Below are 57671 nucleotides of genomic sequence, written 5' to 3'. Positions count from 1 at the left end.
ACATCAAAAACGCTAAGCGTAAAATCGAACGTCAAGAAGACGAAGTATGGGATGTTTTAGAAGACGTAATCAAGGAACACCCAGTATTGCTGAACCGGGCACCTACGCTTCACCGACTTGGTATCCAAGCATTCGAACCAGTTTTAGTACAAGGACGCGCAATCCGTTTGCATCCACTTGTATGTGAAGCTTATAATGCCGATTTCGATGGAGACCAAATGGCTGTCCACGTGCCATTGAATGAAGAAGCACAAGCAGAAGCACGTATGTTGATGTTAGCTGCTCAAAACATCTTGAACCCTAAAGATGGTAAACCAGTTGTTACTCCTTCTCAAGATATGGTTCTAGGTAACTACTACTTGACAATGGAAGAAGAAGGACGCGAAGGCGAAGGAATGGTCTTCAGAGATCAAAACGAAGCCGTTATCGCATGGCGCAACGGATACGTTCATTTACATTCACGTATCGGTGTGAACCCTAACTCATTAGGAGAAAAACCATTTACTGAATGGCAAAAAGAACGTACGATGATCACAACAGTTGGTAAGATCATCTTCAACGAGATCATGCCTCCTGAATTCCCTTATCTGAATGAACCAACAGACTTCAACTTGACTGTCCAAACACCGGACAAATACTTCGTTGAAGCTGGTACGGATATTCCTGCACATATCAAAGAGCAAGAATTAGTGTTACCGTTCAAGAAGAAAAACTTAGGGAACATCATCGCAGAAGTCTTCAAACGATTCAAAGTAACAGAAACTTCTAAGATGCTTGACCGTATGAAAGACTTAGGGTACAAACATTCAACACATGCCGGTATCACAGTAGGGATTGCTGACATCAGTGTACTGAATGAAAAACAAGAAATCATTGAAAATGCCCATAAACAAGTTGAAACTATTACAAAACAATTCCGTCGTGGTCTGATTACAGATGACGAACGTTATGAACGTGTCATTGCTGTTTGGAACGCTGCAAAAGACAGCATCCAACAAAAACTGATGGAAGGTTTGGAAGCGAAAAACCCAATCTTCATGATGTCTGATTCTGGAGCTCGTGGGAACATTTCCAACTTTACACAGCTTGCCGGAATGCGTGGTTTGATGGCCGCTCCTAATGGTCGAATCATGGAATTGCCAATCATTTCGAACTTCCGTGAAGGACTATCTGTCTTGGAAATGTTTATCTCAACTCACGGAGCTCGTAAAGGGATGACCGATACAGCCTTGAAGACTGCCGATTCAGGTTACTTGACTCGTCGTCTGGTTGATGTGGCCCAAGATGTAATTATCCGTGAAGAAGATTGCGGTACTGACCGAGGTCTTGAAATCCAAGCAATCCGTGAAGGAAATGAAATCATCGAATCATTAGAAGATCGTTTGGTGGGACGTTACACTCGTAAAGAAGTACGTCATCCTGAAACAAATGAATTGATTATCGCAGGAAACCAATTGATTTCCGAAGACATTGCAAAACAAATTGTTGATGCAGGTGTCGAAACAGTGACGATCCGTTCTGTCTTCACATGTAATACAAAACATGGTGTCTGCAAACATTGTTACGGACGCAACCTTGCAACTGGCTCTGACGTTGAAGTCGGAGAAGCAGTTGGTACGATCGCCGCTCAATCAATCGGTGAACCTGGTACTCAGTTGACGATGCGTACATTCCATACGGGTGGGGTTGCCGGAGACGATATCACTCAAGGTCTTCCTCGTGTCCAAGAAATCTTTGAAGCACGTAATCCGAAAGGGCAAGCAGTAATTACAGAAGTAACAGGGGATGTCATCGATATCTCAGAAGATCCTGCAACACGTACCAAAGAAGTAACAATCAAAGGAAAAACAGATACACGTACGTATACTGTTCCTTATACAGCACGTATGAAAGTAGCAGAAGGCGATATGATCCACCGTGGCGCACCATTGACAGAAGGATCAATCGATCCAAAACAATTGTTGCAAGTCCGCGATGTATTATCTGTTGAAAACTACTTGCTTCGTGAAGTACAACGCGTTTACCGTATGCAAGGGGTAGAAATCGGCGACAAGCATATCGAAGTAATGGTTCGTCAAATGCTGCGTAAAGTTCGTGTAATGGATCCAGGTGATACAGATATCTTACCAGGTACATTATTAGACATCGCAGACTTTAAAGATCAAAACTACAATACGCTAGTCTCAGGAGGCGTTCCTGCAACTTCTCGACCTGTCTTGCTAGGTATCACAAAAGCATCATTAGAAACAAATAGTTTCTTATCTGCTGCATCATTCCAAGAAACAACTCGTGTCTTGACGGATGCTGCGATCCGCGGTAAGAAAGATCCTCTTCTTGGTTTGAAAGAAAATGTTATTATCGGTAAGATCATCCCAGCTGGTACTGGTATGCAACGTTACCGTGACATGGAACCAAAAGAAGTCGGTGTAGCAAGCGAAAATGTCTACAGTATTTCAGATATTGAAGCGCAAATGGCTGCAGAAGATGCAATGAACAATTAAACAAAATAGAGGTTGTGACAGAAGTGGTCAGCTTCAAGAAATAAGAAAAAATTTACGAAAATTGCTTCTCAAATTTTTGTGAAATTTCGGCTTATTTCCGAAGAAGTTACTTCTGGAACACCGTGTATAAGAGGTTGTGAAATCAGCGTTTTGACCTGAGTATTAGAGAAATAAACGGAAAAATAGTTCCTCATATTTTGCCGTTTGTTGAACTAATACCGAGGGTCAGCTGATTGAACACCGTTTATTCGGAAAAAGGGATTGTGACAAAATCTTGTCACAATCCCTTTTTTTGCTTATACGAAGTAGCTTACCTCTCATTTGTTTGGTTAGAAGAAAGAGTGGGAGATGATTTTGAAGCTACAGGTTTTGCTATATCAGCTGACTGTTCATTACCTATCATTTCTTGATATATATAAGAAATTGCGGATCTGGATAGACCGAAAAACGATGCAATATGTCTTTGTTTTATATCAGGTATTGTTAAGGCTTGTTGGACTTGATTACGTAATTCTTGTGATATAAATCGCCCTTGTTTGTTGGAAACTTCGCCAATTCTCTCACGCAAAAGCTGATGAGTATATCGTTTATCAATGATATCATACTCTTTTTCAAATTTTTTTTGGGACATAGTATTTACTGTAGACTTGGATACGCCAAAAAATAAGGCAATCTGACTTTGATTAAGATCAGGCAATGTTAAGGCTTGTTGGATTTGATCGTACACTTCTTGCGGTATTCGTTTTTCTCTTCCTTTTTGAAAAGAAACATTGCCAAATATCTCATATAGACGCTGCTGAGCACTATTTGCAACATTTCCTTCTACTGAACTGTCCATTTTTTGCTTATCCGCAACAAAGGCTGACTCTGAACCAGCAGAAGTAGATGGGGTTGGTTCTTCGACTGCTTGTTGATGGAGGATCGAATCGGGCAATATTTCCGCTAGTTCATTGATGACTTGCCTCTCGTTTTCGCTGAGCGTTAGAGAATCATCCTTTGAAGAAAAATCAAATTCGTGTGAAGGAAAATCAAATTCATGTGAAAGAAAATCAAATTCGTGGGGTGGTGTTGGAGGCGTTTTTATTTTTTTGTTCGCTTTAGTTAATAGTTCATCAAATGCAATAAAGTCAGTGGGTGTATCTGAATGTTTTCTTTTTGCTTTAGGCATAGTTATCCCTCCGATAATATGGATTTATTTATTCGCATGAAAAAATAAAGGTACATAATTTTGGGATAAGCATACCATATAAAACTTATACACAACGTGGTTGAAAAGACAACTTTTTCTTGCCTGTGGAAAAAATGATTCAATACAATTGTCATAGTTATCCACAACCAATTGAAAAAGAAGGAAAATGAAGAAAAATCTGCTAAAATACCGGGAGGGGGTAAAAAACGAGCAAAATAATTTTAATTATCTATAAAACAGGTATGATGAGAAAAAAGGGGGATTTTATATGACAAAAAAAGCAGTTTTCGCAGGCGGATGCTTTTGGTGTATGGTCAAACCATTTGAAGAGCAGCCAGGGATCATTTCTGTGACATCCGGTTATACAGGCGGGCATGTACCAAATCCAACTTACGAACAAGTAACAACAGGCACAACAGGGCATACAGAAGCCGTAGAGATCGAATATGACCCAGAAGTTATTTCTTATGATCAGTTGGTGGAAATCTATTGGCAGCAAACCGATCCGACTGACGCGTTAGGACAGTTCGCTGATCGTGGTGATTCTTATCGACCAGTGATCTACTATAGTGATGAAGAAGAACGAAACATTGCAGAGCGTTCAAAACAAGCATTGCAAGACAGCGGACGATTCGATAAGCCAATCGTGACAAAAATCGAACCAAGAAGCGAATTTTATCCTGCAGAAGATTATCATCAGGATTATTACAAGAAAAACAAGCTCCATTACAATCTTTATCGAGAAGGTTCTGGACGTGCCGGTTTCATTCGTCGACATTGGGGCGACAAGAAATAAGAAGCCGAAAAAGCTACTTTTGGAACACTGTATATCAGAGGTTGTGACAAGTCGTTTGTCACAACCTTTTTTCAATACCTAAAATGAAGGACGATCAGCAGGGCACTACTCAAAAAAGGAATGAAAGGCAGCTTTTCCAACTTTTTTTTATGACAGATAAAGTAAACAGAAAAAAAGGATATTCCAAACAGGCTAGCCAGAAACAAGACCCGAAGCAACTCTTCCAGAGGCAAGCCCCCACTCCAAGAAAGCACCAACAGAGTATCGCCAGCACCGAGATAGGATTGACCATAGCGAAGGCATGCAGCGCCTACGATGAACGTTAACAACATACTGTGCCATTGGAAAACGCCGGCCTGCAACCAAAAAATCCATAAGACAGCCCAGAAGCAGAATAGCGTGTGAGAATGGACCATGAAGTAAAACAAGTCCATCAACGAAAATAGCAAAGCCGAAAGCACCCAAATGAACGTCGAAAAATTTCTTGCGGAAGAAAAAGTAAAGAACCAGATAAAAAGACCACCACATAAGACTTCTGCCAACAAATAGTAGAAGGGCAACCGACACCGGCAATAGCGGCAGCGAAATCGTTGGACGATGATCGAAAGAATCGGAATCAATTCATACCAAGAAAGCGAACGACAGCATTTGACACAATGAGATCTAGGATAAATAATAGAGTGACCTAACGGAATCCGCTGGGCGGTTAAACATAAAAATGACCCAATACAGCAACCAATGATAAAATAAAGTAACACGCCATCTCCCCCTTTTCAAAACCAAGATACGCAAGCTTAAACTAAATTTTTGTACATACATAAAATTTGAGGTGAAAAAATGAACGTTTCAATCGGATTAGATATCGGAACCACACAAACCAAAGCAGTTGCTTTCACAGATGAAGCCCAAGAAGCAGCATCCGCTTATTTTCGCTACCCTTTGATCCAAGAAACACAAGGGATGGCAGAACAAGATCAGGAATTGATCTTTCAAGGCGTCTGCACCGTTATAAAAGAAATAATTAAACAGTTGCCTTCAGACACGACCATTCAATTTGTCTCCTTCTCCTCTGCGATGCATAGCCTGATATTGTTGGATGAAGAGAAAACACCGTTATCTCGAATGATCACTTGGGCAGATAACCGAGCAGCGGACGAAGCAGAAAAACTGAAATATACCGTGCTTGGCAAAGAATTTTATCGGCAGACTGGGACACCGATTCATCCAATGACACCATTGAACAAAATCAAGTGGTTGCAAAACAGCCAACCTGAATTATTCAAAAAAACTGCTTATTTTGTCGGTATCAAAGACTATATTTTTTATAGATTGTTTGGAGAACTCATCAGCGACTACGGAACAGCTTCAGGAACTGGATACTTTGATATCCATGAATTCCAATGGGCAGAAGAAGTGCTTGACTACTTGGACATTCGAACAGAACAATTGCCGCAAGTGTTTCCTTCCACCTATCAAGTAACAGGTCTACCGTCAGAAACAGCAGCAGAACTAGGTTTGCCAAATGATATATCATTTGTTTTGGGAGGGGCAGACGGCCCGCTTTCTAATCTAGGGTTAGGCGCTTTTGGTGATACGATTGCCGCTTTGACCGTAGGAACGAGCGGAGCACTTCGTTTTATTACTACTCAGCCTCAGTTCCATCCAGAAATGGAGACGTTTTGTTATGTTCTGGATCAGAAACATTGGGTAGTAGGAGGAGCGACTAGCAATGGTGCTGGCATCTTTGATTGGGCAGGGCATACATTTTTACAGGAAGTCGTTCAATCTGCTAAAGAAAAAGGTGAAAATCCATATGATGCACTGCTTTCGGCTATTGCTTTTGTGCCAGCGGGTGCCAATGGTCTGATTTTTCATCCCTATTTGCTTGGCGAGCGAGCACCGCTTTGGGACGCAGATGCGTTTGGTAGTTTTATCGGCTTACAGCGGCAACATACAGAAAAAGAAATGATGAAGGCGATTCTAGAGGGGATCTGTCTCAATCTTTATCGGATTTTAAAAGGAGTTTGCCAAGAAAATCAGCTCACAGAGATCCGTGCTACAGGCGGGTTTGCTCAATCTCCGATTTTTCGTCAGATGATGGCTGATGTACTGGGTTACCCGCTTGTTTTCCCTACTGTCACAGAAGCATCCGCATTAGGAGCTGTGATTTTAGGCTGGCGAAGCATCGGAAAGATCCAAAGTATCAGTGAAGCACAGGAATTGATAGAATTGAAAGAGCAAGTCGGAGTACAAGAAACTGATCATAAAAAATATCAGAAAATCTATCCATTATTTGTTTCGACACAAAAGCATTTAGTACAGACTTATCAGCAATTTGCTCAACTGCGAGAAGAATTAGCTGATTCTGAAAAATGATTGGCTTTACGGATAAAAAAGTGAAATGAAAATCGTTCTCAGGTAAATGATTTTGTTGTACTTTTCATTAAAAGTCTACTATTATTTTAAGTGTAAGAAAATGTTAGGAGGCAAGAAAGATGAAATTCCAACAAACCAAAGAAGTATTAAATCAATTAGTTGCAGATCTAAGCCAAATGTCTGTTGTTGTTCACCAAACACATTGGTACATGAGAGGACCAGGTTTCCTTACATTGCACCCAATGATGGATGAGTTCATGGACGATTTGAACGCTCAGTTAGATGAAGTATCCGAACGCTTGATCACATTAGACGGTTCACCTTATTCTACATTGCGTGAATTTGCAGATAACACGAAAATCCCTGATGAAGTAGGACGTTGGGACCGCACGATTCCTGAACGTTTGGAAACACTTGTTGCAGGCTACCGTTATCTAGCAGATCTTTACCAAAAAGGAATCGAAGTTTCTGGAGAAGAAGGCGACGATCCAACACAAGATATCTTTATCGAATTCAAAACAGCCACAGAAAAACGTATCTGGATGATCCAAGCTCATTTGGGCAAAGCGCCAGAGATCGACGCGTAAGCGCGAAACTTATCCTTTTATATAGAAGAAACCGCGGAACAGCATCGTTTCGCGGTTTCTTCTATATTAGAAAACGACCCTTTTACATAAAAAGAAAGGAAAAAAGTAAAGTTTCATATAATTTTTTCAACCGGTCAGAAAAACGTTGACATTGACCAGATTAGAAGGTAATATGTTAAATGGTATTGTTTGCCCCACAAAGAGCCCCGGAAACTCGAAGTGTATGTCAAACATCAGAACTTAAATTGGAGGAAAATAACGTGCGTACAACATATATGGCCAAACCAGGCGAAGTAGAACGTAAATGGTATGTAGTAGACGCAACTGATGTTCCATTGGGACGTCTTTCAACAGTTGTTGCATCTGTACTACGTGGTAAAAATAAACCAACTTTCACACCTCATTTGGATACTGGCGATTTCGTCATCGTCATCAATGCAGACAAAGTGAAATTAACAGGTAAAAAAGCGACTGACAAAATTTATTACCGTCACAGCAACTACCCAGGAGGATTGAAATCAATCACTGCTGGCGAATTGCGTGCTAAAAATTCTCGTCGTTTGATCGAAACTTCTGTAAAAGGTATGCTTCCTAAAAACACTTTAGGCCGCAAACAATTTACAAAATTGAACGTATACGGTGGAGCAGAACATCCACATGCAGCACAACAACCAGAAGTTTTAGACATCACAAACTTAATCTAATAGGAGGGAATTTCATTGGCACAAGTTCAATATATCGGCACAGGCCGTCGTAAAAACGCAGTTGCTCGCGTACGTCTAGTACCAGGAACTGGCAAAATTACTGTAAATAAAAAAGATGTTGAAGAATACATTCCACATGCTGACTTGCGTGAAGTAATCAATCAACCTTTCGCTGTTACTGAAACAAAAGGCGCATATGACGTATTTGTTAACGTAAACGGCGGAGGATACGCTGGACAATCAGGAGCTATCCGTCATGGTATCGCTCGTGCATTGCTAGAAGTTGATCCTGACTTCCGTTTAGCGCTTAAACGTGCTGGCTTGCTTACACGTGACGCACGTATGGTCGAACGTAAAAAACCAGGTCTTAAGAAAGCTCGTAAAGCTTCACAATTTTCAAAACGTTAATATTATTCGAGCAAAACACACCTTCTATTTGGAAGGTGTGTTTTTTTTGATTATGAAAAAATACAGAGCGAGGCGTAAGCAGAGTAAAGTAGTTTTATTTAATGGATGCGACTTCATTTGCTTATGAGTACTAGTTCAATTCTATCACTACAAGGCACTTTCAAAATTTGGAGAGTGTCAACTAATAGAAATAAAAAATGTATGTATTTTTTGCCAAAGTCAATTTTTCCTCTTTACTATGATATGATTTGATTGGTATATGATTGAAGTGGACAAGAAAGGAGTACAAATGTTTATCAATAGTGTAAATGATGCTGTTTTTTCTTGCCAAGCGTGTGTGAATGTCTATGTGTTAAAGTTGTCTAGAACTTATTTTATTCCTGTTGATGTTTTATTTATAGACCAGAGAAACAGAGCATGGGAATTAAAAAAGAAGTACTTTGAAAAGCAGATAAAATCTAAAGTGAAACAAAGGCAATTGATTGTTGCATTCAATGAAATAATTGATAAGGTGATTTTAAGAAGAGAGAAGCAACATTTTCAGTTCTCACTATTCAATCAACATTTTTTAATACGGGTAGAAAAAATAGAGGATAAAGAACATTTGATTATTTTAGGTCCTTTCTGTACGAGTGAAACTATTCAGTCCCATATAGTTCTACGTAAATGTATTCGTAAACTAAGAAAATTCTATTCCAAAAAGGTCAATAAATATCTGTACTTAGTGATAGATGAAATATTGGCTACTGAGAATTTCTATAGACATTCTTTAGGATTTTGGGCGAAGAAAATTGGGTATGATTATTCGTATTTAAGTAGAGAATTCAAGAAATATGTTGGCTGCTCATATAGTTATTATCGAGAAAAGTATAGAATTGAACATGCAAAGAATGACTTACTTATGACTCAGTTATCTATCGAAGAAATTTCTAACTTTTTAGGTTTTTATGATTCAAGTCATTTTTATAATAGTTTTTTTAAAGAAGAAAGAACTTCACCAACTTTTTTTAGAAATCGATATAAAAAATTAAATAAATAAAGGCTGGAATATTAATCCAGCCTTTATTTATTGTGTTGATTAAAAAATATAGTAAGAAGGAGCATGTCTTAAACTATTTGAACCTGTAACGCGTGCAGTACGAGTTTGTCCGGCATTACCAGTGACATGATTAGCTTTAATCACTGTTTCATTTGAGTTTAGTAGCACGGCTGAAACTCGATAACGACGTGTACGATGATGAATAGTTGAGTTTAGTCTTACGTTTCCCCAAGCAACAAAAGGAAAACCATCTGTTGAAATTGTCCAAAAGCCCCAAGGGAAATGAGTTTGTCGTCTAGATAAAGGATCATCTGTGCTATTGCTTTTTTCTAACAAAATTTCATTTGAAACATCAAGAACTCTTCCGTTTTCATCAAAAACAATGCTTCCGCTATTTGGAAATGACTCTGTTATTGGCATTGTTAGTGCATCATTTTGAAATCCAACTTCATCAGCATTTACTGATACAGGCATAGCAAGGGACAAGAGAGTAATTGCAACAAACGATACAGAAAAAATTTTTCTCATAATGCAGAGCACCTCTTTCTTTTTGTGGAAATAGATTATTCCCACATTTAAAATACTATGAGGTTAGCCATATTTTCTATGTAATATCATGACTATATACCTATATCTATTTGTAATAATATGACTTCTTAACAAACATAGATTGTTGAATGTTTAGTGTCCATCTATACTTTTAATTGACTAACTACGTTAAAAACAAGGAGTTTTGCCGATGACTAATATAGTATTGAAAAAAATCGTTTTGCTGTTGTCTATACTCTCAAGTCTTGCATTAGCTGTTGCCATTAGGAATGTGAATAGGGAAGAAGATTTCCAGAAAAAGGTAAACACGGCCGAGTATTTTACACCGTTCAGATTTCCAGAATTTATCGTAGATCCTCAGCAAGAAACTAGGGTTCTAGAAATACTTGAATCAGTCTCAGAAAAATTGAATGTAAACTATATGGCAAAAGTTTCATTCTATGGTGTGAGAGACCATACCTTTTCTGAAACAGGAGAAATCTCTTTTGATCGTTTAGGTGAAACACATACATTTTTTCTTTCCAAGCAAACAGAAACACATCTTTTGAACAATTTTTACATAGAGCCTCAAATAATCAGTGAAAAAAATTATTTTGCATCTGACTTAGAGAAATATCCAGATGCGGAATATTTAGAAAATAAACAACTGAAAAACGAAGATTTTTTTATACTACCGATACAAATGGCTGAGGCGCTAAATCCAGCTGATTTTTTTGTGGAAACGAAAGATCAAAAAACTCTAGATAGGTTCCTATCAAAATTATCTGATGAATACAATCTCTCCTTTGAGACAGCGTACGAACCCACATCTTTTCAATATGAGAATGACATAGAAACATTTGCACCATCTCGAACATTAGAAGCATCTACTTTTGTGATATTTACTCTTTTCTATAGCCTTTCCTTGATTTTATGGATACTAGAGAACAATAGACACATTGCGATCTATCGTTTAAATGGTTTAACTAGTAGAAAAATTTTAAAAAGATTATTATTAAAAGAATTAGTGATTCTTTTTCTCTTGAATCTATTGGTAGCTTTCTTCTTTGTCCTACATTCAGTGAATCATTTGTTTGTGCTAGTGCAACTGTTCTTGCTTATTTTTAGTCTAATCATTTCTTTTTTTGTGATTGATTTACTAGGCAATCTTTCATTGAATAAGCAACTAAATCGCCAAACTTTTGGTAAAGGATTCTTTTATACTATCTATTCTGTCAAAATGTTTATTTTATTTTTTAGCGTGGTACAACTTGTTCCGTTAACTGAATATGCTCGCACATTCCTTACACCAGAAGCAGTACCTGAAGAAATAAAAAATCATGCCGTTTTCTATCCAAGACTTGGCGGCAATGAAGCGACTTTGACAGATCTTTCTCAAGATATGAGAGGATTAGATAAAACAAAGTTGCTTTCGCAACTGTTGGATGATGGAGCAATCGAGGTTGATACAAGTGCTTATTTTGAAGAAGAGAATCCTTTGATCCATCAATCTATTTATGTAAATACAAACTATTTAGACAAGTATCCGCTCATCAGCATAACAAATCAGCCTATCCAAATTGATAAAAATGAGGATCGAGAAATCATATTAATCCCAGAACGAATGATGCCCGATTTTGTTCAACTTCGTTCTTGGTTTTTGAATGAAACGAATCCTGATAGACGAACAAAAAAAGAAGAGGATGTTTTGTTTTATACCATCCAAGATGAACAAGAAATCTTTGCCTTTGACCAAGAACAGGCAATCATCATCAATCAGCCGAATATCATCCATGTATTCACTTTGAACAATCTACCCATTTCTCATAGAAATATTCTGACAGGAAATAGTTTTGCTGAACCATTAAAAATTCCATTGATTGGGACTGCACAAGAAACCTATGATAGATATCTTCCGTTATTGAAGGAAGCAGGATTGGAAGACAACTTTCCTTTTTTGATCCCAATGGAACAGTTAAGGAAAACAGAATTGCAGTTGATTTATTTGTGGGACATAAGACAAAGGATAACTGATTTATCGATTACTATTTTATTGGTTATTGTTTTGATTACCTATTCCACACTGAGCTATTTCCGCCTTTATCGGCAAAAATTTGTTGTTTGGCGGTTAAATGGTGTTTCTTTTTTCAAAACTTATAGAAGAATTTTTCTGTTGTTTGGCTTACAATATCTTTTGTTTTTTATCTATGTAGCTGTCCATTCATTTAGGATAACGGATGTTTTTATTTTTTCGTTATACATACTAATCGAATGTATTGTGCTGTTGTCTACATTTTTTTTAATCGAGAAAAAACAGAACAGATTATGTGAAAGTAAATGATTTTTTACGAATCGGCATCCAACTTCGTCATCAGACTTCTGTCCAAGTAAAAGATCTGTCGCAACGCATCTATTACAAGGAAATCTTACTGGACAAAGAGTCAAGGGAGGTAAATGTGAATGGTGTGGCTGTCCATTTGACAGGAAGAGAATTCGATCTGCTGAAGCTTTTTTTAGAACATCCGAAAAAAGTATTTTCGCGAGCAAACCTTTATGAAACAGTTTGGCAAGAACCATATTTTGATAGTGAGAAAACAGTGAATATGCGTATTTCCAATCTTCGAGGGAAACTAGCAAAGGCATATGCTGTGTATATTCATACGGTGTGGGGAGTGGGGTTTAGATTTGATTAAGTGGCTATTGCTTCTAGTTGTTATCTTTATGGGAAGTTTTATTTTCTTCCTGCAAAGGGAAATCAAGCGATTGACTAAGAAAATCGCCACTCTTTCTGAACAACAAGAATATGGTGGTCGTCTTTCAGTCGAATTTCGAGAAAAGAATCTAATGGACCTAGTAGATGCACTGAATACATGGGTGGATGAAAATGAACAAAAAGGACAAGTATTTCAAGAAATGGAAGAAAACATCAGACTATCGATCGTCGGCCTTTCTCATAATCTCAGAACTCCTTTGACTGCTATTAACGGTTGTGTACAATCACTGGAACAGGTAGAGGATACGGAGAAACGGGAGAAGTATTTAACGATCATCAAACAATCTGTTGCAAGATTACTCAGTATGACGGATCAGTTTTATGATCTTGCTCGAATAGAGACGAAGCAAAAAGAAATGGACCTCCATACGCTTTCTTTTTCTAAAGAGGTGGAAGAAGTATTTTTCTCTTTTTATGAACAATTTTCTGTAAAAAATATCGAGGTAGCGTTCGCTGAACACTCGATAAATACAACGGTATTAGCAGATCCGCTCATGTTGTTGCGAGTGCTGCAAAATATCATACAGAATTTATTGCGTTATGCAGATGGACAAGCAAAGGTGACATTTTCAAAAGAGGATCCATTCATTCGATTAACAGTGGCCAATCCTATCAAAGCAGGAGCGCAAACTTCTGTTGAAAAAGTCTTCCAGCGTTTTTATACCGAAAATACCAGCCGCACAAATACGGAATCTAGCGGAATCGGGCTTTACCTGTCAAAAAGATTGGTGGAAGGAATGGGAGGAGAAATGGCCACTAAATTAGACGGGGGCATCTTCTCCATCTCCGTCAAGTTGCGGAGGGTTTAATTGGCTCTAATTTACCTGAAGTGAATGACAAAAAAATTGTATCTCGTTTTAAAGACATCTTCTTTTTTGGAAGGTGTTTTTATTTTGGTGTGATTGATACGAATTAGGTAACGAAGACAGTTATTTTTGTACCCCCTTTTCAAATAGCGCAACAGTGCTATACTAAAGCTAACAAATAAAGGAACGGAGAGGGATATGAATCAAAGAGAATTTATCGTTTTAATTATTATTGCAGCTGTTATTTTATTAGTTGCTTTAGACATTTTTTCACGTTTGAAATTAAAGGAAACAGTTCGTAGCAAATGGGGGAAAATTCCTTATCAACCGAGATTTGATAAAGAAGAAAGCTTGAAGGAAGCATGGCTCACGGAGAAGAAGTTCCGTTCATGGGATAGCGAAATCGATGATCTTACTTGGTATGACCTGGATATGTTCGAAGTATTCGAAGGAATCAACAGTACCTATTCTAGTGTAGGTTCAGAAGCGTTGTATCAACGTTTACGCAGCTTTGATTTTGGCGAAGATCAGCAGTTAGAAAAACTGATTGCTTTTTATCAGGAAAATCCTCAACTGAGAGAAAAAATCCAATATCAATTCGCTCGTTTAGGAAAAAAAGATCATAATTTTGCAAAACAATATCTAGCGGATGGAAAAAGTAAAAAGATTGGACGCGTAGGTTTATTTATTTTTCTTGGCTTGCTTCCGCTGGTGGGTGTAGGTTTGCTTCTTTTAGGTCAAGTACTAGGAATCTATTTGGCAATCGGTGGGTTAGTATTCAATACGGTCTATTATCTAGTGAAGAAACAAACGCTAGAAACAGAGCTGAATAGCATGAGTTATTTGGTTTCAACGATTTCAGCCGCCAATCAGTTAGCAAAACTGCTGACACCACTTCAAGAAGAGCTGAAACAGCAAACTAAACCATTAAGAGACATCCCTAAATTAGGTTTTTCATTTCGTATGAAGAGCGGGAGTGAAGCAGAGTTGATTTTTGAATATGTCAACATCATGTTCATGCTGCCATTTATCTCCTATCATTTCGTTCTCACTAAATTAGAAAAGCATTCAACTGAAGCCATCAAGCTGTGGGAATTGCTGGGAGAACTGGAAGTAGCCGCTGCAATATTGAATTACCGTACTTATATGCCCATCACTTGCCGTCCGGAATTTACTGAGGGCGGTGTGACAGCGAAAGATATCTATCATCCATTGTTAAAAGAAGCGGTAGTGAATCCAGTCAACTGGCAGAAGAATACATTAGTCACGGGTTCCAATGCATCAGGAAAATCTACGTATGTCAAAAGTATAGCTATCAGCTGTATTCTAGCACAGACGATCCAAACAGCAATTGCAGAACAGTTTACCCTGCAATCTGGACATGTGTTGACTTCCATGGCAATCGAAGATGATTTATTTGAAGGCGACAGTTATTTTGTTTCAGAAATCAAATCGATCAAACGTTTGTTGGATCAAGTGGCTTCCAAAGAACGCTGCTACTGCTTCGTAGATGAGATTTTAAAAGGGACAAATACGATTGAACGGATTGCTTCTTCCGCTTCAGTCGTTCGGTGGCTTGCGGAGTATCCATCTTTAGCATTTGTCGCCACACATGATATCGAATTGACAGAGATTTTAAAGAATTATTGTGAGAATGTCCACTTTGAAGAACAAGTAACAGAAGGAAAAGGAATCAGTTTTGATTTCAAATTAAAAGAAGGACCTTCAAGGACCCGAAATGCGATTGCTTTGCTGAAAGTTTTGGATTACCCAGAGACTTTAGTAGAAATCGCAAAAACGGAAGCCGCGTCATTTGATGAAAAGCGGCAGTGGCATGTATTGGGATAGGCGAAGTGATCGAAAGTATTTATTGGATCAAAAATCATGGATTTTGCTTCTGCCGTTTATACGTGTTTAGAGCGTGAGACAAAAGTGTTCTTTACTTTTGTCTCACGCTCCTTTTGTTGCATATATGAATAGTAATCCTTTATCTTCGATTTGTTTTTTCTGAAAAGGTTGTCTGACTTCGTCCGATTGATGTCTTTCATTAGGAGATTTTCCTGAGCCCAGCAACCTGATTTTTCTCTGGAACCAAGTTGTTTTTTCATCTGCTGTATTCCATGATACAATAAAGAATCATGTCTATAAGGAGATAGGAAATAAATGGCAAATGCGCTTGAAATAAATAATTTGAAAAAGGTTTATGGAAGTGGGGTCGAAGCATTGCGAGGAATCGATCTTTCCGTGAAAGAAGGAGATTTCTATGCGCTATTAGGACCAAATGGAGCTGGAAAGTCTACAACGATCGGAATCATTACTTCTTTAGTCAATAAAACATCTGGAAAAGTGAAGGTCTTCGGTTATGATCTGGATACGGATCTAGTCCGAGCAAAGCAACAGATTGGATTAGTCCCGCAAGAGTTCAATTTCAATCCCTTTGAAACGGTCCAGCAAATCGTCGTGAATCAAGCAGGTTACTACGGTGTCTCTCGCAAAGAAGCGATGAAACGTAGCGAAAAATATTTGAAGCAGTCCAATCTCTGGGAAAAGAGAAATGTCCGTGCACGTATGCTTTCCGGGGGAATGAAGCGAAGACTGATGATTGCTAGGGCATTGATGCATGAACCACGTTTGCTGATCTTGGATGAACCAACAGCAGGAGTCGATATTGAATTGAGACGCGAGATGTGGGAGTTTCTACGAGAATTGAACGAAAATGGTACAACGATCATTTTGACGACGCATTATTTAGAAGAAGCTGAAATGCTTTGTCGTAACATCGGGATCATCCAATCAGGTGAACTAATCGAGAATACTAGTATGAAAGAGCTTCTATCCAAACTTCAATTTGAAACATTTATCTTTGATTTAGCGCCATATGAGACCAAACCTGTGATTGAAGGATACGCTTGTACATTTGAAGATGAACAGACAATCGCTGTCGAAGTTGAACGAAATCAAGGGGTGAACGGAATCTTCGATCAGCTGACAAGACAAGGAATCAAAGTTCTTTCTATGAGGAATAAGTCGAATCGTTTAGAAGAACTGTTCTTGAAAATCACAGAAGAAAATGATCATACGGAGGAGAAAAATGTTTAATCTTTATTTTACTGCATTAAAAAGTTTAGCTATCAAGGAAACGAACCGCTATTTGCGTATATGGGTCCAAACACTGGTTCCACCAGTGATCACGACATCCTTGTATTTTGTTATTTTCGGAAAAATGATCGGTGGTCGGATCGGTGACATGGGTGGTTTTTCATATATGGAATTTATCGTGCCTGGTTTGATTATGATGTCTGCTATCACTAGTTCGTATGCCAACGTTTCTTCGTCCTTCTTCTCTCAAAAATTCCAGAAAAATATCGAAGAAATCTTGGTAGCACCTGTTCCTACGCATGTGATTATTTGGGGCTTTGTGATTGGCGGAGTGGGTCGCAGTATTCTCGTCGGCTCTCTCGTAACGATCATTTCCTTGTTCTTTGTACCACTTCATGTGTATTCATGGTTCATGGTCATCATTACATTATTGATGACGGCAATCTTGTTTTCGTTAGCAGGACTGCTCAACGGGATTTTTGCTCAGTCTTATGATGATGTATCAATCGTGCCTACATTTGTCTTGCAGCCGTTAACTTATCTAGGTGGCGTTTTCTATGCCATCTCTATGTTGCCGCCATTTTGGCAAGCTGTATCGAAAGTCAATCCGATTGTTTATATGATCTCCGGTTTCCGTTACGGATTCCTTGGAACGATCGATGTGCCAGTAGCAACATCGATGATCGTACTTGTGTTATTCATCGTTGTTTTGTACGCTGTTACTTGGTATTTGATCAATAAAGGAAGAGGATTGAGAAGTTAGAAAGAGGTTGTGAAATCAGCGTTTTGATCTGAGTATTAGAGAAATAAACGGGAAAATAGCTCCTCATATTTTGTCGTTTGTTGAGCGAATACCGAGGAGTTGGCAGGAGAACACCATTTATTCCGGAAAATGGACTGTGATAAGATTTTTGTCACAGTCTTTTTTGTTCAATCAGAAACATCTTTTAAGCTGTTCACTTTGCTTCTTTTTTTGTTTCCTAGTATAATGACAATGTTTTTGAGAAAGATTGCGACTTCACTGCTTGATAGAATGGAGAGTAACAAATAAATGACTACTAATTTTTGGAAAGAGCTGCCAAAGCCTTTTTTTGTTTTAGCACCAATGGAAGATGTAACAGATGTTGTATTTCGCCATGTCGTAAAGCATGCAGCAGCACCAGATGTCTTCTTTACTGAGTTTACAAACTCAGACAGTTTCTGTCATCCAGATGGAAAAGACAGTGTACGAGGAAGATTGACCTTTACAGAAGATGAACAGCCGATGGTTGCCCATATTTGGGGAGACAAGCCAGAATTTTTCCGAGAAATGAGCATTGCTATGGCAGAAATGGGCTTCCAAGGAATCGATATCAACATGGGCTGCCCAGTTCCTAATGTAGCAGAACGTGGAAAAGGCAGTGGCCTGATCCTTCGCCCAGAAGTAGCGGCACAATTGATTGAAGCGGCTAAAGCTGGCGGTTTGCCTGTCAGCGTCAAGACGCGTATCGGCTATACGGAAATGTCTGAGATGGAAGAATGGATCAGTCACCTACTTCATCAAGATATAGCCAATCTTTCTGTCCATTTGCGTACGCGTAAAGAGATGAGTAAAGTAGATGCACATTGGGAAGTCATTCCTAAAATCATTGCTTTACGTGATCAAATTGCTCCGCAAACACTAATCACGATCAATGGAGATATTCCCGATCGCCGGACAGGAGAAGAGTTGGCCGAAAAATATGGCGTAGATGGCATCATGATTGGCCGAGGAATTTTCAAGAATCCTTATGCATTTGAAAAAGAACCGAGAGAACATACAGAAAAAGAACTGATCGGACTACTTCGTCTGCAACTAGATCTGCAAGATCATTATTCAGAAATCATTCCGCGTTCGATCACCGGACTGCATCGTTTCTTTAAAATCTATATCAAAGGTTTTCCAGGAGCAAATGACTTGCGTGTTCAGTTGATGAATACGAAATCTACCTATGAAGTACGAGAGATCTTAGACACCTTTGAAAAAGAACATCCAACGCTTTTCAGTGGACAATGATTTCTTGCTTGAAAACCGTGAATCAGAGGTTGTGAAAAAGCTGTCCTGCATCAAGTCATAAGAACAGCCAAACAAAAATAGCTCCTAATGTTTTTGAATTGGTTGGACTTATTACCGCAGATGCAAGCTTTTGAGCACCGTTTATCAGAGGTTGTGAGCCTGCCGTTTAACTCTGAGTCACAAGGAGCAATTCCAAAAAATAGCTCCTCATATTTTATGAATATTGTAACTTGTGACCGAAGAGTTGGTAGGAGAACACCGTTTATCAGAGGTCGTGACAAAAGTCTTGTCGCAACCTCTTTTTTAACCAAAAAAGTGCAAATAGTTTACTTTAAGTAAGAGAATAATTATGATGGATAAAAAAGGTGGAACAAATAACATACTATATGTATTGAAATGAACACTGTATGGATGCTCCAACTTGATGAAGCTAAGGAGGAATTCGTATGTCAGAAAAGGAATTAATGAAGGTAGTCGGTTTTTATGAAGGGTTGCCGATCGATGATCCCAAAAGCTTTATGGATGAAAAAGAACAGGTACCTGTACCCAGTCCACAGGATCTTCTGGTAAAAGTCAACGCAGTATCTGTCAATCCTGTCGATACGAAACTTCGCCAAGATAATGGGATAAGAAATGCTTTGCGTATCTTAGGGTTTGATGGGGTCGGGAAAGTCGTTGCTGTAGGCGATGAAGTGCAAAAATTTTCTGTCGGGGATCGCGTGTTTTATGCAGGTACAACAACAAGAGCAGGAAGCAATCAAGAATACCAACTGGTTGACGAACGTATTGCCGCTCTTGCACCGAAAAATCTGTCAGATGAAGAAGCCGCAGCGTTGCCATTGACTTCATTGACCGCTTATGAATTGTTATTTGAAAAATTTGGTCTGATTCCAGAAGAAAATGCCAACCGCGGGAAAAAAATCTTAGTGATCAACGGAGCTGGGGGCGTCGGTTCGATTTTGAATCAACTAGCGCATTGGGCTGGTCTAGAAGTCTATGCGACTGCAAGTCCGAAGAATTTTGAATGGCTGAAAAAAACAGGTGTAGACTATCCAATTGATTATCATCAAGACTTAAGTAAAAGTTTTCGTGAATTAGGAATCGATCAAGTAGAGTATGTCGCTGTATTATTCGATATTACCCGCTACTTTGATCAGATCAAGCACCTTGTCCGACCATTTGGACATGTGGGAACGATCGTAGGAATCAAAGAGCCGTTAGACATAGGTGTTTGGAAAAACCAATCTATCAGTTTCGACTGGGAGTACATGTTCGCTAAAACAGACTATAACTATGAAATCGAAACGCAAGGAGAAGCTTTAGCGCACATTGCTGCTTTAGCAAACGAAGGGATTATCCGTAGTACATTGAGCAAGGTCTATTCAGATGGGATCAATGCGAAGAACTTGAAACAAGCAACCAAAGACGTAGAAACAGGACATATGTTAGGAAAAGTCGTTGTTAGTGGTCCGTTCAACGGATAAGTAGGAATACGCCGATTTTCTTCTTATCATAAATAAAAACAAGAGCTCATGACAGTAATTTGCCATAAGCTCCTGTTTTTTTATTTATAATAAGCGAATCAATGAAAGGGAAAGAATACCTACCAAGACGATCACCAATAAGCTTTTTGAAAGAATAGCAGCTAAAAGCGTAGGAACTGAAGCCAAAGCATTTTCGAGATTAATCTGCGGCAGATGTCCGATGTTTTGGGTAAATAGACTGCTGAACCATAAAGCAGACATAATGACGATTGGGACAAAACTTAAATACTCAAGCAACGGTCGCGGTAAGTCGAATTTTTTCAGTAAGACAAACGGTAGGACCCTAGAAAGCCAAGTCGCTAGAGTACAACCTAAAATAGTCAGCAATGTAAATTCAAAAGAAGGCATGTTTGATCCACACCCCCAATCCGCACCCAATCAATGTTACAACTACAATCACTAAGTTGCTTGGGATAAAAATCAGTCCGACATATACCAGAATCAAAGTGAGACCAATCAGGATCAACTGTAATCGTTTAGAGGTGTTTCTATCAGAAATGACTTGAAGATAAAGTAAGCCGATAAACATAGCAACGATGGCGAAATCCAAACCAAACTTTTTCGGATCAGTAATAAAATTACCTAAAAGTGCGCCAACAAGAGAAGAACCCAACCACGTCAAATAAGAAATCCAATTAGCTGTATTCATCCAACGAAAATTTAACTTTTGTCCAGTATAGTTCAATTTATTCATTCCCAGTGCGAAACTTTCATCTGTCAGCAATGTGCCAATCAGCAGATTTTGAAGCAGCCGATTTTTCTTGAAATAAGGGGCAATCGTCATACTCATCAAAATCATTCGGGAATTGACTAGAAAGGTCGAGAGAACGATGGAAAGCAACGGACTATGGCTAGCAAGCATGCTGACTGTGATAAATTGGGCGGAACCAGCATAGATCAGCAGGGACATCAACGTGACGACTAGCGGATGAAACCCGGCAGCTTTCCCAACGATACCAAATGCAAGTCCAATACCGATATAACCAAAAACGGTAGGTAACGTGTCTTTGATCGCAGTTTTTATATCTAATTTTTCATCCAATAACAAAACTCCTTTAGCACGACATAAATTTTCATAATTGTCGTCAAACTTGTGAATATTCTAAATTTTTGTTCAACGTTTGTCAATGGTAAATAGTTCATACGGGGGGAATACTTAGAAGATAAAATTCTACTAGAAAAAATAAAAATGAGTATATTTCATATAGTAAAAATAAAATAACGTATTATATGTATAATTTTACCGCTTATTCTTTATCCCTTAATGGATTTTAAAATTATAAAACAACTATTATGATTAAGTTTTTTTAAAAATACTGGTAAATGAACAATTGGTTTTAACAGCGATGATATCATGAAAAACAAGGAACGTCTTACGAAAAAATGATTTTTAGAAATGAAAAATGAAGATCAGATGGATTGGTATATGTTATTTCATACAAAATCATGTTGCGATTGTTTTCAACTGAAGGAGAGCCATATTTATAAAGGAGTTGGCAAAATGGAAGTATGGGAGATCATCGAATTTGTTCGAAAGCAAAAAGGTATCTCCGTAGCAGAATTATGCGGAAAGGAAGTCAGCCGATCCGTTTACGAACGGTTTGTAAAAAATCAAGCAGACACGACAGTTAGCAAATTTTCATATTTTTTACAAAAACTCAATCTTGGTTATGATGAACTGAGGATATTCGATTATCCGCCGGAAGTGGCAAACATGGACCGGATGATGAAAGAAATGGTTTTAGCATTTATGAATCAAGATAAAGAAGAATTACAACATTTGATCAGCCTGTGCGAAGAAAAAGGAGACATCACTCAAAAGGAGAGACATCTAGCTAGTTTATGTAAATTACTGATTGCTCGTATAGTAGATGAGCCAATTGCTGTTGCTGATTCAGAAGTTTATCAGTATCTGATTTATGCACAGACATGGACGAACTATGAGTTGGTGTTATTCAATCATTGTATGTATGCTTTTGATCCATTCTTTATCGATTTAGTGTTAGATAAAGCATTAGTCAGTATTTCCGCTTATCAAAACAGCAAGGATCGAAAGAATGAGAGCTTTCGGATGCTGGCAAACGCGATTATCCATTTTATCCAGCAGCAACAACGCGGACTAATTTGGAAATATATCTCAAAACTTGAAGCAGTCTTTTTAGAAGAAGATATGTTCTTTGAACGAAATCAGTATTCCCTACTCACTGGAATCTGGGAGATGATCAAAGGAAATGAAAAAGGAAGACAAAAAGTAAACCAAGCGTTGCAGATTTGTCAGCAACTTGGTGCAACGAAATATCATAAAATGAATCATGATCTTTTGAGAAATGTAGAAAGAATCTATGAAATCGATTTTCAATTAGACGAATTACTAGTAGTAGACAAATAAAAAGAGAGACAGCCGAGGTGTTACATCAAATACCTTGGCTATTTTTTTGCATGAAAAATATCAAAAGGATAATGAGACAATAAAAAATCAAATCAAAAAAATTTTTTCAAATATTTACGTACTTAATAAATGGGAGAATATTCACCACATATAAAACGAAGGAGGATCATCTGCATTTACAAGAAGGAATATTCGTTCCGGATAGAAAAAAAAGGAGGATAGAGGAGTATTGTCAGGTAAATATTAGCTGTTTTTTTATATTTTTTTGAGAAAGAACATAAAACATTAAAATATCAGCTAGTTTTTAAGAATTATTTCAAAGTGATTTGTAATAAACTTAAAAAGGTCATACTTAGAAAAATATGTGTGATTAGAAATAATTTGTATAGTTATTTTTCTTGGATTTTTGACCAGTCAAAAAAGGAGGGAGAAAGAGGTAAAATAACACATCGTATACGACACATGATGTGCGTGAATGCTACATTTTGACCACATAGACAAAAAATAGTTTATGATGTACGCGTAACAAAAAATAACTTTTTATTAGGAGGAACAAACATGGCAGGAGCAATTGCAGTCACACCCGAACAGCTTAAATCACAGGCAAAGGTCTACCAACAGGCAGCATCTCAAATCCAAGATGCGATCAGAAAGGTCAATTCCATGAACCAACAAATCGCTCAACAATGGAAAGGGCAAGCCTTCCAAGCATATTTAGAGCAATACAATCAGCTGGAAGGAAATGTCAAACAGATGGAGCAGTTATTGGAAAGCATCAATCAACAGTTGAACAAGTATGCTGACACTGTGGCAGAGCGGGATCGTCAAGACGCTGGCTCATTTGGATTTTAAGCAAATGGAAGAGGCGGTGAGAACCCTCATCGCCTCTTCCTTTCAATAGGGGCTTGTTCAACACAGGTATTAGGACCAATTTTTGTACAAATTTTTCAATAAGTTTTCACAAAAATTTGCCCTATTACTTGAAGCAAAAAAGTTTCGTCATTCATTGGGAAGGAGTGGACGTTTTTGATATGAAAATAAATTTAAAAAGAAAGGTTTCTTTATTCCTGACAATCATTGCCAGTCTATGTCTATTGCTTTTCTTCATCTATCTAGGTTTCAAAGATGAGAACGTCACGATCAGTACAACTGATCCTACAGGGAAAATGCAATATGCACTAGTCAACGAAGATAAAGGAGCAGTATTTGAAGGCAAAAATTATTCATTAGGTTCGGATTTTGTGACATTGATCAATAAAGACAGTAAAAATCGCTGGGAAACCACCACTCGAAACATCGCTACAGCTGGTGTAGAAAGCGGGCAATTTGATGCGCAAATCATCATTCCCCAAGATTTTTCTGAAAAATTGCTATCGCTGCAAAGTATCAATCCGGAAAAAGCATTGATCGAATATCAAGTTCGAGATGGACAAAATGAAATCACGAATCAAATGATTCAAGACAATGTCAACATGATCTTAACGGACTTCAATCAGCGGATTATCCAAATGTATTTTTCCAGTATCGTCGGGAATTTATTTGAAGCACAGCAAAACGTGAATCAAATCGCCGGAACACAAGTAAACTATCAGACGAATTTGGAATCATCTATTTACAGTCCATTCAAAGAAATCCCAGGCAATTATACGAATGTGCTGGAAACAGCCTTTTTTTATGCCCGTTCAATCAAATTGATCCAGCTTCCAATATTCGATCAGATTATTCAATTTTTGACCGTAATCAGGATCTGTCGCGTATGTTCCTGTTAATGCACGGGTAGCATCTCTATAAGAACGTGCATTGACTTTCCATGTCCCCGCATATCGGTTTGGATCCCAAGAAACACCATATCTTAATTTTAAGGCATTATCTAAGAAGGATTGGTCAGTGGACTGATAGACCCGAAATTTTGAATTGACAGGGACAACGACACCATTGATCACTTCGTTAGATATATGCCAGATATAGCCATACTTTCCTTCATCTTCACCGTCTTTGAATTTCATCCCAAAGAAGTTATTCGCGTGCTGAGCTAGATAGCTTGTGCCATATCCTGTTTCTAGGATTGCTTGAGCCAACATGACAGAAGTATACAAGCCATGAGCAGGCGCGATACGATTCGCACTTTGGCTGACGGAATTGATGAATCTTCCCTGAGGTGTCTGATCATTCACTTGTCCTAGAATCGTCAGTTGGTTTGGCTGATAGCCGCTTGGCCGCCGGTCGTTTTCAACAATGGTTAGCTGGATACCTTCAACAGGCAAATTCATTCTGACAGAGCCTGCTTTTTGTCCATTTGATGCCCAGCCTAACCAGCCTCTGGAACGAACAAAGGCACGATAATAAATATCATAGTTTTCAGCAAGTTCTCCTGTCAACTGAAAGGAAAAGGCTTGAAGAGAGCGATTTTGTCCAGTCGTTCCTGAGATCGCTCCATTGGCTACAGTTCTGGTCCAACCGCTGTCAGCTAGGTGTGAATCATATTGGATACCGCCAGTATACCTTGATGTTCCTAAATTTGCGCGAATCGCTTCAAATTGTCTGCCTTGATTTGCGTAGCTGATCGAGTTGTTCAGGCTCGTTTGGCTTACCCAGCCAATATTCGATACATGTCCTTGCAACGTGATTCTAGGTGGAGCTATACGAAAGGCGCGAGTAGTTGCACCAGGTGCGGCTCCTCCTTTCCTTACTAATACAATTTGAATCGCTTCTGCACGGTAAGCATAGCCTTGTGTACCAGCTGATTCACCGTTCTTTGCCCAGTTCATCCAGCCGAATTCTTGTGCATGTACACGATAATAAACGTCATATCGGGTGCTGATTGTGCCAGTCAGATTGATGCGGATCGCCTCAATAGGCAGATTTTGTCCAGTCGTACCAGAAATCGTGCCATTTTGTGCCCAGTTGGTTTCCCAACCTTTGTTAGCGATATGGGATTGATAAGTGATACCGCCACCAATTGTATTTTCAGATAAACGCAGTTGCATTGCTTGAAGACTTAACCGTTGGCCAGTCGTACCAGCTTGATTAGCAGCATCTGTCTGGCCTAACCAACCTCTGTTAGTTACGTGAGTATTCGCCAATACGGATGGTTCCTTTTCGATATAAGAAATACCGTTGGTAGCAGGGCCGGAACTGTTTTTGTCCAATAATTGGATTTCAATTGCTTCGATTTGATGACCGTATCCAAGTGTTCCGGAAGGATTTCCGTTCATTGTCCAAGGAAGCCAGCCAAAATTTCGTACATGGACTCTATAATAAACATTGTAAGTTGCTGCTAATTGTCCAGTTAATCGAATATTGATTCCTTCAATCTGTTTGACTTGTCCAGTCGTTCCAGAAATAGCGCCGTTAGCTACCCAATTTTGCCATCCTGAACCTTGGACATAAGAGGTGTATTCAATAGCACCAGAGAGGGAGGATGAAAGATGGATACGAAAAGCTTCTACTTGTAAAGATTGACCTGTTGTTCCTGAAAGTTGACCGCTAGAAACATTTGGCAGCCAACCACGATTTTTGACATGTGTACTATAAGTAATAGATGGACGTGCAGTACGCAAGGTAGATTCATCTGTCTGTGGCACTTTGTTTTGCGGCTGGAAAGAAGAATCAGTTGTTTCTTTTGAATCAGATGCTGTACTTTCAGCTGTTCCTATCTGTTCATTTGAGGAATCAGTCTCTGCTGATACTGAACCCTCTGGTTGGAATTCTTTCTGTGGGACAAAAACGATTGAAGAATCCTTTGCTGTCAGCACATAAAACACTTGATTGCTGATTTGGACTGCTCTTTGTACGTGATAACTTTCTGAATGTGAAATGGTTTCCTCTGATTGTTCTAGCCAAGCTTGATCAAGGGACAGAGAGGCAACAGTTGATTCAGAAAGCTGACCTTGTGATGCTTCAACTGGAACTGTTTTTGGCTCATGAGCAGTTACAGAGTTCGCTGCTACCCATCCTTCATAGTTTGCTGTTTGGATATGTACCCAAGTCGTTTGATCAGATAACGCTACTTTATCTGTGATGAGGGCTGGTCCAGATATTTTTTGATGTTCTTCTTGGCGATAGAAGGTAGGATAAATATCTGTTTCATTCAGAGTCGTATAGGTTTCTGTCATACTTATATGTGTTTGAATGATAGGATCAGCTGAAACTTCCGAGTAATACGCACGTACGGAAGAAAGAAAATGCTCCTTGTCTAGAGTGATCGAATCGTCAAACATCAAGAAATCAGCTGATTTTTCCAAGGGTAAAGAATAGGTTTTGATTTTTTTTGCTACATAATAGGCCAGATAATTGGTGACTTGTTCTGTTGGCTCTGTTGGTATGACTAGTTGGATCGTTCCTTTATCCACACATTGTCCATCGGGTAGCTGGACATCAGTAGAGACAATCTCATACACACCTTGCGCATCAATGTAGCTATGAGTAGATTGCTGCTGAATGAACGATTCCTTTGTTTGTTTTGAAGCTGAAAGGTGGATTTTATCAGGTTTCATTTGTTCAAATCTACCATTTGCTCCTTGCAAAGAGGGATTTCCAGAGATTTTCGGCGGTGTGAAATTTTCTACTGCAGAAGAGCTGTCTTCTAGATTTTGATAGGAATTCTCTCCAGATAGGCTTGATTGGGATGGTGCGCTTTCATCTTCTGATAGGGCAGATGTTTCTGTTGTTTGAACATTTGACAAAACGGTATCAGCAAATACGAGACTATTAGGTAACAATGTCGCATTCACTAAGAGAAATACTGCGGCTAATCTTCTTTTTCTCATATCATTGTCCTCTCTTTCTTTTTTATTGTTCTTTCTTTTCATTCTACAAGAGATTTCTTTTATTTACACTCATTTCTATTGAAAGCCTTTGTTTTTTAATTTCACAGCTGATTCTTTGACTTTTTTCTTTTTTTATTCTATTATTGACAAGTCAATCGTTGACTAGTCAATTATTGGAGAGGAGGAAATTATGTCTTTAGAAGAGATTAGCCACCTTTTATATCAAATCAAATTAGCCGATCAAAAAATCGTCCAGATCTTTGAGGAAAATATCGGTATAAGTCTTACTAGATACGAGATCATGATGAGACTGAAAGAAGAAAATCCATTGCTGCAAAGCAGTTTGCAAGAAAAGTTGCAGATTGATCAAGGAGCAGTTACTCGTCATCTGAAGGTTTTAGAAGCAAACGGGTATGTTTCGCGTCAGAGAAATCCTCAGAACAACCGGGAAGTTTACGTAGCACTGACAGAAAAAGCCCAGCAGAAAATCGAGCATTGTGAAATGGACCATAAAGATACAGGTTCCGTGCTGTCCCCAGCTTTCAGCGATGTAGAGATGAAACAATTCCTAACACTTTTAGATAAATTGAATACCCAACTTTGCAATATAACAACAGAAACGAAAGAGGTTAATAATAATGGAACAAAAAAATGATTTTTCAACAATTATGACTGGTAGAAGATCCGTTCGCGTATATGATGAAACATACAAAATCCCACACGAAGAAATGCTGGAAATGATCAAAGAAGCGACGACTGCTCCTTCTTCTGTCAATATGCAACCATGGCGCTTTGTAGTCGCAGAAAGCGAGGAAGCAAAAGAAATCTTGCGTCCTTTGATCCGTTTCAATACGAGACAAAATGATACTTCTTCTGCAATGGTCATGATTTTTGGCGATATGCAATGTTATGAATATGGCGAAGAAATCTATAACCAAGCTTACGAATCAGGGAAGATGCCAAAAGAAGTCAGAGATCAACAATTAGCTGCGATCATTCCTTATTACAAGAGTTTTTCAAGAGAAGAAATGAACGATGTAGTCAAAGTCGATTCTAGCTTAGCGGCTATGCAATTCATGTTAGTTGCACGTGATCATGGCTATGAAACAAATCCAATTGGTGGCTTCGAAGCAGATCAGTTGGCAGAGGCATTTGGTTTGGATAAAGACCGCTATGTTCCAGTTATTATTTTATCAATAGGAAAAGCGGTAGAAGAAGGTTACGAGTCTGTACGTTTAGCACCAGAAAAGATCACTACGTTCAAATAAAAGGTTTTCAGTTACTGTTCAGTAGCTATTGCTTTTTTTGAATCGTGTGTGGTAACCTAATAAAAAAGGAGGTCGGAAAAATGACTGCATCGATGAAATTACGTTTTGAACTTTTGAATAACAACTAAATAAATTCAAAAGACATGTATAAACAACAATTTCATGGGTGGAGTATGTCCATTTTTTCGAACGACAGTAGAATAGGTGAAAGCTATGACAGATTTGATGATTTAGTCATAGTTATTTCGTTCAGAGTAGGAAAAGATGTTATGCAGTTTTTTTGCAAACAGATTTTTCTGCTCTTTTTTAGTATCGATATTGTTGTTTTACATGAAATAGGAGTGTAAAACATATGGAAAATTTAGCAGTAAATATAACAAACCTGCAAGTTCGTTTTGGTAACCAGTTAGAATTATCTATTGATTCTCTTCGTGTCTATCAGCAAGATCGGATAGGAATCATAGGGGAAAATGGAGTCGGTAAAACAACGTTGCTGAAACTGATAGTCGGTGAACTTATCCCCAATCAAGGGAAAATCCAAACAGAGATCACTTTCAACTATCTGCCTCAATTAACCTATCTTGCTGAGGCAAAGGACCTAAATTTGGAATTAGCCAGTCATTTCCAGTTGAAACTGGAAGAAACTTCGGAACGGAAATGGAGTGGAGGGGAAGAACGAAAGATCGAGTTGATACGTCTTCTTTCTTCTTATGAACAAGGGATGCTTCTAGACGAGCCGACAACCCATCTAGATAGAAAAAGTATGGATCGACTAATTGAAGAGCTTCGTTATTATTATGGCACGCTGATTTTTGTTAGTCATGACCGCTATTTTCTAGATGAGTTGGCAACGAAAGTCTGGGAAGTAAAAGACGGAGAAATCCGAGAGTTTCCGGAGAATTATAGTGCCTATCTCACTCAAAGGGAATTGGAGAAAAAGACTCAGCTACGAGAAGCAGAGTCGATCATGAAAGAGAAAAAACGATTGGAAAAATCGATCCAAGAAAAGAAAAAACAAGCGGAAAAGTTAGAAAAAGTGTCCAGTAAAAAGAAAAAGCAACAAATCAGACCGGATCGGTTGTCTTCCTCTAAACAAAAAGACAGTGTACAAAAAGCCATCCAAAAGAATACGAAAACATTAGAGAGAAGACTCCAAAAAATAGGAGAAACAACCAAACCGCAACAGATGAAACAAATCCGTTTTCCAGTACCAAAATCTCTTGAACTCCACAATCGTTATCCAATCATGGGACAAAATATCCAATTGGAAAGAAGCGGAAGAACATTACTGATAAATAGCGATTTTCAATTTTCTTTAGGTAAAAAAATCGCGATTGTCGGCGAAAATGGATCAGGTAAGACAACTTTATTGGAACATATCCGCAAACAAGGAGAAGGAATCCTTCTCTCTCCGAAAGTAAGCTTTCAAGTATATCAGCAAAAGGATTATCAAATGACATCTGAAGAATCCGTCATTCGTTTTGTCATGAGACAAACAGAGTTTTCGGAATCACTTGTCCGCAGTTTGTTGAATCATTTAGGGTTTGCTCAGGAAACTCTGACGAAACCGTTGTGTACGTTAAGTGGGGGAGAAGCGACTCGTTTGACGATTGCTTTGCTTTTTACTAAGCCAAGTAATGTGTTGCTGTTAGATGAACCGACTAATTTCATTGATGTGGCAACGATCGAAGCTTTAGAGCAGCTGATGCAAGTATATCCGGGAACGATTTTGTTTACTTCACATGATTCCTACTTTGTCGAGCGTACGGCTGATGAAGTTTATGAAATAAAAGGGCAGAAAATAAAAAAAGTACTTACGAGAAATTTTTAAATGTGCTACGATGATTTTCGTGACAAATTTAAAGGAGTGGTACAGATTGCCTACAAATAAAAAAGAAGGAATAATTTTTACAACAATGATGTGTTTTTTGATGGTCTTGGGAATGAGCGCGTATAATTTATGGTTGCATCAAGATCTTCATTTATCAAGTTTATTGATTGGTCTAGTGCCTGGATTCGTGGTGGCTTTCATTTTGGATGTCTTCATCATCGGTGTGCTGGCGAAAAAAATTGCCTTTAAACTACCAGTAAATCCAGAAAGCAAGATCCCAATGATCTTAACTATTTCTTGCTTGATGGTTTTAGGAATGGTCACATGTATGTCTTTGTTTGGTGTGATCATGGAACAAGGAATACCTGATCAATTATTCTCTGCTTATATGAATGCTTGGAAAATGAATGTGATTGCCGCTTTACCGTTGCAGTTGATTATCGTTGGCCCACTTTCAAGAAGTGTGTTGAAAGCCATTCAAAGCAATGAATAATGGAACACTGTTTATTTGAAAAAAAGGTTGTGACCTGCTTTTTGTCACAGTTCCTTCAATGCAGTTCTAGAAAGAAAAATGATCCGAACGATAGGTTTTTGCCTGTCTTTCGGATCGTTTTTCTTTTTCAGCTGTATCGTTCTTTTAGTGAAGATGATTCGTTGCTTAATAGATAAATCTAGAAAGGTTCTGTTTATCCATTACTCAAAAAACGGCTGCATTTGTTCTCTTACTTGCTGACACCATTGGAGTTCCTGCTGACAAAGCATGATTCGACGCTGGATCACAACATAACGTCCAAATTCTTGTCTCTTGTCTAGCGAGAGGTCATTCAATTTTTTTTGATTTTTTTGCATGATTTTGTTCAGTTGTTGTTCTCTAGTGAATAGCAGTCCAGTAGCTGTTGTTTTGTCGAGTGTCGAAAAAGCATAGATTTTTGCTAAAAATTCATCTTTTTGCGTAGGAGCTGGGGTCTCCTCTTTGATCCATTCCTCTACAAGGGCACGTCCTTCATCAGTCAAGTGGTAGATCTTTTTTTGAGAATGCTCGTCTTTGTCCAAAACGGTCACATAACCCTGTTGGTCTAACTTAGCAAGCGTCGTATAGATTTGACTGTGATGAGCTTCCCAAAAAATCGTGATCAGCTGCTTCAATTCATACCCAGAACGCGGTTTGGATAAAAGCACGCATAATAATATATAGGCTAAAGTATTCATAAAAATCCTACCTCTCGTCTTATTTTCTTTATTATATCACAGTAAAGTTTCCATGTTTTACATGTGCATATTGACATGTAAAATAAATCATGTATGATGCTAATAGAGAGAAAGGGATGGAAATATTGGAGAATCAAATAGATATACAAGAACAAACAAATGAAGAAACAAAGGGGAAAAGTTCGGCGCTAGTTGTAGCAGCTACCTGTATGATCGCTTTTATGGGAGTGGGCCTGGTAGACCCGATTTTAAAAACGATTGCTGCACAGTTAAACGCTACGCCAGCTGAAACGACCCTGTTATTTACTAGTTACATGCTAGTCACTGGTGTGGTGATGCTATTTACAGGTTTCTTATCTAGTCGGATTGGCTTGAAAAAAACATTGATGACCGGATTGTTTATCATCGTTGTATTCGCTGGTCTTGGTGGATTATCTGGCAATATCGGTATGTTGATTGGGTTACGTGCTGGCTGGGGTGTCGGGAATGCTTTATTTGTCTCTACTGCTCTAGCAACGATCGTCAGTATTTTAGTCGGTAACACAGAAAAAGCAATCATGATGTATGAAGCAGCACTTGGCTGCGGAATGGCAGTTGGTCCTCTAGTCGGTGGAGTCTTGGGCAGTGGTTCATGGCGTTATCCATTTTTTGGGGTAGCATTTTTGATGTTTTGCGGTTTTATAGCCCTAGCGGTACTTTTACCTGAAACTGAGAAACCAAAGAGAAAAGTAGGCCTTTGGGAAGGTGTCAAAGCGTTAAGCAATCATAAACTTCGTTCAGTTGGACTGATCGCATTGTTATATAATTTCGGATTCTTTACTTTACTTGCATATGCGCCATTTTTATTGATTGGCTATTCTGAATTAGAGGTCGGTTTTGTATTTTTTGGCTGGGGTGTGCTTCTGGCTATTGCTTCGATTTTCGTTGCACCGGCTCTTGAGCGGAAGTTTACGACTTATCGGACGATTTTAGCTGCATTTGTCTTATTCATTATTTGTTTGCTGTTATTAGGAGCTGGTACTTCTATGCCAGTCCTTGTACCGATCAGTATTGTGTTAGCAGGATTTTTCCAAGGGATCATTAATACATTGTTGACGACGATTGCTATGGAAATACCCGGTCTGCAACGAAACGTTGCTTCTTCCAGCTATAGTTTTGTCCGTTTTTTCGGTGGAGCTTTAGCACCATTTATTGCAGGTGTGATCGGCGAACATATTGGTGAAAGCTATGCGTTTTATTTTGCAGGTGCCATTGTTCTTATCAGTGTATGTTGTATCATTTATCACCGTAATTATTTTGCTACAAATGAAGAAAAATAAGAAACTAAAGGTTGTGAAAATGCTGTCCTGCCTCAAATCATAAGAACAGCCAAACAAAAACAGCTCCTCCTATTTTTCGTTTGGTTGGACTTATTACCGCAGATGCAATCTTTTGAACACCGTTTATTTGGAAAAAGGGAATGTGACAAAAATCGTGTCACATTCCTTTTTTTTCTCAAAATAATGTAACTGGAAAATTTTTAGTAGGTAAGCTAAAATTCATTTAAGAAAAAGAATGGGGGGATAATAGATGCTGGAAGAATATTTTCAGGAAGTCGGGTTGACACTTGTTGAATTACCCATTGAATTTTTAGATGATCGGTTGATTTATCGTGGCTATATCAAAGAATTGCCAATGATCAACGCGGAAGGTGAAACTAGAAAAGCGATGCAGCAAAAAATAGCTGGTATATATCAGATGTATCGGGAACAGCTATTGGCAGAATCAGCGGAAGAAGAAAAAGAAAAAACGATGGACTTGTCCATGGATGAGCTGCTTCGTTATTATGATGGCGAAACATTTGACGGATTTTCGCTTCTTAACGAAGAGGAAACAGATTTACCAGGCAGCTGGTAGGAGAACACCGTTTATATGGGAAAAGGGGCTTTGACAAAATCTTTGTCAAAGCCCCTAAAAAGTTCGGCAGTTTTTTGCCGGTGTTCAAGGCACCCTACTTATCATACGGACATTTTTTAGCGGAAAGTCCGATTCAAGTGGTTTTTATTCAGCTGATATTTATAAGATAAGTGAAAGATCCCAGCAATCAGCAACGTAATCGTATAGGCAATTGAATGATCGAAAAAAGAATAGTAATTGACTCCAGCTAACAGGCATAATGCAACCATGTAGCTGATGTGTAAGCGAGCAACCAAACCTTTTGGACCAATTTTGTCAAAATACTGCGCCCATTTTTCCCGTTGACCCCCTATGCTTCGTTTCTTGAACTGAAAAAAAAGGGATAAAATACCGACTCCTAGAAAAGCAGCGATATTCAGAGAAATAAGGTAAATAAAAAAAATCATTAAAATTTCAAACATATTGACACCTTTCTAATTGGATAGAACCTTTACAGTAAAAAGGCAAAAGGCGGGAATAATGTTTCACACGAAACATTATTCGCGGATTTGTCCATCGCCATAAATGATATATTTTGTGGAAGTCAATTCATTTAACCCCATTGGACCACGGGCATGCAACTTTTGAGTAGAGATACCGATCTCTGCACCAAAACCAAATACCGATCCGTCTGTAAAACGAGTGGAGGCATTGACATAGACAGCCGCCGCGTCCACTTCATTCAAGAAACGCTGACTAGCCGAATAGCTATCTGTCACGATTGTTTCTGAATGTTTGGTGTTATGTCGGTTGATATGCGCAATTGCTTCGCTTAAAGAATCGACTACTTTGACGGCAAGGATATAATCCAGATATTCAGTATCCCAATCTGCCTCTTCTGCTAAAGCAGCTGTCTCTAGATATTCTAACGCACGAGCATCCGCACGTAAAGAGACGCCGTGTTCTACCAGTTCTTTTTCAATGGCTGGTAAGAAAAAGGGGGCGATCTCAGAATGGATCAGTAATGTTTCTGCCGCGTTGCAGACAGAAGGACGGGAAGCTTTTGCATTGACAATGATTTTCACTGCCATAGACAACTGTGCTTCTTTATCGATGTATACGTGATTATTTCCTGTACCTGTTTCAATGATAGGTACCGTTGCCTGTTCTTTGACTCGTTGAATCAATTTTGCTCCGCCTCGAGGAATCAGCACATCTAAGTATTCTGTCAATCGCATCAACTGTTCTGCAGTTTCATGAGAAGTATCATCGACAAACTGGATGGCATAAGGAGATTCGCCAGCACTAAGCAGTACTTGCTGCAATAGTTGGACCAGTAATTGATTCGAGAAGAATGCTTCTTTGCCACCGCGAAGGATAACGGCATTTCCTGATTTGAACGCTAGACTGGCTGCATCAGTCGTGACATTTGGACGAGATTCGTAAATGATACCGATCACGCCGAGGGGCACGCGCTTTTTGCCGATTCTCAATCCGTCGGTGTTCGTCCACATCTCATCTACTTTTCCAATAGGATCGTCTAACGAAGCAATCTTTTCGATCTCTGCAACCATGGCATTGATTCGCTCAGGTGTCAGCTGTAAGCGGTCTTGCATCGTTTCACTGATATTGTTTTCGACTGCTTTTTCTAAGTCCTTATGATTTGCTTCGATGATTGCCTGTTGATTCTTTTTGATGGTTTTCGCCATCTGAACAAGTAGCTCATTTTTACGGTTTGTAGGCATAAGTGCTAGTTGTTGCGCACTATCTTTTGCCTGTTGCCCTAATTGCATCAAATCAGTCATTTCAAGTCCTCCTTAAATAAAGTACCTACTTCTTTTCCTGCAAGAATATCAAAAATGATTGCCGGATTTTTCCCATTTGCTAGAATCATTGCACTGTTTGCTTCAAATATCCTAGAAGCTGCTTTTAATTTACTTTGCATACCGCCTGTTCCAAAGGTGCTACCTGCACCACCTGCTTGTGCCAGAATCTTTTCATCGATTTTATCGATATAGCGATACATCTGAGCCTCGGGATTTGTAGCCGGATTATCTGAATAAAAACCGTCGATATCAGAAAGAACGATCAAAAGGTCTGCCGCGACATGTTTTGCCATGATTGCTGACAGCTGATCATTATCACCAAATTTGGTCAGATGATCTAATTCATCTACTGCGACAGTATCGTTTTCGTTCACAATAGGAATCGTATCCATGATCAAAAGCTGTTCCAATGTATTCCTCACATTTTTACGACTTTCAGGGTAATCTACCACATCTCTTGTCACGAGGATTTGTGCTGTCTGCTGATTATATACACTGAATCGTTGATTATAGATATTCATCAATTCGGCTTGGCCAACAGCCGCCGCCGCTTGCTGTTCAGGGATCAAAGTCGGACGTTCTGACAAATGTAATTTATGCATACCGACGCCTACAGCCCCTGATGAGACTAGGATCACTTCCTTTCCACGATTTCTAAGATCGGAAAGGACAAAAGCTAACTGATCGATCGCTGCAAGATTGATGTTTCCATTGGGATAGATCAATGTACTTGTTCCTACTTTGACAATAATTCGTTTTGCATTTTTTATTTCTTTACGCATGTGACACCTCAATCAAATATCCACTCATTAATTTCGTTCTATTCTACTTGTTTTGACGAGTAAAGTCATGTAAAAAATAGTTTTTTTGTACAACTTGCAGTTGTTCGGTAAAAGAACGCGTTAATGGTTGACTTTAGGATAGCAGAATTTCTTGAAGAATTTGTAAAGAGAGTCTTTTATAGCCTCGAATATGTTAGAATAGGAGTAGTTTATTTAGGGAGGAAAACCGGTGAGAAAAAGAGGATTTGAAGTTATTTCTAAATATAAAGAGCAAAATATCAATCTACCGCAGCGCGCTACACATCATGCTGCTGGCTATGATTTTGAAGCAGCAGAAGAGGTCGTGATTCCAAGTATCTGGAAAGCAGGCTGGAAAAAAGGATTGGAAACAATCGCAGATGCATTGAAAAAAGACGTATCAGAAAATGAAAAACAGTTAAAACCGATCCTTGTGCCTACTGGGGTCAAAGCCTACATGGGAGAAGATGAATTTTTGCAGCTTGCTAACCGTTCAAGCAATCCGTTGAAGCGGTTTTTAGTGTTGACGAACGGCGTAGGTGTGATTGACAGTGATTATTACAATAATGAGGCAAATGAAGGACATATCATGTTCCAATTCACCAACTTTGGTTTCAAGGATGTAGTAATCAAGAAAGGTGAGCGTATCGGTCAAGGGATCTTCTTGCCATTTTTAAAAGCAGATCAAGATCAACCGACTGCTCAACGTCAAGGCGGATTTGGTTCTTCCAGTAAATAAAATGATAAAGAAATTTAAGCTTGATTTAATGTCTCATGGTTAGAATAAGAGGAGGCGGTACAATGGCAAAAAAATCAAAAGTACAATTTGTTTGCCAAAATTGCGGGTATGTGTCGCCTAAGTTCTTGGGACGCTGCCCAAATTGCGGAAAATGGAACACGATGGTCGAAGAAATCGAACAAGATACAACAGACCGCAGAACGCGGACAAGTTTGACAGGAGAAAAAGCGAAACCAACAAAAATCGCAGACGTCGTCCCTAAAAAAGAACCTCGGGTCAAAACGAAATTAGAAGAACTGAACCGTGTGCTAGGTGGAGGCGTGGTTCCGGGATCCATGGTCTTGATTGGTGGAGATCCAGGTATTGGTAAATCCACTTTGCTGTTACAAGTTTCTCAACAATTAGCAGCCATAGGCGGGAAAGTCTTGTATGTATCCGGCGAAGAAAGCGCAGAACAGATAAAATTACGCGCGGAGCGCCTCGGAAGTATCAACACAGAATTTTATCTATACGCTGAAACAGATATGAATGAAATCAGTCGTGCCATCGAACATATCTCCCCTGATTATGTTATTATTGATTCCATCCAAACGATGACGCAGCCAGACATCACAAGTGTGGCAGGAAGCGTCAGCCAAGTAAGAGAAACCACTGCAGAATTACTCAAAATCGCTAAAACGAATGGAATTGCCATTTTTATCGTCGGTCATGTTACGAAAGAAGGTTCGATCGCCGGTCCAAGAATGTTAGAGCATATGGTGGATACAGTGTTATATTTTGAAGGTGAACAACATCATAGTTTCCGAATTTTACGAGCGGTAAAAAACCGATTTGGCTCAACGAACGAGATTGGGATTTTTGAAATGCATGAGCATGGATTGGAAGAAGTCGCTAACCCTTCACAGATTTTCTTAGAGGAACGCCTAGACGGTGCGACTGGCTCTGCTATCGTTGTAGCAATGGAAGGAACACGCCCAATTTTGGTAGAGATCCAAGCATTAGTCACACCTACTATGTTCGGAAATGCTAAGCGAACAACAACAGGTCTTGATTTCAATCGTGTATCTCTAATCATGGCAGTGCTGGAAAAAAGAGCTGGACTACTTCTTCAGAATCAAGATGCTTACTTAAAAGCTGCAGGTGGGGTAAAATTAAATGAACCAGCGATTGATTTAGCTATCGCTGTCAGTATTGCTTCAAGCTACAAAGAAAAAGGAACACAGCCAACGGAATGTTTCATCGGTGAAATCGGACTGACTGGAGAAATCAGACGTGTCAGTCATATTGAACAACGGGTCAAAGAAGTCCAAAAACTCGGCTTCACAAAAGTTTACCTGCCTAAAAACAACTTAGGCAACTGGGAAGCGCCAAAAGGAATCGAGATCGTTGGAGTAGCAACTTTGGCTGAAACGTTGAAGCGTGTGTTCCGCTAAATAATAAATGATTGTCGAAACGGAGGAAAAACGATGCAAAAACGTGTCATTACGTTGCTGATGATCATTGTCGGCGCAAGCTTGGGTATTTCATTTTTACCCTCAGCTTGGCAGGCAATCGGTCAACAGTCAAATGGGTGGCTGAATAATACATTTACCAACAGTTTGTTAGGCGCACTTATTTTCTTTTTATTATCTTTGCTGTTGGCCAAACATATCTCAGCTATTATCAAACAAGTAGAACAAAAACTAAGCGAGGTCAGCTTGACTTATCTTCTCTTCGGTGCGATCGGTGCGATCATCGGATTGACTTTAGGCGTTGTGATCTCAACCCCTCTTTACAATATGGAAATTCCATTCGTCAATAGTGTATTGCCGATTTTACTGATGATCATCTTAGGTTATTTGGGATTGAGAATGGGAACGACACGAATCGAAGAATGGAAGAAAGTCTTTGGTTCACGAAGCAAAAAAATCGAGCAAGAAACAGCTAGCCAAGTGGAGAGCCAACTGTTAGAACGAAAATCAGGAGAAAATTTCCATAAATATAAAATCTTGGATACAAGTGTGATTATTGATGGTCGGATTTATGATATTACAAAGACTGGATTTTTAGAAGGAACCTTGATGATCCCTAATTTTGTTCTTTACGAACTACAATACATCGCGGACTCAGGGGATAGTTTGAAACGTGTGCGTGGTCGTCGCGGATTAGATATCCTAAATGCTTTGCAAAAAGAAGAAGGTATATCTGTCGAAATGTACGATGGAGACTTTGAAGATATCAGCGAAGTAGACAGCAAGCTGATCAAATTAGCCAAGCTTTTAGACGGTGTCATCGTAACCAATGACTATAACTTGAATAAAGTCTCTGAATTCCAAAATGTACCTGTTCTTAATATCAATGCGTTGGCAAATGCCGTGAAACCAGTCGTCATTCCTGGCGAAACGATGAATGTTCTAGTAGTAAAAGCCGGAACAGAACGCCAACAAGGGGTAGCCTATCTTGATGATGGCACGATGGTTGTCGTAGAAGATGGACAGCATTACATGAATGAACGTATCGAAGTTGTTGTGACAAGCGCTCTTCAAACAGCTGCTGGACGCATGATCTTTGCTAAACCTGCCCATGCAGGACGAGGGATCGACAATAAAAAAGAGACAGAGAAAAAGACAAAACAATCAAAATAAAAAAGAAATTCAGCCAACTGGTAAGGAAATTCAACCAGTTGGCTTTACTATTTACCTTAGAAAAGGTAAAATTTGTGCTGAGTGGCTTTAAATAAATGATATTTGAGAAGCCGTAACTGACGGAATTTTTACTGTTAGTCAAAGTCTAGTTTGAAAGAAGAGGAAGAAAATGACGAAAGTACGCGTACGCTATGCACCAAGTCCAACTGGGCACCTGCATATTGGAAATGCAAGAACTGCATTGTTCAATTATTTGTTTGCCCGCCACAATGATGGAGACTTTATTATTCGTATTGAGGATACTGACCAAAAACGTAATATCGAAGATGGCGAAAAAAGCCAGTTGGAAAACCTTGCTTGGTTGGGAATGGATTGGGATGAATCTCCTGAAAATCCTGGAGAATACGGCCCTTACCGTCAATCTGAACGTAAAGAAATCTATCAACCGCTGATTGATCAGCTGCTTGCTAGCAATCGAGCATACAAATGCTATTGCACAGAAGAAGAATTAGAAGCAGAACGGGAAGCACAACGCGCAAGAGGAGAAATGCCTCATTACGCAGGAACATGTGCGAACTTGACACCTGAAGAACAAGCAGAAAAAGAAGCACAAGGTCTAGAATCTGTTGTACGTTTCCGTGTGCCTCGCAATACAGAATACGCATTTACAGATATGGTAAAAGGCGCTATTTCGTTCGAATCCGATAATATCGGCGGCGACTTTGTCATCCAAAAACGCGATGGTATGCCAACCTATAACTTTGCTGTTGCGGTCGATGACCATTTGATGAAAATCACTCACGTTTTACGTGGAGATGACCATATTGCCAATACACCAAAACAACTGATGATCTATGAAGCATTTGGCTGGACGCCACCAACATTCGGACATATGACGTTGATCATCAACAGTGAAACAGGCAAAAAACTAAGCAAACGTGACGAATCAATCTTACAATTTATCGAACAATATCGCGAATTAGGTTATCTACCAGATGCAATGTTCAACTTTATTGCATTATTGGGCTGGTCACCTGTGGGCGAAGACGAAATCTTCGAACACCAAGAATTGATCAAAATGTTCGATCCAAAACGCCTAAGTAAATCACCCGCAGCTTTCGATGCGAAAAAACTGCAATGGGTAAACAACCATTACATCAAAGCAATGGATCTAGATGCATTTACTGACATGTGTCTGCCTTATCTAATCGCTGACGGACGTGTAGCAGAAAACCCAGATGAAAAGACAATCGAATGGGTGAAGAAGATCGTTAGCCTGTATCAACCTCAAATGAGCTATGCTGCAGAAATCGTTGATCTGTCTACGCTATTTTTCAATGAACATCCTGTATTGAATGAAGCAGCAAAAGAAGTACTTGCTGGTGAAACAGTTCCTACTGTTCTCCACGCATTTAAAGCACAGCTAGAACAAATGGAAGTAGTAGATGCTCCAACTGTAAAAGCTGCCATCAAAGCTGTTCAAAAAGAAACTGGCGTAAAAGGGAAAAATCTTTTCATGCCGATCCGTGTAGCTGTATCAGGACAAATGCATGGCCCAGAATTGCCTGAAACGATCGAATTGCTTGGTCGTGAGAAATCATTAGCACATTTAAATCAAGTACTGAACTAAACACGATGAACAGAAAAAAGTAAGCAGCTGATCATTACAAGAGAGATGCCGGGTGGTGCAAGGCGTCAATGAATAGTTGCCGAAATGCCTCTGGGAGTGGTCTTGGCGAAAACACAGAAAACAGGAAAAACTGTTTTACAGGAAACGAAGTAGCCAAGAACGTATAACAGGCGTTAGCTGTCAGAGATAATCGTTGATTATGAAGAAAAGTGGAACCACGCGGAAAGCGTCTTTTGATAAGGAAACTTATTTAAAAGGCGCTTCTTTTCTTTATAAGCTGTTTTCCTACATAAAATACTTACGAAAGGAGTGGAAAGTCATGAGTTGGTTTGCCCGAGCGATTGATGCAGCAAAGAGAAACGATCCGGCTGCACGTTCGACAGCGGAGATCGTTTTGACCTATCCTGGTTTTCATGCCTTGTTTTGGCATCGTTTCTCTCATTTTTTATATCAGCATCGGCTCTTTTTATTGGCGAAGATCAATGCTCAATTTTGGCGTTTCCTGACAGGTGTTGAAATCCATCCAGGAGCAACGATTGGAACAGGTGTGTTCATCGACCATGGAATGGGGATCGTCATTGGCGAAACCGCAGAAATCGAGGATGATGTGATTTTGTTCCATGGCGTAACATTAGGCGGTACGGGAAAAGAAACAGGTAAAAGACACCCAACGGTCAAACAAGGAGCCATGCTCTCTGCGAATGCGCAGATATTAGGACCGGTAACGATCGGAAAAAACGCAAAAATCGGCGCAGGTGCCGTTGTGTTGAAAGATGTTCCAGACGACGCTACAGCAGTAGGAGTACCAGCAAAAGTCGTTCGAATCAAAGGAGAAAAAGTGAGGAGATCAGAATGATAAAAATCTACAATACATTGACCAGAAAAAAAGAAGAATTCATCCCTATACAAAAGGGACATGTCGGTATGTATGTCTGCGGACCGACTGTGTATAATTATATCCATATTGGAAATGCTCGTAGCACCATTGCTTTCGATACGATTCGACGCTATTTTGAATATCGAGGCTATAAAGTCGATTTCGTATCGAATTTCACGGATGTAGACGATAAAATCATCCGTACAGCAAACGAATTAGGCATCACAGCACCAGAAGTCGCTGATCGTTTCATCCGAGCATTTGAAGAAGATACGAAAGCGTTGAATGTCGAGCCTGCTACACTGCATCCAAGAGTCATGGACCATATGCCAGATATTTTAGCATTTATTCAAGTGTTGGTTGAAAAAGGCTATGCTTATGAATCTTCAGGTGATGTGTATTACCGTACCCGTAAATTTGAAAACTATGGGAAATTAAGTGACCAATCCATCGATGAACTGGAAGTCGGCGCAAGTCAGCGTACTGGTGAAGAACAGCAGCAAAAAGAAGACCCATTAGATTTTGCTTTATGGAAACAAGCAAAACCTGGCGAGATTTCTTGGGATTCACCATGGGGCAAAGGGCGTCCCGGTTGGCACATCGAGTGTTCCGTCATGGCGACAAAACATTTAGGCGAAACGATCGATATCCATGGTGGTGGGCAAGATTTGGAATTTCCTCATCACGAAAATGAAATCGCACAAAGTGAAGCGAAAACAGGGAAAAAATTCGCTAATTACTGGATGCACAATGGCTATGTAACGATTGGCGAAGACGATGAAAAAATGAGTAAATCTCTAGGGAATTTCATCACTGTACATGAAATGATCCAAAACGTTGATCCACAAGTCTTGCGTTTCTTCATGGCGACCACACAATACCGTCGTCCGATCCGTTACAGTGAAACGACGATGAAAGAAGCAGCCACCAATTTACAACGACTGAAGAATACGTTTGACAATTTGAAATTCCGCCAAGAAACTGCCTCAGAGAATTTGGCAGATGATGCGGATAAAATCACTTTGTTAGAAAATTTGGAACAGCGATTCATCGAAGAAATGGATGATGATTTTAATGCAGCAAATGGGATCACAGTGGTCTATGAGCTTGCTAAATGGCTGAACACTTATCTAGACCAAGCGGAAGTTTCTGCCGCTGTCTTGGCACAGGGAGAAGCCTTATTCTCGCAATGGCTTTCAATCTTCGGTATTTTATTTACAGCAGAAGAATTATTGGATGAAGAGATTGAACAATTGATTGAAGAACGAAATCAAGCAAGAAGCAATCGTGATTTTGCCCGAAGCGACGAAATCCGTGATTTGTTGAAAGAAAAAGGGATCTTATTAGAAGATACACCCCAAGGAACCCGATGGAGAAGAGAAGCATGAGAGATTACACACAATTGAACGGTTTAGCCCTGGCTTACGTGGGAGATGCGATTTACGAAATCTATGTTCGTGACCACCTGATCAATCAAGGAGAAACAAAACCCAATAAGTTGCATCGTGCGGCAACGAATTATGTTTCTGCAAATGCACAAGCTTTTTTGATTCAGCAAATGCTGGAGGAACATCTTTTGACAGAAGAAGAAGAGCTTTATTATCGCAGAGGAAGAAATGCCAAAAGCCATACGAGTGCAAAAAATGCTGATGTTACGACTTACCGGGTCGCAACAGGATTCGAAGCACTGATGGGCTATCTGCATTTGACAAAACAAACCGAGCGGATGGAAGAATTGATCCGCTGGTGTATTCAGAAAGTTGGTGAAAAAAATGGGTAAAGAAAGAACAAACAAACATCAATCGAAACGTGGATTTGAAGACAAAAAACAAAATAGATATCCAAATAAAAAGCAAACTGGACGAAATCAGTCAGTTTCTGATCAAAATGAAGAAGCATTAGAAGATAATTTCGTCTTTGGACACCATGCCGCAGTAGAAGCGCTACAACAAGGGCGAGGGAATAAACTCTTTCTTCAAGAAGATTCACGAGGAGAAAAAGTAGAAGAACTGAAAGAAATCGCACGTGAGCAAGCTGTACCGGTCAAATGGGTCCCTAAACAAAAATTAGAAACTTTGAGCGATCATGGCGTGCATCAAGGAGTCGTTCTTGCGATTACACCTTATGAATATTTATCCCTTGACCAACTGATTGAACGAACAAAAGAGAAAAAAGAAGACCCCTTCTTTTTGATTTTGGATAGTATCGAAGATCCACACAATTTTGGGTCGATTTTACGGACAGCAGACGCAAGTGGCGTCGATGGTGTGATCATACCAAAACACCGAGCAGTTGGAATCACGCCTATCGTAACAAAGACTTCCACTGGTGCAGTGGAATATGTGCCTGTTGCACGTGTGACGAATTTGGTACAAGCTGTGCAACAGCTCAAAGAGACAGGATTTTGGGTATTTGGCACAGATATGACCGGCACAAACTTCCAAAAATGGAATGCCAAAGGATCCATTGCTTTAGTCATTGGTAATGAAGGCAAAGGAATGAGTCCAGGATTGAAAAAAGAAATGGATGAATTACTGACGATTCCAATGACTGGGCACGTCCAAAGTTTAAATGCCAGTGTTGCCGCTGGATTGCTGATGTATCAGGCTTTTTCCCAACGTCAGGGGGAGTAGGTCATGAAAAAACAGCTGTTGATTGTAGATGGCTACAACATGATCGGTTCGTGGCCGGAACTGGTCCAGCTTAAAAAGCAGGACAAAATGGCAGATGCAAGAGAAGCTCTTTTGCATCGTTTATCAAATTATGCGAAATATGAAGGACTGGAAGTCATCGTTGTCTTCGATGCTCAATTAGTACCGGGCATCCAACAAAATTATAGGAAATATCAGTTGGATGTTGTTTTTACGAAAGAAGATGAAACGGCTGACAGTTATATCGAAAGAATCGCTGGGCAGCTGAATGATCGTTTGACACAAGTAACAGTGGCGACAAGCGATCTAGCAGAACAGTGGATGATTTTTTCTCAGGGGGCGTTGCGGACTTCTGCTTATGAATTATATAAAACGATTAAAAAAACGGAAAAAACAATAGCCCAAGAAAATAAAGATATGCATTTTGTTGATTTCCGACGTAATTCTCCGTGGAATGAAGAGCAGTTAAAAAAATTGTCCCAAAAATTGGACGATTTAATGAGAAAAAATAAATAACATATCGTTCTAATCAGTTCGATGAATCATTGATGATAAGATTCCTCCATAAACGAATTTATGGAGGAATTATTTTATGTCTGAGGAGTTATTGCGCGCTGCACGTAATGGTGACGAAGAAGCATTTGCTGCCCTGTATCAAAAATATTTTCCACTCTTACTACGTTTGAAAAACACTTATTATTTAAGAAATTATGTTACTGAGGATTGGGAACAAGAAGCGAGGATCGCTTTATATCAGGCATTGAGAACTTACGAAAAAAGCAAAGGAGTTAGCTTTGGAAGTTATTATAAAAGTATTATAAGCAATCAAATTTATTCTTTATTGAGAAAACAGAACGCGCTGAAGCGCCGTGACCAAAAAGATGAAGTCTCGATCGACCAAAAAATAGAGACAGAAGGACCAGATTTTTTAGCAGAGATTACCTTGCAGGAACCTTTAGCGATTCAGCATCTTTTGTTAAAAGAAGCAATCGAAAATTGCGAGATCCGATTTTCAAAAAAAGAAGCACAAATTTTTCATTATTACATGCAAGGGGTTGATTTTGCGGAGATGGCTGAATGGTTGTCAATGGATCACAAGCAAGTGATGAGTGCATATGGAAGGGTAAAACTCAAAATAAAAAAACACTTGAAATTTTATAATGAGGAATAATTTAGAAAAATCTTAATGAGCTTCTTATTTATTTTTATTGCATTTCTTTTTTTTTTATGGTAAACTTGAAAATTTTAAAAATATGTGGTATAGTTGGTAGTAGAGGTGAACTGTATGCCAACAACTTTAGCTTCAATCAAGAAAGATTTAGAAGGTCGTATCGGCAGCCCAATCATGTTGGTTGCTCAGACAGGAAGAAAGCGTCAAACAGAACGCCGCGGCGTTTTAACAGAAACCTATCCTTCAGTATTCGTTGTTGACTTGGATCCTGAAGAAAATTCTTTTGAACGAGTATCTTACAGCTATTCAGATGTACTTACTCGAACAGTTGAGATCGAATTTTTAACTGAAGCAGTTTAAAAAGCAAACGAGCCTGAGATTCGTAAGGTTCGTTTGCTTTTTTGTGTATGAATCGGTATGCTAATAATAAAAAAGTAGGAGGCGTTTACTTAGTGGAATATCAGGTAAAGAAATTTGAAGAATTGTCGACAGCAGAGTTTTATGCAATCGTCAAAGAACGGATTGCAGTCTTTGTTGTGGAGCAACAGTGCCCTTATCAAGAAGTTGATGATATCGATGGACAAGCTTGGCATACGTATTTCCAAGATACTGATGGGAAGATCCTTGCCTACACGCGGGTATATGAAGAAGCAGACAGCATCCATTTTGGTCGCGTTCTTGTTCATCAAAATAACCGTAAAGACGGCTTAGGAAGAAAGATTGTCCAAGAAACGATCAACATGATCCAGAAAAAATTTCCAGAAAAACCAATTGTGATCGGTGCACAAGAATATCTACAGGCCTTTTATGAGTCTTTTGGATTCAAGGCAACCTCAGATGTGTATTTGGAAGATGATATTCCGCATATCGACATGAAAAAAGAACAGGTAACAAGTTAAGAATCTAAAAAAAGAAAGCCGACACTGAAAATCGGCTTTCTTTTTTTAGATTCTTCATTATTTAGAAGTATCTGAAAGATTTGTTTGCTCTACCGGATGCGTATTGTCTTTTGCCACTTGTTTGGCAAGAAGATCGCGTATGTCACTAAGATAATCTTCTGCAGTAGGTGCTTCTTCCACTTCTTCTTCTGCTTCTTTGGCGCGTAAATTCTTCGCACGGTTTGCCGCTTTGACAACTAAGAATAAGACAAAACCAGTAATCAGGAATGTAATGATAGCACTAATAACGTTACCAAACGCAAATGTGACACCTTTTGTCGGCGACCAGTCAAGAATTGAAAGTGCTCCTTCTAAATCAGAAGTTCCTGTGATCATAGCGACAATCCAACCAATTAGCGGAGTGATTAATCCTTGCACCACTTGGTTTACGATACTTGTAAACGCACTCCCGATAACAACACCGACAGCAAGATCCAAGACATCTCCACGCATGATGAACTCTCTGAATTCTTTTATCATGAATGACCCTCCCTTCTTTTGTATGTCTTTAGTATATCGAAAAATAAAAAATAAAAAAACGATATACGCTTTTAGCTGTCTGTCCCTTTTGATAAAAAACTTCTATGCTATACTATAAAGTGTAACATCATTTAGAAAAATCGGCGAATTGTCTGAACTTATATATATTTCAAGCAGATGCATAAGTAAAAAAGGCCGATTGTCCTACTAAAAGAGTAAGGGGCAATCATCTATGAAAAGGAGCATATAAATATGGTGTATCAATTGGCAGAAGGCGTGAATCTTCATGTCTTACCAACAAAACAATACAAAACGATTCGGATTTTTATCCGTTTTACGGCACGTCTGCAACAAGAAGTCATTACAAAACGTTCACTACTCAGCAGTATGTTGGAAACAAATAGTTTGAATTATCCGGATCAGACAAAGTTAAGTGCGAAACTTGCTGAGCTTTATGGTGCAAGCTTCGGACTATCAGTAAGAAAAAAAGGGAACTTGCATTGGCTAAACGCAGGAATCAGCTTTGTGAACGGCGAATATGTCAATGATCCTAACCTTTTCTCTCAAGCGGTGGATTTTTTAAAAGAGGTTTTATTTTATCCAAATATCAAAAATCAACAGTTTGATCAGTTGACGTTTGACTTGGAAAAGAACAATCTGCGTCTCTATTTGGAAAGTTTGAAGGAAGATAAACAAACTTTTGCTTCCTATGCACTGCAAGAACTTTATTTTGAAAACAGCCCGGAACAAAAAATCCCAAGTTTAGGCGTAGTGGAAGAACTAGACAAGATCACTGCTCGCTCACTAGCGGCTTACTATCAAGAAATGATGGCGAACGATCAAATTGACATTTTTGTTGTCGGTGATGTTGATCCGGACAAAGCAGCCGAAGCTGTTGGGCAATTACCATTTGAGCCGCGTGAAACAGCTCATCCAGAATTGTTTTATACTCAGCCTCAAGTGAATATCGTCAAGGAACGACAAGTCCGTGAGCCAATCGTTCAAGCAAAGCTGAATCTAGCTTATCAGACAAATGTGTATTATGATGAGCCAGAACGTTTTGCGCTAATGGTCTTCAACGGTTTATTTGGCGGGTTTCCTCACTCCAAACTGTTCATGAATGTGAGAGAGAAAGAAAGTCTAGCTTATTATGCCTCTAGCAGCGTGGATACATTCCGAGGGTTCATGAGTGTCCAGACTGGTATCGACGAAAAAAACCGAAATCAAGTACTTCGCCTGATTCACGAGCAATTAGAAAGTTTGCGAAACGGTGAAATAACAGATTTGGAACTAGCTCAGACAAAAGCGATGCTAAGAAACCAATACCTGCTTTCTCTAGACTCTCCGCAAGCGGCAATCGAAGCTTCTTTTTTGGACAGCTGGCTGCCGGAAACAAAATTATCTGATGAAGAATGGTTGAAACGTATGGAGAGTGTAACGATCAAAGAGATACAACAAGTAGCTGAGCAAATCGAATTGCAAGCAATCTTCTTTTTAGCAGGAGGAAATGCAAATGAATAAAACAGAATATGAGCAAATCAATGAAACGCTTTATCATGAAGTACTGCCAAACGGTTTGACCGTGTATTTGTTACCTAAAAACGACTATCACAAGACATATGGTTTGTTCAGTACGAATTATGGTTCGATCGATAACGAATTTATTCCTTATGGTGAAAAAGAAAAAGTGAAAGTCCCAGATGGCATCGCTCATTTCTTAGAACACAAGCTGTTTGAAAAAGAAGACGGTGATGTCTTTCAATTATTTGGACAGCAAGGTGCTTCCGCTAATGCTTTCACGAGTTTCACGAAAACTAGTTACCTGTTCTCTACGACTGATCAGGTAGAAAAGAATCTGACGACCCTGATCGACTTTGTACAAGCACCTTACTTTACAGAAGAAACTGTAAACAAGGAGAAAGGAATCATTGGCCAGGAAATCCAAATGTATGAAGACGACCCTAACTGGCGGATGTTTTTTGGTATCCTAAATAACTTGTATCCTACACACCCGTTGCATATCGATATTGCGGGCACGGTTGAAAGTATCGACAAAATCACAGCTCAAGATTTGTATACGTGCTATCGGACGTTTTATCAGCCAAGCAATATGGTTTTATTTGTAGTTGGTAAGATGGAGCCTGAGAAATTGATGAAACTTATTCGGGAAAACCAAGAAGAAAAAAATTTCCCGCCAAAGCAAGAAATTGTACGTTATTTCCCAGAAAACACAAAAGAAATCATCAAACAAAGTGCATTGGAAGCAGCCATTACACGAAATAAATTTGTACTTGGTATTAAAGGATTAGACACATTGCCGCAAGAAGGAACAGAACTACTACGTTATAAAACAGCTATCAATCTGTTGTTCCAAATGATTTTAGGTAATACTTCTCGAAACTATTTAGCTATGTACAATCAAGGAATTATCGATGACAGCTTTGGTTTTGAATTCAGCTTGGATCGTGAATTTCACTTTGCGGACTTCAGCGGAGATACGGATGAACCAGAGAAAGCAGCAGAAAAAATCAAAGAAATCATTCTTGGATTCGCTGATGATCCTGAAGTGTCAGAAATGAATCTCGATTTGCTGAAGAAGAAAATGCTTGGACAGTATTTCCAATCATTGAATTCAATCGAATATATTGCTAATCAATTTACGCAAAGTTTATTTGGTGATCGAACATTATTTGATCTTCCTGAAATCATCGATTCGATCCAAATGAAAGACGTACTGGCAGCTGGAGAAGCATTTATAAGTGAAGAGGCCTTCAGTGAGTTTTATATGAGACCAAAATAAACCAGTGTTTTATGGAGAAAAGTCTTAAATTTCGTTTTAGACTTGTAGCAAGAACCTCCTCCAAAACCAGCTTTTATGGTATTCTTAGATGTGTTGGAAATATTAATGAGAAAATAAAACAAATCATGCTCTCTTTTAATCAACTTATATTAAAATAAAATTAAACGAAGTAATCAAAGAGGCTGTGACAGAAGTGGTCAGCTTCAAGAAATAAGAAGGAATTGACGAAAATTGCTTCTCAAATTTTTGTGAAATTTCGGCTTATTGCCGAAGAAGCTACTTCTGGAACGCCGTTTATACGGAAAAAGGAGCTGTGACATGACTTTTGTCACAGCCCCAAACATAACGTCTTTCGTTGCAACAGCAGATGCTTCGGAGAATCAAACAGACTGGAGAAGATGAACGAGTGGCTTTTGAAACCATCGGAGAAAAATTACGGCAAGCACGCCTGAATAAAAAGATATCTTTAGATGAATTACAGCAGATTACAAAAATTCAAAAACGTTATTTGGAAGCAATCGACAATGATGATTTTGATCAATTGCCTGGTAAGTTTTACGTACGGGCGTTTATTAGGCAATACGCTGAAGCTGTAGGAGAAGATGGAGACCATTTAGTCGATGTTTTTGATGGAAAAAGCAAATTGACAGGATCGGTCCCTGAACGTCCGCAGCCTGAAACAGTAAGTACTTCCAGAAAAGCAATACATCAAGAAGAATCGCATCCAAGTCGTTTTTGGACAAGTCTTCCTGTCATTTTATTAGGATTGGTCGCTTTGGCAATCGTCGTTGTCGTAGGCTATATGACTTGGCAAGATCGTCAAGCTGATCCAATAATCGGCGATACAGCTTCTTCGCTCAAAGTAGAAGGATCAGTTGAGGAGTCCTCTTCCTCAGAGCAAAGCACGCAGACCCAAGAGTCTTCTACAGTAGAGTCAACAACAGAATCAAGTGAAGAAAAGAAAATGGCAATAGCTGCAGGAGAGGATTCCGGCAGTGCCATCGCAGTAAATATTACAGATGCTACCAAGCCTGTCACTCTTGAGTTTACCGCTGTTAATCGTGTGTGGATCGGTGTACTAGTAGACAATGCTTATGTTTATCAAGGAACACTGGCAGCAAATGAAACACAAAGTACCGTGTTACCGGAAACAGCGGCCAATGCGACCATTACGATCGGTGCAGCAAGCAATGCGACGATCAAAGCGAATGGAGAATCCGTACCAGTTAATCCAGGGGAAAACAATCAGAGTCCTAAAAATGTGAACCTGACTCTCCAATACGCAGAGTGATCGTACAAATGAGTTTATTCATCTATTTACTTGTGGCATAAAAAAGAAGGATCGTGACAAATCTGTGTCGCGGTCCTTCTTCATTATTTTCAAAAGATCAGTTTCAATAAAAATACTCCGTTGAATAAATTCGTTTGGAAAAGTAAATAATATCGGTGGAAACTTCGCGGATAGTCACGTAGAATAGGGAAGAAAGGAGTCGATAATGTGAATTTACCAAATAAATTAACTGTACTTAGAATTTGTATGATCCCGATTTTCATTTTGGTTGTAGGATTACCGTTAGATTGGGGACAACTTAACGTAGGGGACACCACACTGGCTGTCACGCAGCTAGTAGGCGCAGTTATTTTTGCATTAGCCAGCATCACAGACTGGTTAGACGGAAAAATTGCCCGTGCACGAGGTCTTGTCACTAACTTTGGCAAATTTGCGGACCCACTGGCAGATAAAATGCTAGTTATGACCGCTTTTATCATGTTGGTTGACCAAGGAAAGGCCCCAGGTTGGGTAGTCGCGATTATTGTCTGCCGCGAATTAGCCGTCACAGGCTTACGTTTACTACTTGTCGAACATGGAGAAGTCATGGCTGCTGCTTGGCCGGGAAAAGTCAAGACGGCTACACAAATGGTTGCTATTATCTTGCTGTTTATCAATAATATCCCATTCAATCTGATTAGTATTCCAGTAGACCAAATCATGCTCTATGCTTGTCTGATTTTTACTATCTATTCAGGTGCGGATTACTTCATCAAAAATAGCGGCGTGTTCAAAGGATCAATGTAGGTCTTGTTTTGTGGATGGTCAGATTCGTCGGTTCTTGATAAAGTGAAAATAATTTGATCATATAATGAAAAAAGAACTGGGGAGAGGCTGGTCCATGGATCAGCCTTGCCCTCTTTTTAAATAAAAAAATATATAAGTACAGCGTATACTATATAAGGGAGCGGGAAGTAATGAAAGCAGAAATAATAGCTGTCGGAACAGAACTTTTACTAGGACAAGTCGTGAATACGAATGCCACTTTCTTGTCAGAACAGCTAGCTGATCTAGGTATCGAAGTTTATTATCAGACCGTCGTAGGAGATAATCAGCAGCGTTTAGAAGAGTTGATTGCTCTATCTGAAACAAGAAGTGAACTCATACTCTTATGTGGCGGATTAGGGCCGACAGAAGATGATCTGACAAAAGAAGCAACTGCGGCTCACCTCGGTAAGTCTCTCATACAAAATACGGAAGGATACAAAAAATTATTGGCATATTTTGAAACAACCCATCGAAAAATGACCAAAAACAATCTGCAACAGTCTCAAATCATCGAAGGTGGGGTTCCTCTACCAAATCGTACAGGGCTTGCTTTAGGGACTTTTTATCAAACAGATACACATGCATATATCCTTCTTCCCGGTCCGCCTAATGAGTTGAAACCAATGTTTGTGGAACAAGTACGTCCTTTACTAGAGGAACGTTTTCCTTCTGAAGAAAAACTGATTTCTAAAGTTTTGCGCTTTTATGGGATTGGTGAATCGCGACTGGTCACTGAACTAAAAGATCTAATCGAGACACAGATTAATCCAACGATCGCTCCTTATGCCAAACCAAATGAAGTGACATTGCGTCTAACAGTAAAAACAAAGGATGTTCAGGCAGGAAATCAAGCTCTTTTAGCATTGGAAGAAAAGATTCAAGAACGAGTAGGAGAATATTTTTATGGATATGGCGATGATAATTCGTTAGCAAAAGTCGTAGTGGAACTGCTGAAAGAAAACAAGCAGACTGTAACAGCGGCGGAAAGCTTGACAGCCGGTGCCTTCCAAGCCGCATTGGGCGATATTGCTGGTGTATCTGAAGTATTTCCAGGCGGCTTTGTTACCTACTCGCTCCAAACAAAAGCTGGTTTTCTGGAGATTGATCCGGAGCTATTAGCAGAATATGGAACAGTCAGCAAAGAATGTGTGGAGCAGATGGCCATTCAAGCACGTGAGATAGCAAGAACAGATTACAGTGTAGCTTTCACCGGAGTGGCTGGACCGGACACATTAGAAGGTCACCCTGCAGGAACAGTATGGATCGCTATTTCATCTAAAGATGGCGTGGTTTCAGAAAAATATCATTTTGCCAGAGACCGTGCGGCTATCAGATATAATACGGTTATGCAAGGATTTGATCTTTTGAGAAAACAGCTTTTAAGAAAATGATAAATGCGAATATTTGTTCGGTTTTTTCTTGCTTTTTATTACTAAAAACGATATGATAAGGATAATGAAATGTTGCTCTGATTTGTAAATATAAGGAGGATTATCGTATTGGCAGATGATCGTAAAGCAGCCTTAGATGCTGCACTGAAAAAAATTGAAAAGAGCTATGGTAAAGGCTCTATTATGAAATTGGGCGAAAAAATCGACCAACAAATCTCTACAATTCCAAGTGGCTCTCTTGCGTTAGATGTCGCTTTAGGTGTCGGCGGTTATCCCCGTGGACGTATTATCGAAGTATACGGACCTGAAAGTTCAGGTAAAACAACAGTGGCGCTACACGCTATTGCAGAAGTACAAAAAAATGGCGGAACGGCCGCTTTCATTGATGCTGAGCATGCGTTAGATCCGCAATATGCACAAAAATTAGGTGTGAATATCGATGAACTACTTCTTTCACAGCCTGATACAGGAGAACAAGGTCTGGAGATCGCTGATGCTTTAGTATCAAGTGGAGCTGTAGACATCGTAGTAGTCGATTCAGTTGCCGCTTTAGTTCCACGAGCAGAAATCGACGGCGAAATGGGTGACTCACATGTCGGGTTACAAGCACGTTTGATGTCTCAAGCATTGCGTAAACTCTCTGGTTCGATCAACAAAACAAAAACAATCGCTATTTTCATCAACCAAATCCGTGAAAAAGTAGGCGTAATGTTTGGGAATCCAGAAATCACTCCTGGAGGACGCGCATTGAAATTCTACGCAACGATCCGTTTAGAAGTACGTCGTGCAGAACAATTGAAACAAGGTACAGATATTGTTGGTAACCGTACAAAGATCAAAGTCGTAAAAAACAAAGTAGCACCTCCTTTCAAAATCGCTGAAGTAGATGTCATGTATGGTTTAGGGATCTCACAAGAAGGAGAACTTCTAGATATGGCAGTAGAAAAAGACATCGTTGATAAAAGCGGTGCTTGGTATTCTTATAAAGAAGATCGGATTGGTCAAGGACGGGAAAATGCTAAAATCTATATGGCTAATCATCCTGAAATGATGGCAGAAGTTTCTGCTCTAGTTAGAGCAGCTTATGGCATTGGTGAAGAAGTGGCTGTCCCAGAAGATACAAAAGGACAAGAAGAATTGCCTTTAGAAGAATAAAAATCATGATAAACAAAAACGGCTGGTCTGAAGAGTAGATACTCTCCTTGATCTGCCGTTTTTTTATTGAATAAAGAACAAAGAAATCTTGAGTTATTTAATCATACGAGTAGCTACATAAAATAAAAAATATCTATTCGACTACAAAAAGTAATTTAGTGAAAAAGTTTCTCAACTTAAAGGTTTACTTATATGAAACTAGTGTCATTTATTCTAAAAACAACCGTTTAATGAATGAACGGAAAGCCGTTTCTTTGTTTATTTAAAGTTGACACTACGGGGTACAAACATTAGAATAAAGTTGTGCATGTTTTTTGTACACATATATGCGAAGATGCATATTGACAAGTTTAGAATAATTTATCATAGAAGCTGTATAGATGATAAAAATGAAAAAGATAGTATGGAGGTGGATTTTATGGTATTCAACATTCTCCTCGCTATCATCGGTTTAATTGTCGGTCTTGGTTTAGGGTTTATGGTCGCAAAGTCACGTCACGAGAAAGAAATAGCTGGTGCACAATCATCAGCTGCTGGGATCATCGATAGTGCAAAGAAAGAAGCAGAAACTCTAAAAAAAGAAGCATTGTTAGAAGCTAAGGAAGAAAATCAGAAATACCGTTCTGAAGTTGAAAGTGAGCTGAGAGAAAGTAAGTTAGAATTAAAATCTCAAGAGAATCGTTTGATTCAACGCGAACAAACGCTGAATCGTAAAGATGACTCGTTAGAAAAACGCGAGAACTCACTTGAAAGTAAAGAAGAAGCACTTAGTTCAAAACAGCAATTAATTGAAGAGCGAGAAAAAGACGTTGAAAAAATGATTGAAGATCAACAAAAAGAACTAGAAAAAATTGCTGGTTTATCAAAAGAGGACGCACGAGATGTCATCATGAAATCGACTGAAGAAGAGCTGAATCATGAGTTAACTCTAATGGTAAAAGAATCTGAACAGCGTGCCAAAGAAGAAGCAGATCGCAAAGCGAAAAACTTATTATCATTAGCGATTCAACGCTGCGCAGCAGATCAAGTTTCAGAAACGACTGTTTCAGTCGTTACCCTTCCGAATGATGAAATGAAAGGTCGTATCATTGGACGAGAAGGTCGTAATATTCGAACGCTTGAGACGCTGACTGGTATCGATTTGATCATCGATGACACACCTGAAGCAGTTGTTCTTTCCGGATTTGATCCAATCCGAAGAGAAATCGCACGAATGACCTTGGAAAAACTGATACAAGATGGACGAATCCATCCAGCACGAATCGAAGAAATGGTCGAGAAATCTCGTAAAGAAATGGATGAACGTATTCGTGAATACGGGGAAGAAGCAGCATTTGAAGTCGGTGCCCATACACTTCATCCAGATCTAATCAAGATCATCGGACGTCTGAGATTCAGAACTAGTTACGGACAAAACGTCTTGAAGCATTCGGTCGAAGTTGCAAAATTAGCTGGTATCTTAGCAGCAGAACTTGGCGAAGATATCCAATTAGCAAAACGTGCCGGGTTGCTCCATGATATTGGGAAAGCACTTGACCATGAGATTGAAGGATCTCACGTTGAGATCGGTGCGGAATTAGCTGCCAAGTACAAAGAAAACCCAGTAGTAATCAACGCGATCGCTTCTCATCATGGAGATGTGGAAGCGACTTCTGTTATCTCTGTCCTTGTAGCTGCAGCAGACGCGCTTTCAGCAGCAAGACCTGGTGCGCGAAGTGAATCATTGGAAAACTACATTCGTCGTTTAAGAAGTCTGGAAAATATTTCGAACAGCTTCGCCGGTGTAGAATCAAGTTACGCAGTTCAAGCTGGACGCGAAGTTCGGGTAATGGTCAAACCAGAAGAAATCTCGGATCTGGACGCTGTTCGTTTAGTACGCGATATCCGTAAACGAATCGAAGAAGAGCTGGATTATCCTGGACATATCAAAGTAATCGTTATTCGGGAAACTCGCGCAACTGATTATGCTAAATAAGAGTAAACACAAAAGAAGAGTCGCGGCAAAAGCCGCAGCTCTTCTTTTTTTGTAAGGTACGAAAAAACATTGCTATTATTATTTTTTATTCAACATCTCAAGATCTTTCTCGATCGTCGTATTGATTCCTTTGATGATTGCTGGGATGAATCCTGCTTCTTCTAGGGCAACTACACCGGCAACGGTCGTACCACCAGGAGAAGAAACTTGGTCTACAAGTTCCCATGGATTTTTATCACTTGAAAGGAATTTTTGACAAGAACCCATGATTGCTTTTGCAGCAATTTCAGTGGCCGTCTGTTTGGACAAACCATTTAATACACCAGTCCGTCCCATCGCATCGATCAGCATATAAATGAATGCGGGCGAGCTGCCAGCAAGGCCGATGAATGTACTGAAATCTGCTTCTGCTAAAGGATAGACGCTACCAATTGCTTCAAAAATTATCGTGGCTTGTTGAAGCTGTTCCTTCGTGGCAGCTTCATTTTTGCAAATCGCAGAAACGCCTGCTCCTACGCTGACATTGACATTCGGCATCACACGTACGATGGAGGCCTGAGGATCTTCAATCGCTGTTTCTAAATCTGTTAATGATTTTCCTGAAGCAATAGAAATGAATAAGACCTTCTGGCTGTATTCTTTTAGTTCTTTCAATACTTTTTCAATGATTTTTGGTTTCACGGCTAAAAGAACGATATCTGATTTTGATGCAACTTCTTGGTTGCTTTTGCACGCATGGACGCCAGTTTCAGCAGCGAATGTTTGTGCATTTTCAAAATGACCACTGGAA

General features: G+C 39.3%; 53 protein-coding genes, 2 pseudogenes and 1 other annotated feature (2 of these 56 running past the window's edge). Of the genes and pseudogenes, 43 read left to right on the top strand and 12 right to left on the bottom strand.

Annotated features, from left to right (window positions below; all coding sequences use genetic code 11):
• On the top strand, positions 1–2501 hold the 3' portion of the coding sequence (rpoC, locus tag FTX43_RS04130) for a DNA-directed RNA polymerase subunit beta' (protein WP_029745053.1). It extends 1144 nt beyond the left edge of the window; the window shows 2501 of its 3645 coding nt (coding positions 1145–3645); its start codon lies off the left edge, out of view; its stop codon occupies positions 2499–2501.
• 310 nt (positions 2502–2811) lie between these two features.
• Here the strand turns inward: rpoC and FTX43_RS04125 are convergent, their stop codons facing one another.
• Positions 2812–3669, bottom strand: coding sequence for a hypothetical protein (locus tag FTX43_RS04125; RefSeq protein WP_002348194.1), 858 nt, complete (start codon positions 3667–3669; stop codon positions 2812–2814).
• 289 nt (positions 3670–3958) lie between these two features.
• On the opposite strand from FTX43_RS04125, the gene msrA reads away from it, so the two are divergent.
• On the top strand, positions 3959–4486 hold the full coding sequence (gene msrA, locus FTX43_RS04120) for a peptide-methionine (S)-S-oxide reductase MsrA (RefSeq protein WP_002310548.1): 528 nt from the start codon (positions 3959–3961) through the stop codon (positions 4484–4486).
• Between the two features lie 71 nt (positions 4487–4557).
• Here the strand turns inward: msrA and FTX43_RS04115 are convergent, their stop codons facing one another.
• On the bottom strand, positions 4558–5244 hold the full coding sequence (locus FTX43_RS04115; RefSeq protein ID WP_147606774.1) for a prepilin peptidase: 687 nt from the start codon (positions 5242–5244) through the stop codon (positions 4558–4560).
• Between the two features lie 79 nt (positions 5245–5323).
• On the opposite strand from FTX43_RS04115, the gene FTX43_RS04110 reads away from it, so the two are divergent.
• From FTX43_RS04110 to FTX43_RS04090, 5 genes are all read left to right on the top strand, one after another.
• A complete protein-coding gene (locus FTX43_RS04110; RefSeq protein ID WP_147606772.1) occupies positions 5324–6862 on the top strand; it encodes a gluconokinase in 1539 nt (512 codons plus the stop codon).
• Between the two features lie 119 nt (positions 6863–6981).
• Positions 6982–7449, top strand: a complete 468-nt coding sequence (locus FTX43_RS04105; RefSeq protein ID WP_002310545.1) for a DNA starvation/stationary phase protection protein — start codon at positions 6982–6984, stop codon at positions 7447–7449.
• A 275-nt stretch (positions 7450–7724) separates the two neighbouring features.
• Positions 7725–8153 carry a 50S ribosomal protein L13 gene (rplM, locus tag FTX43_RS04100; protein ID WP_002323724.1) on the top strand — a complete coding sequence of 143 codons (429 nt, stop codon included), beginning with the start codon at positions 7725–7727 and terminating at the stop codon, positions 8151–8153.
• Between the two features lie 15 nt (positions 8154–8168).
• Positions 8169–8561, top strand: a complete 393-nt coding sequence (gene rpsI / locus FTX43_RS04095) for a 30S ribosomal protein S9 (protein ID WP_002287505.1) — start codon at positions 8169–8171, stop codon at positions 8559–8561.
• Positions 8562–8850: 289 nt separating this feature from the next.
• Positions 8851–9600 carry an AraC family transcriptional regulator gene (locus tag FTX43_RS04090; RefSeq protein ID WP_261801544.1) on the top strand — a complete coding sequence of 250 codons (750 nt, stop codon included), beginning with the start codon at positions 8851–8853 and terminating at the stop codon, positions 9598–9600.
• Positions 9601–9639: 39 nt separating this feature from the next.
• On the opposite strand, the gene FTX43_RS04085 is transcribed toward FTX43_RS04090, so the two are convergent.
• Positions 9640–10128, bottom strand: a complete 489-nt coding sequence (locus FTX43_RS04085) for a hypothetical protein (protein ID WP_147606768.1) — start codon at positions 10126–10128, stop codon at positions 9640–9642.
• A 211-nt stretch (positions 10129–10339) separates the two neighbouring features.
• On the opposite strand from FTX43_RS04085, the gene FTX43_RS04080 reads away from it, so the two are divergent.
• The 8 genes and pseudogenes from FTX43_RS04080 (at position 10340) to FTX43_RS04040 (ending at position 20325) form a co-directional block, all read left to right on the top strand.
• On the top strand, positions 10340–12469 hold the full coding sequence (locus FTX43_RS04080; protein ID WP_147606766.1) for a DUF1430 domain-containing protein: 2130 nt from the start codon (positions 10340–10342) through the stop codon (positions 12467–12469).
• A gap of 4 nt (positions 12470–12473) precedes the next feature.
• Positions 12474–12821, top strand: a pseudogene (locus tag FTX43_RS04075) (winged helix-turn-helix domain-containing protein); the annotation flags it as partial.
• Complete coding sequence (locus FTX43_RS04070) at positions 12814–13710, top strand: HAMP domain-containing sensor histidine kinase (protein WP_002344812.1); 897 nt, start codon at positions 12814–12816, stop codon at positions 13708–13710. The pseudogene FTX43_RS04075 and the gene FTX43_RS04070, both read left to right, overlap by 8 nt.
• A gap of 195 nt (positions 13711–13905) precedes the next feature.
• Entirely contained in the window at positions 13906–15555 is a 1650-nt protein-coding gene (locus FTX43_RS04065) for a MutS-related protein (RefSeq protein WP_147606764.1), read from the top strand.
• A 315-nt stretch (positions 15556–15870) separates the two neighbouring features.
• Positions 15871–16806 carry an ABC transporter ATP-binding protein gene (locus FTX43_RS04060; RefSeq protein ID WP_002310523.1) on the top strand — a complete coding sequence of 312 codons (936 nt, stop codon included), beginning with the start codon at positions 15871–15873 and terminating at the stop codon, positions 16804–16806.
• Positions 16799–17569: an ABC transporter permease gene (locus tag FTX43_RS04055; RefSeq protein WP_002287492.1), complete on the top strand. Its 771-nt coding sequence runs from the start codon at positions 16799–16801 to the stop codon at positions 17567–17569. Before FTX43_RS04060 ends, FTX43_RS04055 begins: the two co-directional genes overlap by 8 nt.
• A gap of 288 nt (positions 17570–17857) precedes the next feature.
• Positions 17858–18841: a tRNA-dihydrouridine synthase gene (locus tag FTX43_RS04050; RefSeq protein WP_147606762.1), complete on the top strand. Its 984-nt coding sequence runs from the start codon at positions 17858–17860 to the stop codon at positions 18839–18841.
• A 446-nt stretch (positions 18842–19287) separates the two neighbouring features.
• On the top strand, positions 19288–20325 hold the full coding sequence (locus FTX43_RS04040) for a zinc-binding alcohol dehydrogenase family protein (RefSeq protein WP_002316877.1): 1038 nt from the start codon (positions 19288–19290) through the stop codon (positions 20323–20325).
• 84 nt (positions 20326–20409) lie between these two features.
• Here the strand turns inward: FTX43_RS04040 and FTX43_RS04035 are convergent, their stop codons facing one another.
• Together FTX43_RS04035 and FTX43_RS04030 are read right to left on the bottom strand one after the other, a co-directional pair.
• A complete protein-coding gene (locus tag FTX43_RS04035; protein ID WP_002310520.1) occupies positions 20410–20733 on the bottom strand; it encodes an AzlD domain-containing protein in 324 nt (107 codons plus the stop codon).
• Entirely contained in the window at positions 20720–21427 is a 708-nt protein-coding gene (locus tag FTX43_RS04030; RefSeq protein ID WP_123830586.1) for an AzlC family ABC transporter permease, read from the bottom strand. The genes FTX43_RS04035 and FTX43_RS04030 overlap by 14 nt, the downstream gene beginning before the upstream one ends.
• 459 nt (positions 21428–21886) lie before the next feature.
• On the opposite strand from FTX43_RS04030, the gene FTX43_RS04025 reads away from it, so the two are divergent.
• The 3 genes and pseudogenes from FTX43_RS04025 to esaA all read left to right on the top strand — a co-directional run.
• Positions 21887–22774, top strand: coding sequence for a transcriptional regulator (locus FTX43_RS04025; protein WP_002320469.1), 888 nt, complete (start codon positions 21887–21889; stop codon positions 22772–22774).
• A 558-nt stretch (positions 22775–23332) separates the two neighbouring features.
• Complete coding sequence (locus FTX43_RS04020; protein ID WP_002310516.1) at positions 23333–23626, top strand: WXG100 family type VII secretion target; 294 nt, start codon at positions 23333–23335, stop codon at positions 23624–23626.
• Between the two features lie 179 nt (positions 23627–23805).
• Positions 23806–24468: pseudogene (gene esaA, locus FTX43_RS04015) on the top strand (type VII secretion protein EsaA); the annotation flags it as partial.
• Here the strand turns inward: esaA and FTX43_RS04010 are convergent.
• Positions 24457–27585, bottom strand: a complete 3129-nt coding sequence (locus FTX43_RS04010; RefSeq protein ID WP_002320449.1) for a glucosaminidase domain-containing protein — start codon at positions 27583–27585, stop codon at positions 24457–24459. The pseudogene esaA and the gene FTX43_RS04010 overlap by 12 nt on opposite strands.
• A gap of 148 nt (positions 27586–27733) precedes the next feature.
• Between FTX43_RS04010 and FTX43_RS04005 the strand changes: the two genes are divergently transcribed.
• From FTX43_RS04005 to FTX43_RS03990, 4 genes are all read left to right on the top strand, one after another.
• The gene (locus FTX43_RS04005) at positions 27734–28198 is read left to right on the top strand and encodes a MarR family winged helix-turn-helix transcriptional regulator (protein ID WP_002310476.1); all 465 of its coding nucleotides are present in this window, start codon (positions 27734–27736) and stop codon (positions 28196–28198) included.
• Complete coding sequence (locus FTX43_RS04000; RefSeq protein ID WP_002310475.1) at positions 28182–28811, top strand: nitroreductase family protein; 630 nt, start codon at positions 28182–28184, stop codon at positions 28809–28811. The genes FTX43_RS04005 and FTX43_RS04000 overlap by 17 nt, the downstream gene beginning before the upstream one ends.
• Before the next feature lie 352 nt (positions 28812–29163).
• Positions 29164–30642 carry an ABC-F type ribosomal protection protein Msr(C) gene (gene msr(C) / locus FTX43_RS03995; protein WP_002314314.1) on the top strand — a complete coding sequence of 493 codons (1479 nt, stop codon included), beginning with the start codon at positions 29164–29166 and terminating at the stop codon, positions 30640–30642.
• A 46-nt stretch (positions 30643–30688) separates the two neighbouring features.
• Positions 30689–31135 (top strand): DUF2798 domain-containing protein, encoded by a 447-nt coding sequence (locus FTX43_RS03990; RefSeq protein WP_147606760.1) that lies wholly within the window; start codon positions 30689–30691, stop codon positions 31133–31135.
• 200 nt (positions 31136–31335) lie between these two features.
• On the opposite strand, the gene FTX43_RS03985 is transcribed toward FTX43_RS03990, so the two are convergent.
• Complete coding sequence (locus FTX43_RS03985; protein ID WP_002310468.1) at positions 31336–31851, bottom strand: PadR family transcriptional regulator; 516 nt, start codon at positions 31849–31851, stop codon at positions 31336–31338.
• Positions 31852–31967: 116 nt separating this feature from the next.
• Between FTX43_RS03985 and FTX43_RS03980 the strand changes: the two genes are divergently transcribed.
• Positions 31968–33170 (top strand): MFS transporter, encoded by a 1203-nt coding sequence (locus FTX43_RS03980; RefSeq protein ID WP_002320448.1) that lies wholly within the window; start codon positions 31968–31970, stop codon positions 33168–33170.
• Positions 33171–33420: 250 nt separating this feature from the next.
• Positions 33421–33747 carry a hypothetical protein gene (locus FTX43_RS03975; protein ID WP_002310464.1) on the top strand — a complete coding sequence of 109 codons (327 nt, stop codon included), beginning with the start codon at positions 33421–33423 and terminating at the stop codon, positions 33745–33747.
• A gap of 116 nt (positions 33748–33863) precedes the next feature.
• On the opposite strand, the gene FTX43_RS03970 is transcribed toward FTX43_RS03975, so the two are convergent.
• From FTX43_RS03970 to proB, 3 genes are all read right to left on the bottom strand, one after another.
• On the bottom strand, positions 33864–34208 hold the full coding sequence (locus FTX43_RS03970; protein WP_002310463.1) for a hypothetical protein: 345 nt from the start codon (positions 34206–34208) through the stop codon (positions 33864–33866).
• A gap of 75 nt (positions 34209–34283) precedes the next feature.
• Positions 34284–35531, bottom strand: a complete 1248-nt coding sequence (locus FTX43_RS03965; protein WP_002310461.1) for a glutamate-5-semialdehyde dehydrogenase — start codon at positions 35529–35531, stop codon at positions 34284–34286.
• Positions 35528–36334, bottom strand: coding sequence for a glutamate 5-kinase (proB, locus tag FTX43_RS03960; protein WP_147606758.1), 807 nt, complete (start codon positions 36332–36334; stop codon positions 35528–35530). The genes FTX43_RS03965 and proB overlap by 4 nt, the downstream gene beginning before the upstream one ends.
• 229 nt (positions 36335–36563) lie before the next feature.
• Here proB and FTX43_RS03955 point away from each other — a divergent pair, with 229 nt between their 5' ends.
• The 12 genes from FTX43_RS03955 to FTX43_RS03900 all read left to right on the top strand — a co-directional run bounded on the left by FTX43_RS03955 (position 36564) and on the right by FTX43_RS03900 (position 46943).
• Positions 36564–37091, top strand: a complete 528-nt coding sequence (locus FTX43_RS03955; protein ID WP_002345653.1) for a dUTP diphosphatase — start codon at positions 36564–36566, stop codon at positions 37089–37091.
• 62 nt (positions 37092–37153) lie between these two features.
• On the top strand, positions 37154–38524 hold the full coding sequence (gene radA, locus FTX43_RS03950) for a DNA repair protein RadA (protein ID WP_002293096.1): 1371 nt from the start codon (positions 37154–37156) through the stop codon (positions 38522–38524).
• 33 nt (positions 38525–38557) lie between these two features.
• Positions 38558–39715, top strand: coding sequence for a PIN/TRAM domain-containing protein (locus FTX43_RS03945; RefSeq protein ID WP_002287448.1), 1158 nt, complete (start codon positions 38558–38560; stop codon positions 39713–39715).
• A gap of 169 nt (positions 39716–39884) precedes the next feature.
• Positions 39885–41345: a glutamate--tRNA ligase gene (gltX, locus tag FTX43_RS03940; RefSeq protein ID WP_002293095.1), complete on the top strand. Its 1461-nt coding sequence runs from the start codon at positions 39885–39887 to the stop codon at positions 41343–41345.
• Positions 41342–41582 (top strand) — a binding site (T-box leader). It overlaps the preceding gene by 4 nt.
• 82 nt (positions 41583–41664) lie before the next feature.
• On the top strand, positions 41665–42201 hold the full coding sequence (epsC, locus tag FTX43_RS03935; RefSeq protein WP_002293094.1) for a serine O-acetyltransferase EpsC: 537 nt from the start codon (positions 41665–41667) through the stop codon (positions 42199–42201).
• Positions 42198–43610, top strand: a complete 1413-nt coding sequence (gene cysS / locus FTX43_RS03930; RefSeq protein WP_002310455.1) for a cysteine--tRNA ligase — start codon at positions 42198–42200, stop codon at positions 43608–43610. The genes epsC and cysS overlap by 4 nt, the downstream gene beginning before the upstream one ends.
• The gene (locus FTX43_RS03925) at positions 43607–44002 is read left to right on the top strand and encodes a Mini-ribonuclease 3 (protein WP_002316867.1); all 396 of its coding nucleotides are present in this window, start codon (positions 43607–43609) and stop codon (positions 44000–44002) included. The genes cysS and FTX43_RS03925 overlap by 4 nt, the downstream gene beginning before the upstream one ends.
• Entirely contained in the window at positions 43995–44855 is an 861-nt protein-coding gene (gene rlmB / locus FTX43_RS03920; RefSeq protein WP_002314322.1) for a 23S rRNA (guanosine(2251)-2'-O)-methyltransferase RlmB, read from the top strand. The genes FTX43_RS03925 and rlmB overlap by 8 nt, the downstream gene beginning before the upstream one ends.
• 3 nt (positions 44856–44858) lie before the next feature.
• A complete protein-coding gene (locus FTX43_RS03915) occupies positions 44859–45389 on the top strand; it encodes an NYN domain-containing protein (RefSeq protein WP_002293089.1) in 531 nt (176 codons plus the stop codon).
• Between the two features lie 76 nt (positions 45390–45465).
• On the top strand, positions 45466–46044 hold the full coding sequence (locus FTX43_RS03910) for a sigma-70 family RNA polymerase sigma factor (protein ID WP_002310450.1): 579 nt from the start codon (positions 45466–45468) through the stop codon (positions 46042–46044).
• A 114-nt stretch (positions 46045–46158) separates the two neighbouring features.
• Positions 46159–46404 (top strand): Veg family protein, encoded by a 246-nt coding sequence (locus FTX43_RS03905; protein WP_002287434.1) that lies wholly within the window; start codon positions 46159–46161, stop codon positions 46402–46404.
• 92 nt (positions 46405–46496) lie between these two features.
• Complete coding sequence (locus FTX43_RS03900) at positions 46497–46943, top strand: GNAT family N-acetyltransferase (protein ID WP_002314324.1); 447 nt, start codon at positions 46497–46499, stop codon at positions 46941–46943.
• Positions 46944–47000: 57 nt separating this feature from the next.
• On the opposite strand, the gene mscL is transcribed toward FTX43_RS03900, so the two are convergent.
• Entirely contained in the window at positions 47001–47462 is a 462-nt protein-coding gene (gene mscL, locus FTX43_RS03895; protein WP_002314325.1) for a large conductance mechanosensitive channel protein MscL, read from the bottom strand.
• Between the two features lie 252 nt (positions 47463–47714).
• Here mscL and yfmF point away from each other — a divergent pair, with 252 nt between their 5' ends.
• The 7 genes from yfmF to rny all read left to right on the top strand — a co-directional run bounded on the left by yfmF (position 47715) and on the right by rny (position 56881).
• Positions 47715–48983: an EF-P 5-aminopentanol modification-associated protein YfmF gene (gene yfmF, locus FTX43_RS03890; RefSeq protein ID WP_002310447.1), complete on the top strand. Its 1269-nt coding sequence runs from the start codon at positions 47715–47717 to the stop codon at positions 48981–48983.
• Positions 48976–50262, top strand: a complete 1287-nt coding sequence (gene yfmH, locus FTX43_RS03885; protein ID WP_123830620.1) for an EF-P 5-aminopentanol modification-associated protein YfmH — start codon at positions 48976–48978, stop codon at positions 50260–50262. Before yfmF ends, yfmH begins: the two co-directional genes overlap by 8 nt.
• Before the next feature lie 367 nt (positions 50263–50629).
• A complete protein-coding gene (locus tag FTX43_RS03880; RefSeq protein WP_002310444.1) occupies positions 50630–51553 on the top strand; it encodes a RodZ domain-containing protein in 924 nt (307 codons plus the stop codon).
• A 207-nt stretch (positions 51554–51760) separates the two neighbouring features.
• Positions 51761–52339 carry a CDP-diacylglycerol--glycerol-3-phosphate 3-phosphatidyltransferase gene (pgsA, locus tag FTX43_RS03875; RefSeq protein WP_002310442.1) on the top strand — a complete coding sequence of 193 codons (579 nt, stop codon included), beginning with the start codon at positions 51761–51763 and terminating at the stop codon, positions 52337–52339.
• A gap of 170 nt (positions 52340–52509) precedes the next feature.
• On the top strand, positions 52510–53751 hold the full coding sequence (locus tag FTX43_RS03870) for a competence/damage-inducible protein A (protein ID WP_147606756.1): 1242 nt from the start codon (positions 52510–52512) through the stop codon (positions 53749–53751).
• A gap of 108 nt (positions 53752–53859) precedes the next feature.
• A complete protein-coding gene (recA, locus tag FTX43_RS03865) occupies positions 53860–54906 on the top strand; it encodes a recombinase RecA (RefSeq protein WP_002310440.1) in 1047 nt (348 codons plus the stop codon).
• Between the two features lie 418 nt (positions 54907–55324).
• Positions 55325–56881, top strand: a complete 1557-nt coding sequence (rny, locus tag FTX43_RS03860; RefSeq protein WP_002287336.1) for a ribonuclease Y — start codon at positions 55325–55327, stop codon at positions 56879–56881.
• 78 nt (positions 56882–56959) lie between these two features.
• Here rny and proC read toward each other — a convergent pair whose 3' ends face one another.
• Positions 56960–57671, bottom strand: the 3' portion of a protein-coding gene (gene proC, locus FTX43_RS03855; RefSeq protein ID WP_147606755.1) for a pyrroline-5-carboxylate reductase. Its footprint extends 95 nt past the window's final position; the window shows 712 of its 807 coding nt (coding positions 96–807); its start codon lies off the right edge, out of view; its stop codon occupies positions 56960–56962.

The sequence above is a fragment of the Enterococcus sp. DA9 genome (assembly GCF_008000875.1).
GTDB lineage: Bacteria > Bacillota > Bacilli > Lactobacillales > Enterococcaceae > Enterococcus_B > Enterococcus_B lactis.
The sequence above is the reverse complement of the archived record's forward strand: the minus strand, read 5'-3'. Positions and strand labels throughout refer to the sequence as shown.

What these genes read in the sequence shown, in the direction of transcription:
- FTX43_RS04125 (WP_002348194.1), bottom strand. Translation starts at nt 3,669, where the DNA reads ATGCCTAAAGCAAAAAGAAAACATTCAGATACACCCACTGACTTTATT.
- msrA (WP_002310548.1), top strand. Translation starts at nt 3,959, where the DNA reads ATGACAAAAAAAGCAGTTTTCGCAGGCGGATGCTTTTGGTGTATGGTC.
- FTX43_RS04110 (WP_147606772.1), top strand. Translation starts at nt 5,324, where the DNA reads ATGAACGTTTCAATCGGATTAGATATCGGAACCACACAAACCAAAGCA.
- FTX43_RS04105 (WP_002310545.1), top strand. Translation starts at nt 6,982, where the DNA reads ATGAAATTCCAACAAACCAAAGAAGTATTAAATCAATTAGTTGCAGAT.
- rplM (WP_002323724.1), top strand. Translation starts at nt 7,725, where the DNA reads ATGGCCAAACCAGGCGAAGTAGAACGTAAATGGTATGTAGTAGACGCA.
- FTX43_RS04090 (WP_261801544.1), top strand. Translation starts at nt 8,851, where the DNA reads ATGTTTATCAATAGTGTAAATGATGCTGTTTTTTCTTGCCAAGCGTGT.
- FTX43_RS04085 (WP_147606768.1), bottom strand. Translation starts at nt 10,128, where the DNA reads ATGAGAAAAATTTTTTCTGTATCGTTTGTTGCAATTACTCTCTTGTCC.
- FTX43_RS04080 (WP_147606766.1), top strand. Translation starts at nt 10,340, where the DNA reads ATGACTAATATAGTATTGAAAAAAATCGTTTTGCTGTTGTCTATACTC.
- FTX43_RS04065 (WP_147606764.1), top strand. Translation starts at nt 13,906, where the DNA reads ATGAATCAAAGAGAATTTATCGTTTTAATTATTATTGCAGCTGTTATT.
- FTX43_RS04060 (WP_002310523.1), top strand. Translation starts at nt 15,871, where the DNA reads ATGGCAAATGCGCTTGAAATAAATAATTTGAAAAAGGTTTATGGAAGT.
- FTX43_RS04055 (WP_002287492.1), top strand. Translation starts at nt 16,799, where the DNA reads ATGTTTAATCTTTATTTTACTGCATTAAAAAGTTTAGCTATCAAGGAA.
- FTX43_RS04050 (WP_147606762.1), top strand. Translation starts at nt 17,858, where the DNA reads ATGACTACTAATTTTTGGAAAGAGCTGCCAAAGCCTTTTTTTGTTTTA.
- FTX43_RS04040 (WP_002316877.1), top strand. Translation starts at nt 19,288, where the DNA reads ATGTCAGAAAAGGAATTAATGAAGGTAGTCGGTTTTTATGAAGGGTTG.
- FTX43_RS04035 (WP_002310520.1), bottom strand. Translation starts at nt 20,733, where the DNA reads ATGCCTTCTTTTGAATTTACATTGCTGACTATTTTAGGTTGTACTCTA.
- FTX43_RS04025 (WP_002320469.1), top strand. Translation starts at nt 21,887, where the DNA reads ATGGAAGTATGGGAGATCATCGAATTTGTTCGAAAGCAAAAAGGTATC.
- FTX43_RS04020 (WP_002310516.1), top strand. Translation starts at nt 23,333, where the DNA reads ATGGCAGGAGCAATTGCAGTCACACCCGAACAGCTTAAATCACAGGCA.
- FTX43_RS04010 (WP_002320449.1), bottom strand. Translation starts at nt 27,585, where the DNA reads ATGAAAAGAAAGAACAATAAAAAAGAAAGAGAGGACAATGATATGAGA.
- FTX43_RS04005 (WP_002310476.1), top strand. Translation starts at nt 27,734, where the DNA reads ATGTCTTTAGAAGAGATTAGCCACCTTTTATATCAAATCAAATTAGCC.
- FTX43_RS04000 (WP_002310475.1), top strand. Translation starts at nt 28,182, where the DNA reads ATGGAACAAAAAAATGATTTTTCAACAATTATGACTGGTAGAAGATCC.
- FTX43_RS03985 (WP_002310468.1), bottom strand. Translation starts at nt 31,851, where the DNA reads ATGAATACTTTAGCCTATATATTATTATGCGTGCTTTTATCCAAACCG.
- FTX43_RS03980 (WP_002320448.1), top strand. Translation starts at nt 31,968, where the DNA reads ATGGAAATATTGGAGAATCAAATAGATATACAAGAACAAACAAATGAA.
- FTX43_RS03975 (WP_002310464.1), top strand. Translation starts at nt 33,421, where the DNA reads ATGCTGGAAGAATATTTTCAGGAAGTCGGGTTGACACTTGTTGAATTA.
- FTX43_RS03970 (WP_002310463.1), bottom strand. Translation starts at nt 34,208, where the DNA reads ATGTTTGAAATTTTAATGATTTTTTTTATTTACCTTATTTCTCTGAAT.
- FTX43_RS03965 (WP_002310461.1), bottom strand. Translation starts at nt 35,531, where the DNA reads ATGACTGATTTGATGCAATTAGGGCAACAGGCAAAAGATAGTGCGCAA.
- proB (WP_147606758.1), bottom strand. Translation starts at nt 36,334, where the DNA reads ATGCGTAAAGAAATAAAAAATGCAAAACGAATTATTGTCAAAGTAGGA.
- radA (WP_002293096.1), top strand. Translation starts at nt 37,154, where the DNA reads ATGGCAAAAAAATCAAAAGTACAATTTGTTTGCCAAAATTGCGGGTAT.
- FTX43_RS03945 (WP_002287448.1), top strand. Translation starts at nt 38,558, where the DNA reads ATGCAAAAACGTGTCATTACGTTGCTGATGATCATTGTCGGCGCAAGC.
- gltX (WP_002293095.1), top strand. Translation starts at nt 39,885, where the DNA reads ATGACGAAAGTACGCGTACGCTATGCACCAAGTCCAACTGGGCACCTG.
- epsC (WP_002293094.1), top strand. Translation starts at nt 41,665, where the DNA reads ATGAGTTGGTTTGCCCGAGCGATTGATGCAGCAAAGAGAAACGATCCG.
- cysS (WP_002310455.1), top strand. Translation starts at nt 42,198, where the DNA reads ATGATAAAAATCTACAATACATTGACCAGAAAAAAAGAAGAATTCATC.
- FTX43_RS03925 (WP_002316867.1), top strand. Translation starts at nt 43,607, where the DNA reads ATGAGAGATTACACACAATTGAACGGTTTAGCCCTGGCTTACGTGGGA.
- rlmB (WP_002314322.1), top strand. Translation starts at nt 43,995, where the DNA reads ATGGGTAAAGAAAGAACAAACAAACATCAATCGAAACGTGGATTTGAA.
- FTX43_RS03915 (WP_002293089.1), top strand. Translation starts at nt 44,859, where the DNA reads ATGAAAAAACAGCTGTTGATTGTAGATGGCTACAACATGATCGGTTCG.
- FTX43_RS03910 (WP_002310450.1), top strand. Translation starts at nt 45,466, where the DNA reads ATGTCTGAGGAGTTATTGCGCGCTGCACGTAATGGTGACGAAGAAGCA.
- FTX43_RS03905 (WP_002287434.1), top strand. Translation starts at nt 46,159, where the DNA reads ATGCCAACAACTTTAGCTTCAATCAAGAAAGATTTAGAAGGTCGTATC.
- mscL (WP_002314325.1), bottom strand. Translation starts at nt 47,462, where the DNA reads ATGATAAAAGAATTCAGAGAGTTCATCATGCGTGGAGATGTCTTGGAT.
- yfmF (WP_002310447.1), top strand. Translation starts at nt 47,715, where the DNA reads ATGGTGTATCAATTGGCAGAAGGCGTGAATCTTCATGTCTTACCAACA.
- yfmH (WP_123830620.1), top strand. Translation starts at nt 48,976, where the DNA reads ATGAATAAAACAGAATATGAGCAAATCAATGAAACGCTTTATCATGAA.
- FTX43_RS03880 (WP_002310444.1), top strand. Translation starts at nt 50,630, where the DNA reads ATGCTTCGGAGAATCAAACAGACTGGAGAAGATGAACGAGTGGCTTTT.
- FTX43_RS03870 (WP_147606756.1), top strand. Translation starts at nt 52,510, where the DNA reads ATGAAAGCAGAAATAATAGCTGTCGGAACAGAACTTTTACTAGGACAA.
- rny (WP_002287336.1), top strand. Translation starts at nt 55,325, where the DNA reads ATGGTATTCAACATTCTCCTCGCTATCATCGGTTTAATTGTCGGTCTT.